This is a genomic window from Litorihabitans aurantiacus (assembly GCF_030161595.1).
In the GTDB taxonomy this organism is placed as follows: Bacteria; Actinomycetota; Actinomycetes; order Actinomycetales; family Beutenbergiaceae; genus Litorihabitans; species Litorihabitans aurantiacus.
Genome location: NZ_BSUM01000002.1, coordinates 1 through 42,125 on the forward strand (window position 1 = coordinate 1; position 42,125 = coordinate 42,125).

The 42,125-nt window shown below is 68.7% G+C and carries 55 protein-coding genes and 1 tRNA gene; 51 read left to right on the top strand and 5 right to left on the bottom strand.

Features of this window, described 5'->3' with window-relative positions; all coding sequences use genetic code 11:
- From QQK22_RS17460 to QQK22_RS17560, 21 genes are all read left to right on the top strand, one after another.
- Nucleotides 1–525: hypothetical protein (locus tag QQK22_RS17460; RefSeq protein ID WP_284252872.1), on the top strand; the 525-nt coding region annotated here is incomplete at its 5' end.
- Nucleotides 526–533: 8 nt separating this feature from the next.
- Nucleotides 534–1,478, top strand: coding sequence for a major capsid protein (locus QQK22_RS17465; RefSeq protein WP_284252367.1), 945 nt, complete (start codon nt 534–536; stop codon nt 1,476–1,478).
- A gap of 15 nt (nt 1,479–1,493) precedes the next feature.
- Nucleotides 1,494–1,805: a hypothetical protein gene (locus QQK22_RS17470; protein WP_284252365.1), complete on the top strand. Its 312-nt coding sequence runs from the start codon at nt 1,494–1,496 to the stop codon at nt 1,803–1,805.
- Nucleotides 1,806–2,332: 527 nt separating this feature from the next.
- Complete coding sequence (locus tag QQK22_RS17475; protein WP_284252363.1) at nt 2,333–2,707, top strand: hypothetical protein; 375 nt, start codon at nt 2,333–2,335, stop codon at nt 2,705–2,707.
- On the top strand, nt 2,674–3,060 hold the full coding sequence (locus QQK22_RS17480) for a hypothetical protein (RefSeq protein WP_284252361.1): 387 nt from the start codon (nt 2,674–2,676) through the stop codon (nt 3,058–3,060). Before QQK22_RS17475 ends, QQK22_RS17480 begins: the two co-directional genes overlap by 34 nt.
- Entirely contained in the window at nt 3,053–3,475 is a 423-nt protein-coding gene (locus QQK22_RS17485; RefSeq protein WP_284252359.1) for a minor capsid protein, read from the top strand. Before QQK22_RS17480 ends, QQK22_RS17485 begins: the two co-directional genes overlap by 8 nt.
- Nucleotides 3,472–4,008 carry a phage tail tube protein gene (locus QQK22_RS17490; protein ID WP_284252358.1) on the top strand — a complete coding sequence of 179 codons (537 nt, stop codon included), beginning with the start codon at nt 3,472–3,474 and terminating at the stop codon, nt 4,006–4,008. The genes QQK22_RS17485 and QQK22_RS17490 overlap by 4 nt, the downstream gene beginning before the upstream one ends.
- A complete protein-coding gene (locus tag QQK22_RS17495) occupies nt 4,005–4,529 on the top strand; it encodes a DUF7426 family protein (protein WP_284252356.1) in 525 nt (174 codons plus the stop codon). The genes QQK22_RS17490 and QQK22_RS17495 overlap by 4 nt, the downstream gene beginning before the upstream one ends.
- 59 nt (nt 4,530–4,588) lie before the next feature.
- Nucleotides 4,589–4,732: a hypothetical protein gene (locus QQK22_RS17500; protein WP_284252354.1), complete on the top strand. Its 144-nt coding sequence runs from the start codon at nt 4,589–4,591 to the stop codon at nt 4,730–4,732.
- Nucleotides 4,733–4,735: 3 nt separating this feature from the next.
- Nucleotides 4,736–7,561: a phage tail tape measure protein gene (locus QQK22_RS17505; protein ID WP_284252352.1), complete on the top strand. Its 2,826-nt coding sequence runs from the start codon at nt 4,736–4,738 to the stop codon at nt 7,559–7,561.
- 155 nt (nt 7,562–7,716) lie between these two features.
- Nucleotides 7,717–8,388, top strand: coding sequence for a hypothetical protein (locus tag QQK22_RS17510; protein ID WP_284252351.1), 672 nt, complete (start codon nt 7,717–7,719; stop codon nt 8,386–8,388).
- Nucleotides 8,389–8,398: 10 nt separating this feature from the next.
- Nucleotides 8,399–9,313 (top strand): hypothetical protein, encoded by a 915-nt coding sequence (locus tag QQK22_RS17515; RefSeq protein ID WP_284252349.1) that lies wholly within the window; start codon nt 8,399–8,401, stop codon nt 9,311–9,313.
- A complete protein-coding gene (locus tag QQK22_RS17520) occupies nt 9,310–10,926 on the top strand; it encodes a hypothetical protein (protein WP_284252347.1) in 1,617 nt (538 codons plus the stop codon). The genes QQK22_RS17515 and QQK22_RS17520 overlap by 4 nt, the downstream gene beginning before the upstream one ends.
- Nucleotides 10,927–10,942: 16 nt before the next feature.
- Entirely contained in the window at nt 10,943–13,738 is a 2,796-nt protein-coding gene (locus tag QQK22_RS17525) for a hypothetical protein (RefSeq protein WP_284252345.1), read from the top strand.
- Entirely contained in the window at nt 13,738–14,541 is an 804-nt protein-coding gene (locus tag QQK22_RS17530) for a hypothetical protein (RefSeq protein WP_284252343.1), read from the top strand. Before QQK22_RS17525 ends, QQK22_RS17530 begins: the two co-directional genes overlap by 1 nt.
- A 6-nt stretch (nt 14,542–14,547) precedes the next feature.
- Nucleotides 14,548–14,850, top strand: a complete 303-nt coding sequence (locus QQK22_RS17535) for a hypothetical protein (protein ID WP_284252341.1) — start codon at nt 14,548–14,550, stop codon at nt 14,848–14,850.
- Between the two features lie 825 nt (nt 14,851–15,675).
- Nucleotides 15,676–15,942: a hypothetical protein gene (locus QQK22_RS17540; RefSeq protein ID WP_284252339.1), complete on the top strand. Its 267-nt coding sequence runs from the start codon at nt 15,676–15,678 to the stop codon at nt 15,940–15,942.
- A gap of 102 nt (nt 15,943–16,044) precedes the next feature.
- A complete protein-coding gene (locus QQK22_RS17545; RefSeq protein ID WP_284252337.1) occupies nt 16,045–17,085 on the top strand; it encodes a M23 family metallopeptidase in 1,041 nt (346 codons plus the stop codon).
- Between the two features lie 683 nt (nt 17,086–17,768).
- Complete coding sequence (locus QQK22_RS17550; RefSeq protein WP_284252335.1) at nt 17,769–18,086, top strand: type II toxin-antitoxin system RelE/ParE family toxin; 318 nt, start codon at nt 17,769–17,771, stop codon at nt 18,084–18,086.
- Nucleotides 18,087–18,100: 14 nt separating this feature from the next.
- A complete protein-coding gene (locus QQK22_RS17555; RefSeq protein ID WP_284252874.1) occupies nt 18,101–19,195 on the top strand; it encodes a helix-turn-helix domain-containing protein in 1,095 nt (364 codons plus the stop codon).
- Between the two features lie 465 nt (nt 19,196–19,660).
- Nucleotides 19,661–20,359: a helix-turn-helix domain-containing protein gene (locus QQK22_RS17560; RefSeq protein ID WP_284252329.1), complete on the top strand. Its 699-nt coding sequence runs from the start codon at nt 19,661–19,663 to the stop codon at nt 20,357–20,359.
- Here QQK22_RS17560 and QQK22_RS17565 read toward each other — a convergent pair.
- The gene (locus QQK22_RS17565) at nt 20,322–21,653 is read right to left on the bottom strand and encodes a tyrosine-type recombinase/integrase (protein WP_284252327.1); all 1,332 of its coding nucleotides are present in this window, start codon (nt 21,651–21,653) and stop codon (nt 20,322–20,324) included. The genes QQK22_RS17560 and QQK22_RS17565 overlap by 38 nt on opposite strands.
- 404 nt (nt 21,654–22,057) lie before the next feature.
- Between QQK22_RS17565 and QQK22_RS17570 the strand changes: the two genes are divergently transcribed.
- Both QQK22_RS17570 and QQK22_RS17575 read left to right on the top strand, forming a co-directional pair.
- Nucleotides 22,058–22,540, top strand: coding sequence for an ImmA/IrrE family metallo-endopeptidase (locus tag QQK22_RS17570; protein WP_284252822.1), 483 nt, complete (start codon nt 22,058–22,060; stop codon nt 22,538–22,540).
- Entirely contained in the window at nt 22,537–22,935 is a 399-nt protein-coding gene (locus tag QQK22_RS17575; RefSeq protein WP_284252423.1) for a hypothetical protein, read from the top strand. Before QQK22_RS17570 ends, QQK22_RS17575 begins: the two co-directional genes overlap by 4 nt.
- On the opposite strand, the gene QQK22_RS17580 is transcribed toward QQK22_RS17575, so the two are convergent.
- Nucleotides 22,890–23,354, bottom strand: coding sequence for a hypothetical protein (locus QQK22_RS17580; protein WP_284252876.1), 465 nt, complete (start codon nt 23,352–23,354; stop codon nt 22,890–22,892). The two genes, QQK22_RS17575 and QQK22_RS17580, sit on opposite strands and share 46 nt — an antisense overlap.
- 191 nt (nt 23,355–23,545) lie before the next feature.
- Between QQK22_RS17580 and QQK22_RS17585 the strand changes: the two genes are divergently transcribed.
- Both QQK22_RS17585 and QQK22_RS19035 read left to right on the top strand, forming a co-directional pair.
- The gene (locus QQK22_RS17585) at nt 23,546–24,544 is read left to right on the top strand and encodes an Abi family protein (RefSeq protein WP_284252419.1); all 999 of its coding nucleotides are present in this window, start codon (nt 23,546–23,548) and stop codon (nt 24,542–24,544) included.
- On the top strand, nt 24,532–24,810 hold the full coding sequence (locus QQK22_RS19035) for a helix-turn-helix domain-containing protein (RefSeq protein WP_348525622.1): 279 nt from the start codon (nt 24,532–24,534) through the stop codon (nt 24,808–24,810). Before QQK22_RS17585 ends, QQK22_RS19035 begins: the two co-directional genes overlap by 13 nt.
- On the opposite strand, the gene QQK22_RS17590 is transcribed toward QQK22_RS19035, so the two are convergent.
- Nucleotides 24,807–25,214, bottom strand: coding sequence for an ImmA/IrrE family metallo-endopeptidase (locus QQK22_RS17590; RefSeq protein WP_284252416.1), 408 nt, complete (start codon nt 25,212–25,214; stop codon nt 24,807–24,809). The genes QQK22_RS19035 and QQK22_RS17590 overlap by 4 nt on opposite strands.
- An 11-nt stretch (nt 25,215–25,225) precedes the next feature.
- Complete coding sequence (locus QQK22_RS17595) at nt 25,226–25,885, bottom strand: helix-turn-helix domain-containing protein (RefSeq protein WP_284252414.1); 660 nt, start codon at nt 25,883–25,885, stop codon at nt 25,226–25,228.
- A 155-nt stretch (nt 25,886–26,040) separates the two neighbouring features.
- On the opposite strand from QQK22_RS17595, the gene QQK22_RS17600 reads away from it, so the two are divergent.
- The 17 genes from QQK22_RS17600 (at nt 26,041) to QQK22_RS17680 (ending at nt 34,800) form a co-directional block, all read left to right on the top strand.
- Complete coding sequence (locus QQK22_RS17600; protein WP_284252412.1) at nt 26,041–26,355, top strand: helix-turn-helix domain-containing protein; 315 nt, start codon at nt 26,041–26,043, stop codon at nt 26,353–26,355.
- 399 nt (nt 26,356–26,754) lie between these two features.
- Nucleotides 26,755–27,240, top strand: a complete 486-nt coding sequence (locus QQK22_RS17605; RefSeq protein ID WP_284252409.1) for a hypothetical protein — start codon at nt 26,755–26,757, stop codon at nt 27,238–27,240.
- On the top strand, nt 27,237–27,359 hold the full coding sequence (locus QQK22_RS17610) for a hypothetical protein (protein WP_284252407.1): 123 nt from the start codon (nt 27,237–27,239) through the stop codon (nt 27,357–27,359). Before QQK22_RS17605 ends, QQK22_RS17610 begins: the two co-directional genes overlap by 4 nt.
- Complete coding sequence (locus tag QQK22_RS17615; protein WP_284252405.1) at nt 27,356–27,556, top strand: helix-turn-helix domain-containing protein; 201 nt, start codon at nt 27,356–27,358, stop codon at nt 27,554–27,556. The genes QQK22_RS17610 and QQK22_RS17615 overlap by 4 nt, the downstream gene beginning before the upstream one ends.
- Nucleotides 27,553–28,017, top strand: a complete 465-nt coding sequence (locus QQK22_RS17620; RefSeq protein ID WP_284252403.1) for a hypothetical protein — start codon at nt 27,553–27,555, stop codon at nt 28,015–28,017. Before QQK22_RS17615 ends, QQK22_RS17620 begins: the two co-directional genes overlap by 4 nt.
- Nucleotides 28,014–28,355 carry a DUF6907 domain-containing protein gene (locus QQK22_RS17625; RefSeq protein ID WP_284252401.1) on the top strand — a complete coding sequence of 114 codons (342 nt, stop codon included), beginning with the start codon at nt 28,014–28,016 and terminating at the stop codon, nt 28,353–28,355. Before QQK22_RS17620 ends, QQK22_RS17625 begins: the two co-directional genes overlap by 4 nt.
- Nucleotides 28,352–28,729, top strand: coding sequence for a hypothetical protein (locus QQK22_RS17630; RefSeq protein ID WP_284252878.1), 378 nt, complete (start codon nt 28,352–28,354; stop codon nt 28,727–28,729). The genes QQK22_RS17625 and QQK22_RS17630 overlap by 4 nt, the downstream gene beginning before the upstream one ends.
- Nucleotides 28,730–29,224: 495 nt before the next feature.
- Nucleotides 29,225–29,623 (top strand): hypothetical protein, encoded by a 399-nt coding sequence (locus QQK22_RS17635; protein WP_284252395.1) that lies wholly within the window; start codon nt 29,225–29,227, stop codon nt 29,621–29,623.
- Nucleotides 29,620–29,931 (top strand): hypothetical protein, encoded by a 312-nt coding sequence (locus QQK22_RS17640; protein WP_284252393.1) that lies wholly within the window; start codon nt 29,620–29,622, stop codon nt 29,929–29,931. The genes QQK22_RS17635 and QQK22_RS17640 overlap by 4 nt, the downstream gene beginning before the upstream one ends.
- Nucleotides 29,928–30,365 (top strand): hypothetical protein, encoded by a 438-nt coding sequence (locus QQK22_RS17645; RefSeq protein WP_284252391.1) that lies wholly within the window; start codon nt 29,928–29,930, stop codon nt 30,363–30,365. Before QQK22_RS17640 ends, QQK22_RS17645 begins: the two co-directional genes overlap by 4 nt.
- Nucleotides 30,362–30,838 (top strand): hypothetical protein, encoded by a 477-nt coding sequence (locus QQK22_RS17650; RefSeq protein WP_284252389.1) that lies wholly within the window; start codon nt 30,362–30,364, stop codon nt 30,836–30,838. The genes QQK22_RS17645 and QQK22_RS17650 overlap by 4 nt, the downstream gene beginning before the upstream one ends.
- Nucleotides 30,839–30,840: 2 nt before the next feature.
- A complete protein-coding gene (locus QQK22_RS17655) occupies nt 30,841–31,767 on the top strand; it encodes a hypothetical protein (RefSeq protein ID WP_284252387.1) in 927 nt (308 codons plus the stop codon).
- On the top strand, nt 31,764–33,098 hold the full coding sequence (locus tag QQK22_RS17660; protein ID WP_284252386.1) for a replicative DNA helicase: 1,335 nt from the start codon (nt 31,764–31,766) through the stop codon (nt 33,096–33,098). Before QQK22_RS17655 ends, QQK22_RS17660 begins: the two co-directional genes overlap by 4 nt.
- 61 nt (nt 33,099–33,159) lie before the next feature.
- The gene (locus QQK22_RS17665) at nt 33,160–33,399 is read left to right on the top strand and encodes a hypothetical protein (RefSeq protein ID WP_284252384.1); all 240 of its coding nucleotides are present in this window, start codon (nt 33,160–33,162) and stop codon (nt 33,397–33,399) included.
- 68 nt (nt 33,400–33,467) lie between these two features.
- On the top strand, nt 33,468–34,190 hold the full coding sequence (locus tag QQK22_RS17670; protein ID WP_284252382.1) for a hypothetical protein: 723 nt from the start codon (nt 33,468–33,470) through the stop codon (nt 34,188–34,190).
- On the top strand, nt 34,187–34,375 hold the full coding sequence (locus QQK22_RS17675; protein WP_284252380.1) for a hypothetical protein: 189 nt from the start codon (nt 34,187–34,189) through the stop codon (nt 34,373–34,375). Before QQK22_RS17670 ends, QQK22_RS17675 begins: the two co-directional genes overlap by 4 nt.
- A gap of 343 nt (nt 34,376–34,718) precedes the next feature.
- Nucleotides 34,719–34,800, top strand: a tRNA-Leu gene (locus QQK22_RS17680).
- Between the two features lie 370 nt (nt 34,801–35,170).
- Here QQK22_RS17680 and QQK22_RS17685 read toward each other — a convergent pair.
- Nucleotides 35,171–35,314, bottom strand: coding sequence for a hypothetical protein (locus QQK22_RS17685; RefSeq protein ID WP_284252378.1), 144 nt, complete (start codon nt 35,312–35,314; stop codon nt 35,171–35,173).
- Between the two features lie 412 nt (nt 35,315–35,726).
- Between QQK22_RS17685 and QQK22_RS17690 the strand changes: the two genes are divergently transcribed.
- The 9 genes from QQK22_RS17690 to QQK22_RS17730 all read left to right on the top strand — a co-directional run.
- A complete protein-coding gene (locus QQK22_RS17690; protein ID WP_284252880.1) occupies nt 35,727–36,830 on the top strand; it encodes a terminase large subunit domain-containing protein in 1,104 nt (367 codons plus the stop codon).
- Entirely contained in the window at nt 36,827–37,186 is a 360-nt protein-coding gene (locus QQK22_RS17695; protein WP_284252882.1) for a hypothetical protein, read from the top strand. Before QQK22_RS17690 ends, QQK22_RS17695 begins: the two co-directional genes overlap by 4 nt.
- Entirely contained in the window at nt 37,183–38,589 is a 1,407-nt protein-coding gene (locus tag QQK22_RS17700) for a phage portal protein (RefSeq protein WP_284252374.1), read from the top strand. Before QQK22_RS17695 ends, QQK22_RS17700 begins: the two co-directional genes overlap by 4 nt.
- 3 nt (nt 38,590–38,592) lie before the next feature.
- Nucleotides 38,593–39,300 carry a VG15 protein gene (locus QQK22_RS17705; RefSeq protein ID WP_284252371.1) on the top strand — a complete coding sequence of 236 codons (708 nt, stop codon included), beginning with the start codon at nt 38,593–38,595 and terminating at the stop codon, nt 39,298–39,300.
- 104 nt (nt 39,301–39,404) lie between these two features.
- Nucleotides 39,405–40,187, top strand: a complete 783-nt coding sequence (locus QQK22_RS17710; RefSeq protein WP_284252884.1) for a coiled-coil domain-containing protein — start codon at nt 39,405–39,407, stop codon at nt 40,185–40,187.
- On the top strand, nt 40,072–40,986 hold the full coding sequence (locus tag QQK22_RS17715) for a major capsid protein (protein ID WP_284252890.1): 915 nt from the start codon (nt 40,072–40,074) through the stop codon (nt 40,984–40,986). Before QQK22_RS17710 ends, QQK22_RS17715 begins: the two co-directional genes overlap by 116 nt.
- A gap of 15 nt (nt 40,987–41,001) precedes the next feature.
- Nucleotides 41,002–41,313 (top strand): hypothetical protein, encoded by a 312-nt coding sequence (locus tag QQK22_RS17720; RefSeq protein ID WP_284252365.1) that lies wholly within the window; start codon nt 41,002–41,004, stop codon nt 41,311–41,313.
- 82 nt (nt 41,314–41,395) lie between these two features.
- Nucleotides 41,396–41,842 (top strand): hypothetical protein, encoded by a 447-nt coding sequence (locus QQK22_RS17725; RefSeq protein ID WP_284252886.1) that lies wholly within the window; start codon nt 41,396–41,398, stop codon nt 41,840–41,842.
- A partial coding sequence (locus tag QQK22_RS17730) for a hypothetical protein (protein WP_284252888.1) occupies nt 41,842–42,125 on the top strand: 284 nt, incomplete at its 3' end. The genes QQK22_RS17725 and QQK22_RS17730, both read left to right, overlap by 1 nt.

A 42,125-nucleotide genomic window follows, 5' to 3' on the forward strand; every position in this document is an offset into this window, starting at 1 on the left:
GGCGGCGCTGCGCCGGCCGACCCCGCGGCCCCAGCGGACCCTGCCGCCCCCGGTGACCCCGCAGCTCCCGCCGAGCCCGCCGCCCCCGCAGAGACGGACTGGAAGGCGGAGGCGCGCAAGTGGGAGGCGCGGGCCAAGGAGAACTCCACGGCAGCTGCACGGCTGGCTGAGTTCGAGGAGGCCGGCAAGACCGAGGCGCAGAAGGTCGCTGACCGTCTCGCCGCGGCGGAGAAGGAGCGCGACGACCTCAAGGCCGAGCGCGATTCCCTCGCCAGCGAGAGGCAGATCGCGACGTGGAAGGCCGCCGTGTCGAAGGACACCGGCGTCCCCGTCGAGGTGCTGTCGGGCACCACCGAGGAGACGATCAAGGCGCACGCCGAGCTCGTCAAGCCGCTCATCAAGACGAAGCCCGAGCCGCCCCGCTCCCCCGCACTCTCGCGGGCGAACGGAGGCGAGGGCATCACCCCCACCACTTCCCCCGGCCTCGGCACCCTGCGGGCTGCCTACGCCGACACCTCCCGTTAGGAGCCATCATGGCTGTCACTCTCGCTCAGGCAGCGCTGCTGTCGGAGACCCAGCTCCAGCGCGGCGTCGTCGAGACGTTCGTCCAGGAGTCGTCCATCCTCGACCGGCTGCCCCTCATGAACATCGAGGGCAACGCCTACGCCTACAACCGTGAGGCGACGCTTCCCGGCGTCGCGTTCCGGTCGGTCAACGAGGCGTACACCGAGTCGACCGGCACCGTCGTGCAGGCGACCGAGTCGCTCGTCATCCTCGGTGGCGACGCCGACGTGGACCGCTTCATCGTCCAGACCCGTGGCGACCTCAACGACCAGCGGGCGATCCAGACCCGTCTCAAGGTCAAGGCCGCGTCCTACAAGTTCCAGGACGCGTTCTTCAACGGCGACGTCGCGGTCGACCCGAAGGGCTTCGACGGACTCAAGAAGCGCCTCACCGGTGCCCAGGTCATCGACGCCGCCACCAACGGCCTCGGTCCGGTCGCCGGCGGCCACGACTTCTTCGACGCGCTCGACGCGCTCATCGGAGCGGTCCCCGGCCTCGAGGGCAGCAACGGCGCGATCTACGCCAACCGCGCCGTCCAGGCCCGCATCATCTCGAGCCTGCGCCGTCTCGGCGGTGCCGACTTCGTGAACGAGTCGCTCACGAACAAGCGCGTCCTCACCTACAACGGCATCCCCGTCCTCGACCCCGGCCTCACCGCCGCGGGTGCGGCTGTCCTGCCGCTGACCGAGACGCAGGGCACCTCGACCGCCTCGTCCTCGATCTACGCCGTCCGCTTCGGCGAGGACGAGACCGACCAGGGCGTCACTGGCCTCACCAACGGCGGCGTCCAGGTCGACGACCTGGGCCAGCTGCAGGAGAAGCCGGCCTACCGCACCCGCATCGAGTTCTACTGCGGGCTCGCGACGTTCGGGGGCCGAGCCGCCGCTCGCCTCCGTGGCATCACCGCCTCCTGATCGAAGGGAACCCTCATGGCTACCACCACGAGCAAGACCACGCTGGACGCGGACGTCACCAAGCCGTCGAACACGGCCCCCGGTGACGGCCCGGCCGACACGACCGACCCGACCGAGACGGCCGTGTCTGTCACTCCGCAGCCGAACGACGAGGCGATGAAGGTCGGGACCGTCAACGCGGTCAAGCCCGGCCCGAAGGTCACGCGACCGCGTGTCGACAAGTCGAAGAGTCGCGTCGAGACCTACGACGCGGTCCGCCCCGACGGGACGGTCGTGACCGTCACGCACGACATCGACACGGGCGAGACGTCGACTGCCGAGAAGTGACCTCTCGAGGCCCGACTCGCCACCCCGCGAGTCGGGTCTCGCAGGCCCGCAGCACACTCATGAGCGGAACCGGAGGCCACTGATGACGACTCCCTACGCGACCGTCGAAGACCTTCGCGACGTTTGGCCGGCGCTCTCGTCAGACGCTGCACAGGTGACTCGGGCGCAGGCGCTCCTCCGGGACGCAACCGCGAGGATCGACGCCTACGGCCCCGCTGAGCGACTCGTTCCAACAGGTCCCGGCGTTGCTACCTCGACCCGGAGCGAGGCCGATCTCGCGATCCGGCGGATGATCTGTCGCGAGATGGTCTTGAACGTCCTGGCGAACGACGGCACCCCCGGCGTCACGAACGAGACCTCAAGTCGGTCTCTTGGGCCGTTCAGCGAGTCGCGGACGTTCACGTTCGACGCCCCTGGGCGGACGCTCACTCTGACGAGGGAGCACAAACGACTCCTCCGCCCCCGACGTCAGCGCGCGTACTCCGTCAGTCTCTACCCCCGACCGGTGAACAGGCGGGGAGACCCTGATGCTCGACGTCATCGTCGCCTCTGGACAGCCGCTCTACCCCGAGCTCAACGTCCAACGCCTCGAATCGTGGATGACGCCCCACGTCGTCTGGGTTCGAGACCTCCTCTCTCGAGGCGGGATGGGATCGCAGTACCTCGCAAGGCGGGACGTTCGAGGCTTTGCCAGCGACGAGCAGAAGGTGGTCAAGACGGCGACGGGCGTCGAGGTCATCTCCTCCGGCGCGGTGACGGTCGACTTCGACGAGCAGATCCCGATTGGGTCGCTCGTGACGGTCTGGCCCGGCACCCCCGGTCAGCGTGACGCCCAAGTGGTCGCGGTCAGCCGCCACCATGCGCCCGGGTGGCCCGCTTTCCAGACCATTTCGCTGTCCTAGCCGAAAGGCGGCCCGCCCTGAAGTTCCTGATCCCGATCCTCTCCGTCGTCGAGAAGGCGGCGCAGGAGGGCATGACGGAAGCGGGCGAGACCATCCTGGCCCGGTCCAACGACCGGGCACCGGTGGACTCCGGAGACCTGCGCGCCGCGGGGTTCGTCGACACGGCGGACCTCGCGGTCAAGGTCGGCTACGAGCCGACGGGCGGCTATCCCTACTTCCGCCGCCAGCACGAGGACCTCGACTACCAGCACGACACCGGTGAGGCGAAGTTCCTCGAGAAGGCCGAAGCCGAGACTCGCGACGAGGTGCCGGCGATCATCGCGAGGCATATCAAGGGGGCGCTCGGTGGATGACTCGCAGCTCACCCAGGCTATTTGTCGTCTGCTGGCAGAGATCCCGGGCTGGGAGTGGCGGCCTGCCGGCCCGGCCTACACGACGGTCGAAGTCGGAGTGCAGTACGGATCGCTGCAAGCCAGCCCCGACCGCGGTGTTGCCGTGCGCGTCTATTCATCCGTCGACGAGTTGCAGACCGGGCTGGCTACACGATCCGCGCAACTGCGGTTCCGGGGCGCTAGAAACGCCGTCGACAGCGCAGACAAGTTGGCCTCGGTCGCGTTTCGGCACCTGCAGGGCCTCTCCCGCCGGGAGGGGATCAGCGGCATCCGCCGCCTCTCGATGGCACCGATCGGTGCCGACGCCAACGGCCGCGAGGAGCGGACCGACAACTACGAGCTGCTGCTCGAACTCACCCCGGAGGTATCACCATGACCCGCGCACAGGACAACGCCCTGCCCGAGGGCTTCCTGCTTGGCAAGTCCTACGAGTACGGCGTCGACGTCAACACCGGCACGGCGCTCGCACCGGTGTGGGAGACGGTGTCGCTCATGAGCGACTTCCAGCTCACCCCGACGCCGCAGACGACCGACGCGCAGACCTATGACGACGAGGGCGCGCCCAACAGCGCCACGACCGGGTGGGGCTGGGCGCTCGCGTTCGCGACGATCATCGCCCGCTCGGGCACGACCGGCGAGTACGCCCCGGAGATCGAGGCCCTCATCCGGCGCACGAAGCCGTCGGCGAAGGGCTCGCAGGCTCAGATCGGGGTGCGCTGGTACCACCAGCCCGACTCCGCCAGCGGCGCGGTCCCCAACCCGGAAGACGCCGGCCAGGGCATCGCGACCGTGTCCTACTCGCGCGCGAACACCGGCTCCGACGGTGCGCCCGAGCGTCTGTCGTGGACGCTCACGGGCGTCGGTGCCTACACCGAGATCGTCAACCCGCTCACGACCGAGGGTTCGTGAGCGCGGTCGACTTCGCCGCGTGGGCCAGGCCGAACCTCGAGCTGCTGCTGGGCGGACGCACCTTCGTGGTGCGTCCGCCCTCGGTGGCCCAGGCCCGCCTGGTCCTGGCGCTGGCGGTTCGCTTCGAGGTCGGCGAGGAGCGCACGCCGCCCGAGGTCATGGAGATCCTCGACGGCCTCCCCGACGACGGCCACCCTGCGCTCGGCGAGACCTACACCGAGATCGTCGAGGCCGGGATTGACCCCGTCACCCTGTCCCGGGTCGGCGTGTACGCGACGCTCGTGTGGGCGCGCGGCCGGGAGTACGCCGATGCCGCCGCCGAGATCATCTGGGGTCCCGAGCGCGACGCCGCGGCGGCCGATGCTCCGGGAAAAGCGTCAAGCCGATCGCGGAGTGGACGGCGCAGGACTTCGCCGACCTCGGGATCGGCGACCCCTACGACCACGACGTCAACGGCGTCCCGCTCTACCGCAAGTACCGGCCGATCCCGCGCGAAGCCCAAGGGGAAGCCCAGCCGGTAGGTCAGCCGCCGGCGGTCGACGACTCACTCGTCGCGATCGTCACCCACTGGCGGCTCGTCGTGGCTGACCTCCTGGCGATCTACCACCTGGACCTGTACGACCCCGCCGTGCTCACGCGGCCGTGGCTCGGGGTCCGCACCGCGATCTTCGCGCTGTTCACCCACCCCGACTCGCTCCTGCGGCGAGCCCTGACGCGGAGGTAGACGATGCGCGCAGCCGAGCTGGAAGTCCTCCTCACGGCCAACACCCAGCAGGTGGCGAAGGCCGAGCGGGAGATCAAGGCCACCGGTCAGCGCATCGAGGGCAAGCCCATCGAGGCGAAGGTCAACGCGAACGCGAAGCCCGCGCTCGAGGGGATGGAGGAGGTCGAGGAGGCCGCGAAGCGGATCGTCTCGGCCAAGACCGTCGCGCGCATCGAGTCCGACATCGAGGACGCCGAGGCCGGAGCCGAGAAGATCCGCGAGGAGCTCGACTACCTCCGCGCGCTCTCCACGGACGTACAGGTCGACGCCGACATCGCCAAGGCCGAGGACAAGCTGCAGCGCACCGAGCGCACGCTCGACGGCCTGCGCAGCGCCCGGGCCACGATGACGGTCGACGCCGACACCTCCGACGCCGAGTCGGAGGTCGAGAACCTCGCCGACGACGCCGAGGACACCCTCGACGAGGGCGGCTCCTCCGGCGGTGCCGCCTTCGGCAAGGGGATCATCGCGGGCCTCGCGACGATCCCGATCGTGGGCGCGGTCGCCAAGATCGGTGAGGCCGCCGTCGAGGGCCTGATCGGGGCGTTCCAGGACGGGCTGCAGGTCGAGGTGCGCCAGGACCGCCTGCAGGCGCTGACCGGGATCAGCGAGGAGGACGCCGCCCGCTTCGGCCGGATCGCGTCCGAGGCCTACACCCAGGGGTACGGCGAGTCGGCAGCCGAGAACATGGACACCGCTCGCGTCGCCCTGCAGGGCGGGCTACTCGACGTCGACGGCACGCGCCGCGACTCGCAGCGCGTCATCGAGTCGCTCGCGGGCATCGCCGACGTCCTCGGCGAAGACGTCGCCCCGGTCTCGACGGCCGTCACGACGATGCTTCGGGCCGGCCTGATCAAGTCGTCCCAGGAGGGCTTCGACATCCTCGCCGCTGGCGCACGCGAGGGCGTGAACGCCCAGGAGGACCTGCTCGACACCTTCATCGAGTACCCCGCGCTGTTCTCTCGCCTCGGCCTATCGGGTGATCAGGCACTCGGACTCGTGAACCAGGGCCTGAGGGCGGGTGCGCGCAACAGTGACCTGGCCGCGGACGCCCTCAAGGAGTTCCAGATCCGGGCGACCGACGGGTCGGAGGCCAGCGCGGAGGGGTTCAAGACCCTCGGCCTGAACGCCGAGAAGATGACGAAGCAGATCGCCGAGGGCGGTGACGGCGCACGCGAGGGACTCGACACCGTCCTGGACAAGCTGCGCGAGATCGAGGACCCGGTCAAGCGCAACGCCGCCGCCGTGGCCCTGTTCGGAACCCAGGCGGAGGACCTCGGCGACGCCCTGTTCGCCATGGACGTCTCCACCGCGGTCGAGGGCCTGAACGGCGTCCAGGGTGCCGCGCAGAAGATGTTCGACACCATCGCGTCCAACGACGCCTCCCAGATCGAGACCGCGAAGCGGAACATCGAGGTCGCCGCGGAGGGCATCAAGGGCGCTCTCGCGGGAGCGTTCGCTGACCCTCTTGCCGAGGGCGCGGAGTGGATCTCGCAGAACCGGGGCCCGCTGCTGGAGTTCTTCAAGGGTCTCGCCAACGGCGCGTTCGACTTCGGTGACGCCGTCATCGAGGGCATGGCCGCCGGCACCGAGTCGATCGGCGTCTTCGTCTCCGGCCCGCTGGCGGACCTAGTGGAGGGGTTCGCCGACACCCTTGAGTCCGCGTCGCTGCTCGGCCCGCTCCTGGGCGTCCTGGGACCGGACCTACCCGACCCGCAGGTCTTCCGCGACATGGCCGACGGGATGCGCGGCTTCGAGACCAGCACCGAGCAGGCCGCCGACGAGATGCGCACCAACCTCGGGGGCGCGCTCGACTCCGCCCGGGAGCGGTTCAACGGCTTCATCGACCCCGAGATCACCTCGGGCTACCTGCACGATGCGACGCTCCGACTCGCGACGGCGGTCGACGAGGTGGGGTACTCGGCCGACGGCGCGAAGCTCTCGCTCGAGGGGTATGACGGGGCGAACCTGTCGACGGCCGCCTCGGGTGCGGAGCTCGAGTCGCAGATTCGCAGCGCGATCTCGGCGATGGGTGACGAGGTCGCCGCGGCGGCTGCGGCGGGCGAGGGGCAGGACGCCCTCACGCAGCGCTACCAGTCGAGTCGTCAGGCGCTGCAGGAGCAGCTCACCGCGATGGGCCTCACTGAGGACCAGGCGCGAGCGCTGATCGACACGTACTCGGCGATCCCGGAGACGGAGTCGACGGACATCTCGTCGAACGCGAACGAGCGTTCAGTGGAGGTGGACGGTCTCGCGACCAAGGTGCGGCTGCTGCCGGACGGGACGGTCGAGATCGACGCGAACACCGCGGACGCGAAGGAGGTCATCGATCGGTTCGTGAGCGAGCAGTCGCGGCGAACGATCCGGATGAACCTCGCCGTGAACGCGGGCGGTGGCGGCGCAGGGTACGCGTCGATGCAGCACGACGGCTCGGTCCTGATGCCGATGGCCGGCGGCGGCACCCTGACGCCGATGGCTCCCATCGCGCAGACGGTCGACCCGAACACCTGGCGGATCGTGGGCGACCGGATGACGCACCGGGAGTTCTACATCCCCGACGACGGCTCGCCTCGCTCGCGCGCGATCCTCGCTGAGGCCATGCGGTCCTTCGGGATGCAGGCGATGGCAGCCGGCGGCGCGCTCTCGCCCGGCGGCGGCGCGCGCGGCTTCGGCGGCGTTGTGGTCCACATGACGGTGTCCGACTCCAAGCACGCCCTTTCGACGGCATACGCCGTGAAGGGCCTGCTCGAGCAGGCGACCGACGCCGACCCGGGAGGTGTGACGCTGTGACGGCTCAGCTAGTACGCCTGGACGGCGTCGACATCGCCGCCCCCGGCCCGGGCGCGGCTCTCCGGGTCCGCCCGAACATCGAGGGCTGGTGGGGGTCCCCTACCGCTGAGGATGACGCTGAGCGGCGTCCGGGAGCGCACGGGTCGTGGCCGGGGGTGACGAGCCTGTCGCCCCGCGTGGTCGTCGTGGCCGGCCTCCTGACCGGGACGTCGCACGCCGCAGCGGTCGCGGGCCTGGACGCCCTCAAGGGGATGGTCCGGACGGTCGACACGGTCCTCGAGGTCGAGACCCCGGCCGGTGCGAAGCGCGCCGTCGTGCGTCGCGACGGGCAGGTCCTGACGACTTGGCACTCCGAGCGGCAGGTCACGGTGTCGCTGCAGATGATCGCGCACGACCCCCGGATCTTCGGGCAGGAGCGTCGTCACTTCCTGCAGACGGGCGGCGCGGCGGGCGCGTTCGAGTACCCGGTGATGTACCCGATCACCTACGGGACGGCCGAGATCGCACAGAACACCGCAGTGCTGGTCAACGACGGGAACGAGGCGGCCCACCCGGTCGTGTCGGTCCGTGGCGACTTTCCCTCGGGGTTCCGGCTCACGAGCGGGGACTCGGAGCTCACCTACTCCGCGCCGGTGTTCGCCGGCACCCCGGTCGTCGTGGACTTCCTGTCCCGGACGGTGACGCAGTCGGGCGGGCTGCGCACGGTGCACCTGACCCGCCGGGACTTCTGGGAGGTCCCGGCGGGCGGGTCTGCCTCGATCACCCTCATCCCCATCTCTGCGGGTTACGGCTGGGCTGAGGCCGTCGTGACCGACACCTACCTCTGAGGAGACGCGCGTGCCTACTGGAATCGGAATCGCAGGCGTCCTCGACGAGGACGGCCAGCCGGTCGGTCGGACCCCGCAGGACGACCGCCACATCAACAACGCCCTGCGCACGCCCGGCATCCTGCAGGGCGCGGTCGTGGAGACGAGCACGACGGCGATGACCTACCGGGTCTACCTCGGCGTGATCCAGATGACCCGTGGCGGTGACGACGGCGCGGTCCTGGCGCCCGTGCCGACGACCACGCTCACGGTCGCAGCGACCACGGGCCTGCCTCGGCGGGACCTGATCTACGCGAAGCAGAACGACCCGACCAAGGGCGACCCGAACAACCAGGCGTTCTACGGCGTCGTCCAGGGCACCCCGAACAGCACCCCGACCGACCCGGCGCTGCCGGCCGGTGCGCTGCTGCTCGAGCGCATCCACGTCCCGGCGAACAGCACCCGGACCTCGTCGGCGTACCGGATCAACGACCGCCCGTACTCCATCCCCTACGGCGGGACGCTCGGCATCCTGCACCGCGCCGTCGACACCCACAACGGTCTCGCAGCGCGGCAGGACTGGCAGACGTGGGGCAACGGGGAGTTCTTCGTCCCCACGAACCGGCTGCTGGAGTTCTCGCTCCTCACGTGCGTCAGCACCGACGTCGGAGCGTCCCGCCGCGGCACGATGCGGTTCAACATCAACCTGGACGGCAACGGCGCGGGGAACGTGATCACGTCCTTCGAGCGGGCCTACGACCAGGACTGGACCGCGCACCACATGCCCCACGTCCAAGCCGTCAGCGCCGGCCGCCACACTGTCTCCTTCGGTCGCGCACGCGTGAACGGTGACCCGTTCTACCAGCGATATGGCGTCCGTGCCTCCGACGGTGGCCGTTACCCCGGCATCGTCCTCATGGTGCGTGATCTCGGGGTCGCGGGATGACGTGGTCGCTCCACGTCTTCGACGTCACCACGGGCGCGATCCTGCAGCAGCTCCCGCTCGTGCCGTTCACGTGGTCGCACAAGGTCCGCGACTCCTCGGCCGAGGGCCGCGAGACCGGGACCGGGGACGGGGAGTTCTCCTCGCTGTCCTTCCCGTGGGCCGCGCTCCCGACCCGGGTCGAGGACGTCAACGACCTCCTCATGCCCGGCAAGCGCGGCATCCTCGCCGCATTCCAGGAACGTGCCGTCGTGGCCGGGATCATCGGCCCCCGCGCCGACACCTACGCCGGCACGACGTTCCCGCTGCGCCCCCTGTCCTCGCTGCTCGAGCGCCGGTTCGCGGTCGCCGAGACCGACAGCCTGTCGACGTCGTGGTTCGGGTACTCGCGCCACTCGCTGGGGACCTACGCCAAGCGGCTGGTCGAGCACGCGATGAGCAAGCCCGGCGGCGCGCTCCCGATCCTCCTGCCGCCGGAGGAGCCGCTGCCGATGATGGTCGATGACCCGTCCTTCCGTCGCACCTACCGCGGGTTCGACCTGGCCAACCTCGCCATCAGCGACCTGCTGGACGAGCTCGCGAACGTCGAGGGCGGACCCGACATCGCCTTCCGCCCCGAGCTGGTCAGCCCGGACCGGATGGTGTGGCGCATGAGCGTAGGGACCCTGGCCGACCCCTACATCGGGCAGGACCGCGACCACTCCTGGGCCACGACCGCTCCGGGTGGTCACGCCTCCGGGTTCCGGCAGCTCGTCTCGGCCGACTTCCGCGCCGACCGGGTCTACGGGGCCGGCGCGGGCCAGGACGAGGGCACCGTGACCGCGAAGGCGGAGAACCTGTCGCTGACGGCGCGCGGGTGGCCGCTGGTGGAGCGGGTCATCGCGAACGGGTCGTGGGACGGTGAGCGCACCCCCGCGTTCGCTGCCGCGGTCGACGCGACGAAGGCGGCCAAGGGCGCGCTCGAGCGGGCCAAGGCTGCGGTCTCGCAGGCTGAGCGGTTCCTGGCGACTGCCCGGTCGCAGAGCCGCTCGGCCGCGCAGAAGGTCGCCTCGGCCACGAAGACGACCGGCGGCGCGGACTGGGTCATGGTCCAGTCCTCCCCGCCCCCGGTGAAGGACCAGAACGACGGCGTCACGTGGGTGGACACCTCCACCTCGCCAGCCGTCGCGAAGGTCTGGAAGGACGGGGCCTGGCGCGCGTCCGAGGCCGAGGGGATCGCCGACCTCGTCGCCACGCTCATGGGCTCGCTCGCCGTCATCCAGAACGGCGTGGACACCCTCGCGGCCCGTCAGGCCGACGTCGGCCCGGCCGAGACCGCCGTCGCGAACGCCGAGGCGCACGAGGACGCCGTCGCGGCCCGGGAGGGCAAGGCGATCGTGCAAGCGCACGTGAACGCCGCCGTGGCACCCGAGCCGATGGCGCAGTGGGAGCTCACGGTCCGCGCGGACGGCGACCCGCCCCTGGGGACGTTCTGGCCCGGCGACCTAGCCGAGGTCGCGATCAGCGACTTCCCCACCATCCCGGACGGGACCTACCCCGTCCGCATCCTGTCGATGAGCGGCTCGGAAGGGCTGGGCGTGACGTTGAAGTTCGACGTCGTCGACGCACGCTACTGACGAAGGGCGGTCCCCGGTGGTTCGCAGACTCGACCTGACCCGCACCCTCCCGGAGACCCTGCGCGGCCTGCAGCGCGCCGCGACGGCGTCCCTGACCCGTCCCGCGGGCACGATCGTGGCGCGGGGCGACGACGGTACCCGGACCGTGATCGGCGCGGACGGGGTGGCGCAGTGGGTCGGGGACACGACCCCGCCCCCGGTCCCGTCCGCGCCCTCGGTGACGGCGGGGCTGGGGTCGGTGACGGTCACGTGGGATGGGCTGTGGGCCGGTCCCGGTGAGGTGACGCCGTCGGACTTCTCTCACGTCGAGGTTCTGGTCGACGGGGCCACCCAGGGTCGCCTCGCGGGGCCTGGCGAGGCGGCCGTGGTGGCCGGCCTGGGCCTCGACGTCGTCGTGGCGGTCGCACTGGTGTCCGTCGACTCCGCTCGTGACCAGCGCGGCTTCCCGGCACCGAACCGGTCGCTGCCGTCGGCGACGGTGACGGCCCGGACCCTCGAGGGAGTCGATGCCGCCGAGGTGGGCCGGGTCCTGACCGCGGTGCGTGGCGAGATCGAGGAGACCGGTCGCGAGCTCGACCAGCGGTTCGCGGAGGCGATGACCGCTGCCGGTGACGCACTGTTCGCGGCGAACGGGAAGAACCGTATCCAGCGGTCGTTGTTCGAGCCGTCCGGTGTGGGCGGCCAGGTGGGCGACCTGTGGTGGCAGTACGCCGACGACACGTTCCGCGTGGTGATCGGCCAGTGGGTGTGGTCGGGGGCTGCCTGGACTCAGATGGCGCTCGGTCATCCGGCGATCGCGTCGGTCGACGTCGGTTCCCTCACGGTCGCCGGCCAGGCGGTACTGGCACAGGCTGTCGTCGACGCGCTGTGGGTGCAGGTCGTGCGCGCGCGGAAGATCACGACCGACATGCTGCTGGTCGGAGGCGGGCTCAACCTTGTCGAGGACAGCTCGCTCCAGGACCCGTCGAAGTGGAACGTCCCCGCGGGCTCGACCTGGGGGTCCCCGGGAACAGTCACCATCCCGAACTCCTCCGGGGCCCGAGGCATTTCGCCGCGGAACCGGTTCTACCTCGACACCTCTACGCGCGTGCGGGTCCGCATCGGCGTCGTGCCGTCGGTCGCGACCCCCGCGAACCGGCTGAAGGTCGTGACGTGGACAGGGCCCGCGACCCCGCCCCCGAGTGGGAACCCGACGATCGAGTTGGGGAACGAGCAGACGGACGTCACCCACGCAGCGATCGCCGCGAACGCGACCGGCTACCTCGAGGGCGTCATCACCCTGCAGCCGGGCCGGACCTCCGTCGAGCTGACCATCCCTGCCGCGCAGAACGGGACCCTCCGTGTCATCTCCTACGAGGTCGTCGAGGACATTCCCTCGCTGATCGTCGACGGCGGGATCACCGCTCGCCACATCCTCGCGTCGTCGGTCACTGCCGACAAGATCGCGGCGAACGCCATCACCACGGTGAAGATCGCGGCGGAGGCGATCACCGCAGGGAAGATTGCCGCGGACGCCGTGACGGCGTCGAAGATCGCTGCTGACGCGATCACGACGCGGGCGCTGGCGGCGAACTCGGTGACGGCCTCGGTGCTCTCGGGGACCGCTGTCGACGGCAAGACGGTGACCGGCGCGACCATCCAGTCCTCGGCCACCTGGAACCGTGGCGTCAAGGTCAACGACAACGGCATCCTCGCCTACAACGCCAACGGCGACCGGATGTTCTGGCTCGACTCCGCGACCGGGTTCACCGAGATGGTCGGCGGCTTCCGGACCGCGAACGACGGGCCGCGGCTGCGGGCCTACAACGGCGAGTGGGGCGGCTACATCCGCTTCTACACCGACCCCGTCGGCGCAGCGAACTACGACCTGAACTGGGCGCACATCTACGCCCAGCGCGGGTCGCAGTCCTCCTCCGGCCAGCGCGAGATGCGCATGGCCCTCGCTGGCTACAACCAGGGCTTCAACCACGGGTCGGTCGGGATCACCGAGGACGGCGCGGACATCGCCGCGAACCGTCCCGCCTCGAACTTCCACAACGCCCGGATGCGGGTGCGCCAGAACTCCTCCTGGGACATCTCCACCTGGAACAACAACGGCCTCGCGCTCACGAACACCTACGTGAACGCGGACGGCTCGTGGAACTTCGGCGGCACCGGGAACGGCCGGATCACCTACGAGGCGAACTCCGGCAACTCCGGGTACGGCTCGGTCGTGATCCGCAAGGACGGCGGCCACTTCATCCACCTCGACGCGAACGGGTGGACCTACCTGCGCGGCAACGCGAACGTGTCCGGCGCGTTCACGGTGAACGGGTCGAAGAACTTCGTCATGGACCACCCCGTCAAGAAGGGATGGTCGCTCAAGCACGCATCGACGGAGTCGCCGCACAACGGCGTGGAGTACTGGTCGGACGAGCCCGCCGTCGTCGGCCCCGACGGGACCGTGACGGTGGAGCTGCCGGACTACTTCGGGCCGCTGACTTCGATCGTCGGCCGCGCCGTCTTCCTCACCCCGCACGGGCCCGACGGTGGCCTGTGGTCGGAGGAGGTCGAGTCGGCCGGGTTCGTCGTGCACGGCACGCCCGGGACCCGGTTTTCGTGGCTGGTCAAGGCCCGCCGCGTGCAGTTCGACAGCCGAGGCCGCGACCGTCTCGCGTTCGAGGTCGAGTACCAGGGCACCCCCACCCCGACGCCGTCCTCCATCACGGAGCCGCCGCCACCGCCAGCCGCACCGGCGAAGGAAGTCCCCGCGATGGGCGGCGAGTTCGCCGGCCCCCAGCGCCCACGCAACGAAGAACAGGAGACCCCCTGATGGCCTGGTACCTGTCCCCGGCGCTGCAGCAACTGCGCGCGCAGATCAACGCGCTGTGTCCGGGACGTGACCGGCGGTCCGACGGCGCGGTGGGTGACACCTCCCACCAGGCCCGCCCGTCCGACCACAACCCCGCCCGGGACTCGACACCGCCGGGCATGGTCCGAGCGATCGACATCGACGAGGACCTCACCGGACCCGGCGGCCCGACCGACGGCCCCGCGGCGGCGCTCGTCGCGGCGATCATCACCGACCCGCGCGTGGCCTACGTGATCTACGAGGGCCGCATCTGGCAGAACCCCGCCGTGTTCAGCAACGGCGGCTGGCGCAGGTACTCGGGCGTCAACGCCCACCTGTCCCACGTGCACGTGTCCGTGCGCCGTGGTCGCCAGTGGGACTCCGACACGCGCCCGTGGCCCATGCCCGGCTCGAGCACCACCACTCCCACCCCGTCCGAGGAGGACACGATGACCCCTGCACAGATGGCCGAGCTCAAGGATCACCAGACCGAGCAGACCGAGCGCATGGCCCGGTTCCTGACCGGCGTCGACACGGGTAAGCCGCTCGTAGACAAGGACGGCAACCCGGCCACGCTGACGGGCCTACGGGAATCGCAGAGCGTCCTGTGGCGTCAGGGCAACGACTCGCACGCCCAGGTGGAGCGCTTCTACCGCCGGCAGGAGCAGATCCACGCGTGGGAGAAGGCGACCGCGTCCAAGGACCCGGCGGCGATCGCGGCGCTCATCCCGGCCGACCTCGCCAAGCAGGTCGTGGACCTCCTCGCCGCCCGCATCAAGGGCTGAGCCGCAGTGGCTGACGACGTCACTCTCGGCGAGCTCGGGAGGCGGATCAACGATGTCGGCGGTGACGTCAAGGAGCTGCGGAAAGAGGTCGTCGGCCGCCGTGAGTACGAGGAGTCCCAGCGGGGCACGAACCTGCGCCTGACGACGGTCGAGGCGAAGGTGATCGCGCTCGAGGCGGACGTGGAGACCGAGCGCAAGGAACGGGCCGCGGCCCGGGCGCAGAGGGGGATGCAGGTGGCGCTGATGATCGCTGGTCCGATCGTGGCGACGGTGGTCGCGTTCATCGTGGGTGGGGGGCTGATCCGATGAGGCGCATCTCGGGATGGACGTGGGCGACGATCGCGATCGGTGTCCTGACGGTGGCCGCGGTGGTGTTCGTGATCGCGGAACAGGCAGCGACGGTGCAGCGCAACCGTGCCCTGTACGACGACCTCATGGTCCGGTACACGGAGCTGTACGACGAGGCTGTCCGGAGTGGTGTGGAGCCGGTGGCCCCGGAGCCGAACGAGGTGGAGTCGACGTCGCCTGCCGGGTTGCCGGGGACGCAGGGTCCGCCGGGGCCTCAGGGCGCGCAGGGTTCCCCCGGTGCGCGCGGTGTGCCTGGTGAGGCCGGTGCGGATGGTTCGCCGGGTGAGCGGGGCGTGGATGGCCTGAACGGGTCGACGGGTCCTGCTGGCGGCGTCGGCCCGCCTGGTCCTGCTGGCGCGAACGGGGTGCCGGGTCTGCCTGGTCCTGCCGGTGAGGCGGGCGTCGAGGGCGGCCCAGGTCCTACTGGTGTGGCAGGTCAGGACGGCGCGACGGGTGCTGCTGGTCCTGCGGGCGCGACCGGTGCGGCGGGATCGACCGGTGCTGCTGGACCTGCTGGCCCGGCTGGTGCTGATGGCTCTCCCGGCGCTCCTGGCTCTCCCGGTGTGGATGGCCGCGGCCTCGCTTCCCTCACGTGCCAGGACGACGGGTCCTGGCTCATCACGTACACGGACGGTGCGACGTCGACCACGGCTGGCCCGTGCCGCGTCCCTGACCTTCCCCCACCTCCGGCTCCTGAGCCGCCCCCTATCGAGGAGACACCATGACCACTCCCCCATCCATTCTCTGCCGCTGTGGCGGCGTGTCCTCGCTCTCGAGCCCGCCGTGGTGCGCGGTGTGATCGGTGCGGTGGTCGCGCTCGGCCTGATCTGGGGCGTCGACCTGACCCCGTGGGGTGACCGCCTCACGCAGACGGCTGATGTCGTAGGGACGCTGGTCCTGCTGCTGACGCCGCTGTGGGTCCGACAGGGCGTCACCCCGGCTGCCGCGGTGGTCGCGAAGGTCGACCCGGACAGTGGCGCGGTCGTCGCCGGCCCTGCGAACCCCGATGACCGGACGAGGCGCGAGTACCGCGCGCAGCAGCACGGTCGCTAAAAGCGCCGTACTCAAGAGGCGATGGCAGTCGCGCGGATCACAGTTGCGTAACTCTTTCCTAACTTACCTTTGGGTCTCCTGAGAATCTGGCAGCCTGCTCCTGTGATCAAGAAACTCCGGTGGGCGCTGATCCCACTAGTCCTCGTCCTCTCCTCCCTCGTCGCTCCCGCCAACGCGGCGACGGTGACCTACGCGAAGTACACCTGGTCTGACACCGTCTACCGAGTCACCGACGGCCAGGCCCAAGCCATCGACTACAACACCTGGGTCGCAGCCGGCCGCCCCACCCCCACCACCAACAGCGTCATCCCGGGCTCCTACCTCTACAAGTGGGGCACGCATCAGAACATCGGCCTCATCGACCCCACCGGTGCCTACCACTGGCTCTCCAGCGCTGAATGGAACGCCCTCGGCACCCCCGGATACGCCAACCGGAGCAACGAGGGCTTCGTCAAGCTGTCCTGGGACAGCAACATCGCCCGCATGACCGACCTGAACGCCGGTCAGGGCTACCCCATCAACCTCGCCACATGGCGCGCCGAGAACTCCCCTGAGCCCCGGGTGGCCAACCGCTTCACGGGCGACCAGTTCTACAAGTACGAGGGCTCCGACGACATCTGGTACGCCGGCCCCACGGTCAACCGCGTCATTACCTTCGCGGAGTGGCAGGCAGCTGGATCCCCTGCTCCTCGGGTCATCGCCGCGCAGTGGGCGAACCCGATCACCGGGAGGGTCCAAGGCAACTACGGGCAGGACCGTGGCAGTTACACGCACTACGGCGAAGACATCGCGGCCCCGCGAGGGACCGCCGTCCGCGCTACCGGATCCGGCACAGTCGTGAGGACCAAGACGGGCGTCGCCGAAGGCAGCACCGCTTCCAACGGCGTGCTCTCCGGGCGCACCGGTAACGCGATCATGGTCCACCACGACGACGGCACGGCCAGCTACTACGGCCACCTGCAGAACGTGAACGTCAGCATCGGTCAGCGCGTCACCGCCAACCAGCAGATCGCGACGTCCGGCAACACCGGCAACTCGACCGGGCCCCACCTGCACTTCGAGATCCATCTCCGCCAGGACGGCAACTCGCCCACCAACCCGAGGACCTTCCTCCTCAACCGCGGGGTCACGCTCGGCTCCTAGCGGAGCCACCTAGCAGGTCAGCACGCGGCCAGCCGGTTCAACCGCCCGGGCCACTGGGCCCGTCGCTCCTCTACCCGGTCAGGTCGCGCTCCCCTACGCTCATCCGTGTCGCCGCAAGTCCGTCCCCTCGGTACGACGGCGATAGAGCCCGAAGCGCCCCGCTCACCCTTCACGGGTGGGCGGGGCGCTTTGGCGTCTAGGTGCCGTCGCAGGCCTAGGGGGGACAATGCCTACGACGGCACTTGCGAGCGTAGGTCCGCTCTTACCCGCGCGCCACCGGAATCGCTCCGCAAGCTCGGTGCCCGACGGGTGGTGGATGCTCTGGACCAGGGGCGAGCCCCGACATCGACCTTCGAACCATGACTGACGAGACGATCACACGCGCGAGTTCGGCACCGAGCTCCACCGCTGGCCGAAGACGATCCGGGCCTGGCTCCGCGCCACCTATCCCCGCAGCGGGGACTACCACCAGCAGCCCTAGCACCTCAGCCGCGAGCAGGCCGACGCCGTCCGCGCGTACTTCGGCACGCGATAGACCGTGCAGCGTCGCTGGGGCGTCGCTCGCACCTGGGCGGGCCTCCAGGTCGGCATGTGACTCGGGCAACGTTTAGATTGTTCACTGACGTGGAAGACAACGAGGTTCGAGTACGTTACCCTGTAACGAGATCGGTGACAGCGCCCAGATGCACGTGGAGTACGACAGCAACGATCTCGAGCGTCTGTGTACCGACGAGAAGGAGATGAAGCGCGAGCGCTCAGACCTAGTTAAGAAGCTGCCGCTACGCATCAAGGCGCTGGAGGAGGCGCAGTCAGTCTCCCACCTGAAGGAACACGACCCGCTCGGGCACTGGCATCAGCTAACCGGGGACTGGGAAGGGCACTGGGCAGGGAGTGTGTCCAAAAACCATCGAATCATCATTCGCCCCGAGGGTGTCGCACGCGACGCACTCGGGGAAGCAGTGTTTGTAACCGTCGTCGAAGCCGGCTATGACTATCATTAAGGGAGGGCCTAGCGATGAGTACTACTAACTACGCCGTTGCCCCTGGCGCTTACCTCGAAGAATGGCTCGAAGACGAGGGCCTCTCGCAGGGCCAGGCTGCCGCAATGCTTGGGTACAGCCGCAAGCAGGTCAACGAAATTGTGAATGGTCGTGCCCCGATTACCCCTGACGCGGCAACTCGACTCGGACGTGTAACTCCAATCCCGGCCGAGTCCTGGCTTCTCCACGAGGCGAAGTATCGCTCCGATCGAGCCCGAATTCTCGATGAAGAGCGCCTAGCGGAGCATGCGGGCGAGATTCACGCCAACGCTGCAGCATACTTGCGTGAAATTGGTTTCACGCAAGCTACAAAGCGCAGCCCTGGCAATCTGGTCTCCGATTTTCTCGCTTTTCACCGATTCGGCACGTGGGAGGCGTATCAGGAGTCACACGAGGTCGAGACCACGGGTGAGTGGGCCCTGGCCGCCCTGAAGGAGAGCAAGTCCCTGGTCGACCAGACACTACTCACTACCTGGCTGCGCGCCGGTGAGATGACCGAAGCATTCGAGCTCGGTCAGACTTGCACGTACGACTCCGAAAAGCTGGAATCCATGCTCCCGGAACTTCGGGAACGAGCGGCGCGTCCTGACGACACATTACTCAAAGACTTGAACTCGATGCTCTTGCAAGCCGGCGTCATCTATCTGATGGTGAAGCCACCGCAGCGCTTCCCCCTTTATGGTGTAACGCGCTGGATCAATGGGCGGATCCCGGTCATTCAGCAAACCGGTCGTAGATGCGGTGACGGATTCGTAATCTGGACTTTCTTCCACGAAATCGGCCACCTCTTGCACGACCCGCGAGGTGAATTGCATCTAGAGTTTCAGAAGGAGTCTCAGCGAAACAGCGCGGCCGAGAAGCGCGCCAATGCGTTCGCCTTCGAGACTCTCTTTGGAGACGAAGGCCTTGCCCCCTTCAAGGGGCTCACGTACAGCAGCCAGATTGCGCGCGTGGCAAAGCAGGTAGGAGTTTCGCCTGGTACGGCAGTGCACCAGCTTCACCGCAAGCGACTTCTTCACTACACCTACTGCAACGACCTGACCGTGAATCTGGAAGGCACCTTCTCCTGAGGGTTATCTCGAACGATGTCGTACTCGCGTGACAGCCTCACCTCATGCCCGGCATCTTCATGGACGTCCCCACCTGGGACCACGAGCGGCAGCGCCTCCGCAACCGGGGCCGCCCTTCGCGGGCACACTGGGTTCATGGTGAGAGCACGCAAACCGACCCAGTTCTTGCATGAAGCGGAGCCGAACACAGTCTTCCGCCTCCCTGTCGTGGCGTACGACCTTCAAGGAGCGAGCGAGGCGAGCGGGCTGTCGAGGACCACCCTCCAGACCGCGATCCAGCGAGGCGATCTCGTTGCTCGCTACTACAACACGAAGCCGCTGATTCTCGCTGACGAGCTCTACTCGTTCGTCGCTCATCTGCCGACGGAGTCGTCTCGGCACCGTCCTACATCGATCTACGCCCGCGAGTACGACTAGCCGACTGGCCCCGGCGGTCTCTACCGTCGGCGTCATGAGCCGGCACCCTTGGCGATCGCACTGGAGCGCCACACCTACTCCCCGAGCGGTGAGCGACGCAGCAACGAGGTGACCATGGTCCGCGTCCCGATCAACGACGAACCTCGCATGCTGAGTGCGAAGGAGGTCGCCGATCGTCTCCAGGTCGAGACGACCTGGGTCACCAGGCAGGCATCCGACGGGCTCCTGCCGGGGTTCCGGCTGGGCAAGCGCTGGCGGTTCGATCCGATCGAGATCGCCGACTGGCTGGTTGCGCGGCAGAACCGTCTCGTCCCCGAAGCCCCGCCCATGCGTCGGCGCTTCGCCGACTACCCCATGAGGCCGGTCGACCTCGACCCACCAGCATCGATCGACCTGCGAGACCACCTCACATCGGACCAGGTCGCCGACGCCATCCGCGTCCCGGTCGGCGCAGTGCGCGGATGGATCCAGTCCGGTCTCCTGCCCGGATACCACGTCAGCCGCAAGTGGTTCGTAGCGCCAGCGGTGTACGACGAGATGGTCGAGATCCTGCGCGACGGAGAACGGCTTGCCCTACTAGCAGTTGGCGGCGCGCGCACGGGATGGGCCCGCGACTGCCTCGAGAGCGAGATGCTCGACCGCCGCAACGGCTTCCTGCACCTCACCCCCGAGAGTCACCGACGCGGCGGTGGACCCCCGATTCGGTGGGTCAACCGGCGTTCCCAGCGATCGCGGCCGTCCGAGTAGGAAGCGCGGCACCCCACGCCTTGGCGACAGCGTTCGCCGCAGCCGCGCGCTCCTCCTCGCGCACGTGGCGGTAGATCGCGGTGACCTCGGCGGACGAGTGCCCGACGATCTCACCCACGAGTTGCGCGTCGCCGTGGGTCGCCTCCATGAGGACCGTGACGGCGGTGTGCCGGGCCCAGTGGCCCGTCATGGTGGTCCCGCCGGGCACGGCGTGCTCCGCGGAGATGAGGCCCGCCGCGACCAGCAGTTCGCGCCACTCCTGACCATCGACCTTTGGGCTGATCGGCCGACCGTTGCCGTCGTGCCACACGAGGCCGTGGGGGTTCGGCTGGTCGGCGGTAAGCGCGAGGTGTGCCCGGATCATCTCGGCGAGCTGCGGGATCAGGGGCGTCACGCGTCCGGTCTTCGACTTCGGTCGCGTCAGGTGCCAGCGCCCGTCGACCTGGCGCATCTCGAAGTCGTCGGGGATGACCCACTGTGCGCTCGGGCAGAGGGCTGCTCGCACGCGCCCGCACATCCCGCCGCAGCCGTGACGGCGGGAGAGTTCCTCGAGCTTCCAGTTGACCGCGTAGTAGCCCATCAACGCCTCGTCGCCCGCAACCCCGAGGTCGAGGTCGGCGATCGAGGCTCCGAGCACCTCGGTCTGGCGCGCCCCGGTGAGCATCTTGAACCACCAGCGGGCACCTCTACCGTCGGGCAGCTCGGCGGCGACCTCGAGGAGGCGGATCGCTTGGGCGGTCGTGAACGCGCCGCGCTTCGCAGCGACGGCGGTCGACCGTCGAGCCTTGGGCGCGGGAGCGTCATCGGCGACGTTCGTCCGGCAGAGGCGATCCTTCCGCGCGGCGTCGAGCATGAGGCGAATGACGACGTGCGATTGCCGCGCGGTAGAGGTCGCGAGCCCCTTATCCATGATCGCCGTGCGCACCGCGGCGACGTCGGAAGGCTTGAGGGCCGCGACCTTGATCGAGCCGATTGCGGGGAGCACGTGTCGGCGCACGAGGCTGGCGTAGGTCGAATACGTCTTCGGGTCGATGTCGCGCTGCGCCAGGGCTAGCCAGCGTGGGGCCCACTGCTCGACCGTCACCTTCTTGTCGATCGGTGCGCCGTACTCCGCGATCTCCTCGCGGGCGGCGTCCATCTTGTCGCGAGCGCCCTTCTGCGTCCGTGACGTGGCGGACCAGACGAGCGGCTTGCCCGTCTCGGGGTCACGTCCGTAGGTGACGGTGGCTCGCCAGAGCTTGCCGTCGCGGATCCGGTACAGGCCGCCGTCGCCGTGGCTACGCTTCTTCGGCATCGCGTCTCCCCGCGTCTCCCTGAGTGCGGTGCACACAACGGTGCACACATGTTCGTGCGGGTGCGAGTCCCGACTATGCGGACACCCTACCGTCGCTAGGCCCGGAATACCGCCGATCTGACGGGCGTCTTGCGGGACGCCGACACTCTCATCCTACCTCGAGCATCTGACTACGGATCAGAAGGTTGGGGGTTCGAGTCCCTCCGGGCGCGCTCGTTGAGACAGCGAGTAGATCGGCCCCAGTGCTAGGGAAACCAGGCACTGGGGCCGATCTGCATCTCAGGTCTGACAGGCGTTGGTGCACACGGTGGTGCACACATCGCGCCCGGAGCGTCGTCGACACCCGCGGGGCGCAAGATCGGTACGATTGAGGCAAGAACGACACGTGGCCGGAGGTGAGCAAGATGCTGGTGAAGGACAAGGCGCGACAGGACGCCCGCGAGGTTCTCGATGAGACCTGGAGCGCGGGGTACCCGGTCGACCCTGAGCGCATCGCTACCCACCTCGGCATCATCGTGCGTCGGACCTACCTCGAAGACGGAGTCTCCGGCCTCCTCCGGGTCGAGCCTGGGCGAGACGCCGAGATCTTCGTCAGCGCAACCGACACCGAGCAGCGCCAGCGGTTCACGATCGCCCACGAGCTTGGTCACTACTGGGAGCGAACCAGCCGTGGCGACACCGACTTCAACATCGTCGAGCGTCGCGGCGGGAAGTACGACCTGCACGAGTTCTACGCTGACGAGTTCGCGGGCGCACTCCTGATGCCCGAGCACCAGGTCCGAGACCTCGTGAACGGAGGTGCGGGTCTAGCGAGGCTTGTCAGGGAGTTCGACCTCTCTGTCCCGGCCGTACGCAAGCGGCTCGACAACCTCGCCATCAAGCTGTGAGCGCAGGCGAACCGTCCGCCAAGGAACTCGCTGCGGCGCAAGGCGCGACCGTCGATCAGCTCGACAAGCCTTCTGCCGCCGAGGTCAACGACAAGACCGCGAACCGCATCCTCAACGCTGAGGCGGATCGTCAAGATCAAGCCAACAAGTTGCGGGAGCGCTTCTTCTGGTCCGTGACCGGTGCCATGTCCTTCGCGTTGGTGTCGTCAGTCCTGGTCATGGGTGCCTACATCTGGTCCGAGTTCGGCGACGTGCAGATACAGGTGATGATCGCCTGGCTCTCTGCCACGGTGGTCGAGACGATCGGGCTTGCCTACATCATCGCGAACTACCTGTTCCCGAAGGACAGTCAGAAGGGCGACTCGGCACCGAGCGCGACGATCGCGCCCGAGTAGTCATGCCACCTCCGGGGGCGCGGAGTGCTCGCATCACGTGCGGCACGAAGCACGTCGATCAGGTTGTCGTCGTACTCGTGCGCCGCGGCCGAGTCGAGCAAGACCATGAGGCGTCGTCCACTCGCGTCCTCGCTCATCCCGAGGTGCTCGGCCGAGAAGGGCACGCCCGACTGCATGATGTCGCGGGCGTGGTCGAGGATCTCGTAGTCGATCCGCGCGAGACGATCGGGGACGCACCGCCAGCACTTCCCGGTCTCCATCTTGATCTCGGTGATCCGTCGTCCGTCGTCCGGCGTGAGGCCGACCTTGGCGAGCACCGCGGCCTCGAGCTCGTCGTAGGCGGCCTGCTCGTCGTCGTTGGTCGGCAGCGGCGCGGCGAGGTAGCGGCGCTGCGCCTCGCTCTCGTGTGTCGTGGTCATGGCGGGCACGCTACGACCACCCACTGACACGGTCCCCAGTGGTGGGCTTGGCGGGGCGATCGGATGTTCGGATCTCCTCAGCATGTCCCCCACCATCCCCAGTTGTGCGGTAGAGTTGACGCACTAGACACCAGCCCCCTCTGATGACTTCGCGTCGTCAAGGGGCTGGTTTTCTTTGTAGCCTCTACGTCGTGAAGAACTTCCGTACCTATGCCGAGTTGATCGACATCATGAAGGATCGCGGACTGGCTATCTACGATGACGAAGCAGCCGACGCAGCCCTTCGTAGGTACGGGTATCACCGTCTCGGCGGGTACCGGTACCCATTCCGCCAGTTGCTTCCGCCTCACCTCGTAGATCGAGACGCCAGATCGTTCCGCCTGGATGACTACATGCCTGGTGCGTCTCTCGATCACGTTATGGAGCTCTATTCCTTCGATGACAAGCTGCGACTCGTGTGCCTTGGCGGAGTGCTCGATTTCGAGGTTCGCTTACGCGCAACGATGGCTCATGTCCTGGCAGAGCGATCCCCAGTGGCGCACCTACGCCGAGACCACCTCGACCCGACCGCATGTGACCGGCCGGCTCACGGAGGCAGCTCGACCAAGCTCCGCGCGTGGCAGGACAAGGCGCGCAAGGCCGTCGAGGACGCGCGACCTGCCGACGACTACCTCATCCATCTACAGAAGGTCGAACCCCTCGCCGATACCCCGATCTGGTCGTTCGTCGAGGTTGTCAACTGCGGCTCCCTCCCGTTCCTCCTCGACCTGATGCTCATCGAGGACAAGCGCGCGGTCGCCAGTGCCTTCGGGGTCAACAAGCCAGCTCAGTTCATCACCTTTGCGCGGAGCATCAGCGATCTGCGGAACGTGTGCGCACACGGCTCGCGCCTCTTCAACCGGTCGATGAAGCGCGACATCAAGATCCGGCGGCAGAGTGGAGTTGGGCCGCTGATGACCCACCTCCTTGACCGCGAGGATGGCTCCAGGAGGGTCTACCCGGTGATGGCGTCCTTGGCCTACATGCTACGGAGCCACCGAGACGGAACGAATTGGCACATGACGGCGAAGACTCAGGTCCGGAAGCTGCCCACGGTAGAGCTGTCCAAGGGGGCGTCGCCACTGTTCACGCCTGAGTCGTCCATGGGCTTCCCGGACAACTGGGAGGACCTCGACCTATGGAACATGTGAACGAGTCGACTCGCTTGCTCACAGCAGACGAGGTCGTCGCCCTGTTGGGCGGCGACCTCAAGCCCGAGACGATCGTCGGGTGGGCTCGCGCAGGGAAAATCGGGTCGGTGAAGATCGGCCGCCAACGCCGATTCACGCAGCAGGACGTGGACCGCTTCATTGAGGTAAACCACCAGGATCAGTCCGACTTCGGACGATCTCGTGGGCCGCTGCAGCAGACGCCTCGTTCGCGCGCGTCGAACCGTAAGCCGTACCGCGCCCCCTAACTTGCCGGTCGCACGACGCGAAGGAAGGTGCCGCGGCGCTGGTGGTGCTGCTGCCAGTAGACGACGAGGCCCGCCGTCACGCCCAGCTCCTTCGCGAGCGCCCCCGGGTGTGACCCGACGATCTCCTCGGCCATGCGGTAGTCGTCGGGCTTGATGAGGACGCCGGCCGCCCAGATATCGGCGGCGCGCTCGTCCGCCGCGGCGTCGTGGCGGGTGCCCCAGTCGTGACCAAGGGCAACGTGGCCGAGCTCGTGCGCGAGCGTCATGCGCTGCGTCAGGTAGCCCTTCCTCGGGTTGATCACGATCACGCCGCCGGAGCGGACCTCGCCTGATCGGCGACCGAGGTCGCGGTAGACGACGTGCCAGCCCATCTCCTCGGCCAGGGCTACGAGCTCGGGGTCCAAGGTGCCTCCTGTCAGGGGTCGACCTGCTGCGCTTCGGCCTCCGCGTCGTCGTCGACATCCCGCGCAGCCATCACGTAACCATCCGGCTCCGACATCGGCACGGGTGCTGGGCCTGCCGCCAAGATGGGGTCCTCCTCCGTCGGCTGCCGGTAGACGCTGGTGACGCGGATCGCAGAACGATGCGCCTCGCCGACCACCCCGTTGAAGTCGAAGGCGTCAACATCTCGATCGGGCCCGGGCCAGTACCGCACTTCGACGCGCGTCTCGACGCCCTCGACGTCCGTGTCGACACTCACGCCCACGACGAGCGAGCGCCCCTTCGCGTCTACCTCGCGCCGCAAGGTCGTCCAGGTTCCGCCGGACGGTTCGGGTCGCGCCGCAACGTGCGGGCGCTTCCCATCCCTGTTGGTCGCCGGCCGGCGCACCGCCACCGGCTCAACGTCGTCATCTGTGGCCTCGAGCAGCGCCTCGGTACTCCCAACCTTCCACCCGAGCGACCGGTCGATGTCCTCCATCGTTCGGCGCTGTATCCGTCGGGTTAGACCGTGCTCGATCTTCGACTGCGTCGTGGTGGACGGCCCACCGAGAGCGGCCACCTCGTCCTGCGAGAAACCCAGCTCGGCGCGGCGGCTACGGAGGTAGCGACCCAGCCTGGCGATGTTCTGTTCCATGGCCGCCAGCCTGCCAGATTTGCTCGGCAAACATTGGTGAGGCTCGGCGAACATCGCCGTTATGCCGTCCCGCTCTGGCCCCCGCCTTTGGCCAACTACCAACGTTTGCCCGTTCGGATCGTTGCATCACGCGATGTTTGCTGTACGGTGAAGCCATGCCAGCAATGCTTGCTCAGTCGAGCACCTTCACCCCGGCGAGGTCCGCCCGGCAGGACCGAACGCCACCCCACCTCTCCCTCCGCGCACTGCGGTCTGCTCTCGACCTGACGCTCGAGCAGGTCAGCCTCCGGATCACCGAGCACTTCCCGGAGATGGTCGTCAGCCGCGGCTCGCTCTCGGCGATCGAGTCAGGAGCGCGCGGCGCATCTGACCTGATGCTGCGAGCGCTTGAGCGTGCATACGGGCTCCCGGAGGACTCCCTCACCACGGACTACTCCCCCAGGGTCAGAGGGGACGGCGAGCCGCAGTGACAGCCGCCCCTACGCCCATCCCCCAGCAGGACCGGTTCTGGAAGTCTCAGCCGGACGACGTCGCACACGTCTGCGTGGCCGCGGTCATGCAAGCCGACAGCGTCAACGAGGTCATCACGATCCTCGCCAACGCGCTGCCGGACTGGACCCCTCGCGCTGCGCCCGCTACGGGCGTTCGATCTGGAACCGCCGCGGCGATGACGCCGTCCGGGCTGACCTGTACAAGCTCCTGCCGGCCGCGATCAGCGACACCCCCTTCCGTGGGCGCGAACCATCCGGGCACGCCGACGCAGTCGCCCGCCGAGCCGTCCACAACGCCGACCACCGCTAGACCCCGTCTTCCTGAGCCCCGACGCCACCTGGCGGTCGGGGCTTTCGCGTCCCAGAAAGGAACCACCGATGTCCCGTGAGTACGGACACACCCTTCTCGCCGAGAAGGCCTACACGGTCGCGATGACCGAGCTGCCGCCGTCGTCCCTGATCTGGCGCACCCGCGACTCCCTGCAGGACTGGGAGATCTGGACGGCCGAGGCCGTGATCGACGCGGTCGACCAGCCCGACGGCCTCGACCTTCTCGCGCACTACGACCACACCTGGAAGCCCGAGGGCTGGCTCGCCGACCCGGAGGAGCGAGCGGCGTGGATCGAGCGCTTCGGCGACGACAAGTTCTTCTGGCCCAAGACCGGCCACCTGTTCAAGTCGCGCTCCTCAGCGGTTCGTCTGGCACGGCTGCTCGAGTCCTACGGCGCGGTCGCCGAGGTCCTGACGACCGAGGTCGTGTGGGAGACGGACGAGACCCGCCGCGAGCGCCGCGACAAGGCGAAGCGCGACGCCCGCGCCGCCAAGCTCCGCGACGAGCTCGCCGCTCTCGAGGCCGAGAAGTGAGCGCCCCCGCGATCCGGTGGACGCCCCGAGCGCACCGCCTCGCCAACGCCGCTGGCTGGGCCGCCCTCGCCGCCCTCGGTGCGCTCCTCGGCTTCGTCGTCGCGGTGTGGCTCGCATGAGCGTCACGCGCATCGACGGCTGGCCCGGAGCGATGACCGTGCAGACCGCCGCGCTTTACCTCGACTGCTCCTCGCGCACCGTCGAGGGCCTGCAGGAGAAGGGCGACCTCATCCCCATCGACACCGGGTTCGGGAAGCGGTTCACCAAGGCCGAGCTCGACCGGTTCCTCGACGCCCGCCCCGAGTGGTCCCGATGACCCCGGGCAAGACGAACGCCCCCAGCTTGACCGATCGCGCCAACGACCGGGCTGGGGGCGTCATCACGAGTCGCGCCAACGACTCGACGAACAACAGCAGTGCCGACCTGAGAGAAGGAACCGCAATGGCCATAGTGCCAGCAAACCCCGCCGACGTCATCCCGACGCCTACCTCGTTCTACTCGGACGGCGAGTGGAAGCAGCAGGGCCTACGCGTCGTCGGGCCCATGTTCTTCGTGGACCTCGAGAAGGACGGACTGCCGTCGTCGATCCGGACCAAGGACGCGCACGTCGATCGGCTCGCTATCGAGACCTCGCCTGACCACCTCACGCTCCTGACTTTCAGCGAGCAGGAGGATGACGACGCTCCCCTCACCTTGACCGAGGCGGAGAGTTTCGCTCGCGCGATCCTGGCCGCCGTAGCCGCGGTCCGCGCTCACGCGGCGGAGGTGTCGCGATGAGCAAGATCGCCCCCGTCGCCTGCCAGCCCTGGTGCCGTGATGGCCAGGGGCACACGGGCGAGGCCCACGTTGACGACCAGTGGTGCATGTCCCCTGACGTCTGGATCAACCTCGCGCCCGCGAACACCTTCGAGGGCTACCCGAGCGAGCTGCTCTCCGGGCGCGAGCGCCTCGCGGTCACGGCCACCCGTCGCACTCACGTCTACCGTGGCCGGCCGGTCGTCCAGATCTGGGCCGAGGATCGTGACATCGAACTGTGGCTCTCCGCGGAGGACGCACGCGCCTTGGCTGACGAGCTCGTCGCCGCCGCCCGCCTCATCGAGGAGGCGCGTCGATGACCGCCCCCGACGTCTCGGAGGAGCAGTTCAACAGGTTCCTCGACAGCCTCCGCCCCCACAAGCCGTGGTGCGACACGACCCTCTGCTACGACGACGGTGACTCCATCGGGCACTACGGGGTGGCGACGCCTATCGAGTTCGGCTCGGACGAGGACCCGGTGGGCGACCGCTGGCGGATGCCTGCCGACGGCCCGACTCTCGCCTTCCCGCTGAACATCGGGGTCCCGGCAGTCTCCGTCGTCGTGGGCGGGAACGCCGGCTTCGAGGGCAACGACTACATGACTCCGTCCGAGGCGCGAGCCTTCGCCGCTCAGATCGTCGCTGCCGCCGACGCCGTAGAGGGTGTCGGCGCTGGACGGGGGGACGTTCAGTGACTGCCGTCGCGACCGGAACCGTGCACTACGACTGGTGCTCGGACTCGTGCCACCGCGTAGTGCTGTCCGACGGGAGCGAGGGATGGGTGCACGTCTCCAAGGCCCGGGTGTGGGCGGACGACGACGGCAACGCGGGCAGCGCGTGGGCTGTCCGCTTCCGGGAGGACTGGACTGAGGCCGAGGGGCCGACCGAGGTCCGGATCGAAGCTCCCGAATCGATGGCCGTCAACGTCGCCGCGCAGTTCGGACACTGGCTCTACCTGACCTGCATGGACCTCACGGAGGAGACGTTCCCCGCCCCGCCGGAGACGGCCTGCCCGGACTTCTGCACCACCCAGGACGACCCCGACCACCAGTGGGACTACACCGGGTTCGTCCAGAAGCGTGTGCGCCTCCATCGGGGCGTCATCGGCAAGACCTGGCGGAAGCAGTACGAGTGGCTCTCCGCCGACGGCCGCGCCTCCCTCGGTCACCGCAGCGTCGGGGGCGGGTCCGATGAGCGCCACGATCCCCGACCTCACCTTCCCCTCGGCGTGCGTCGACGACTACACGACCCCCTTCTCCACCTACTCCGACACCTACGTCGTCAGCACCACCCTCCTCGACGAGGACTGCGACGGCATGACCGACCGGAGCCGCCTCGCGGACGTGCTGAGCGCCCTCACCGGGATCAACGTCCTCCTCGCCTCGACCCTGGTCGACCACGCGATGACGGTCCTGCGGGACAGGGGCGTCGCCGTGCGAACCGGCACCTACTCGCGGTGGCGAACCGGCGCACAAGGCAGGCGGGAAGGCATCGGTCCCGTCCTCCTCATCGACACGGCATCCGCCGAATCCATCATCCGCATGACCTACGCCGGGATCACGGCGCTCGAGCAGGAGGCACCGCAGTGAACACCGCACTCGCACGCAACTCCGACCCGACCACCTCGCACCTCGCGGGCGACAAGGTCGACGTCACCACCCACCGCGGCCAGGTGCTCGCGATCCTGACCCAGGGCGGAGCCCTCACCCACGAGGAGCTCGTCGCCGCCCACCAGCGCCGCCAGCGCGAGCACGGGTGGAAGCCCGCCTCGCCGCAGTCCATCCGTTCCCGATGCTCCGAGCTCGAGCGCGCCGGCGAGGTCGAACGCGTCGCGGACCGTCTCGGTCGCTCCTCCATGGGGAACGCCGCTCACTACTGGAAGGCCGTGGCCCGATGAAGATCCACCCCAGTGACCGCAAGGTCGAGAAGTGCATGCGTTGCCGTCGTCGGTACCGGGGCCACGGCGAGTGGAACCTCCAGTACGACCTCGGCCGCGAAGTCGGCGTCCTGTGCCCTGACTGCCAGACGCCCGAGGAGAACGCCGAAGCCGTCATTAACGAGGCCACCATCGACTACGCCAAGACGGTCGAGATGACCGAGGGCGAGTTCGTCGTACGCGACCTGATCCGACGGTCCGAGGAGGCCGCCGGGAAGGTGGCTAGAGCCGCTGTCGCGGCCGGGGATCGCGACCTCCGCCACGACGACGTCATCCGCGAGGTGAAGGACGGCCTGCCCGCGCGCTACCCCGGCACCATCACGCAGCGAGACGACATGATCCGGCGGATCGTCACCGACGTGCTCTCGGGCGACCTCTACGAGGACGCCCCGTGAGTCGCGAGCGAGAGAACTACCGCCAGACCGCCAAGGCGTGGCTCGTCGAGCAGCGCCGACGCATCGACAACGGCGAGGACATCGACACCTCGACCATCCCGACGCCGACCAGCACCCAGGAAGGAACCGCCATGGCCTGCCCGATCACGGTCGACCTGAACACGCACATCATCGTGGCCCACGACAAGCTCCCCGAGGTCGCCGTCACGGGCTCCGTCGCGACCGCGACCTTCCCGGACGGGCACGAGTTGCCCTTCCGCGTGGGAGACGAGCAGTCGGCTTACGACCTCGCGCTAGCGGCCCTGGCCGTGATGATGCACCGGCACGCCGAGGAGACCCGCATCGGCGGGAACGAGTTCATCCTCGCCGCCTTGTTCGAGAAGCTCGGCCGCGACGTCGACAGAGACCTCATCCGTGGACTCGCCGAGGCCGGCGTCACCGCGCCCCGCAGCATCCTCGAGGAGGCGTCCTAGGGATGCCCCGTGATTTCGCCCGCTGGAACGTGAGCGCCAGCACGGACGACGACTGGCGCGCGCTCCCCTACCCAGCCCAGTGGCTCTACAAGACGCTCTGGGACCACCCCCGCCTGTCCTACTGCGGGGTCGTGGACTGGCGGCCGGGACGCCTCGCGGCGGCGGCGGCGGGGCTGGACGCCGACTCCGTCCGGACCCTTGCCGCCTGCCTCGAGGCTCGACTGTTCATCGTCATCGACGAGGACACGGAGGAATGCCTCGTGCGGTCCTGGGCACGGTTCGACGGCCTCATGCGTCAGCCCAGAATGGCCGTCTCCTTCACGAAGGCATACGCCGCCGTCGATTCCGCCACGATCCGCGGCGTGCTCGTTCATGAGGCGAACAAGATCCGGACGCGAGAACCGCACCTCGCCGGGTGGAACAACCCGGCAGTGGCGGAGGTGCTCGAGCGACCCGTCATCGACCCTCGGTCGCGCACTCTCCCCGAGGACCCTTTCGGTACTGGCTTCGGTCCCGTTTCGGTCCCGTTTGGGCCTAGCGCAACTTCACCTTTGGGTCTCGTTTCGGTGGCACCTACTCCTACTCCCTCTCCTACTCCAACTCCGTCTCCGAGCGTTCGTCCCGATGGCATCCGGACCGAGTCGGACGGTGAGGAGCACGACGACGAGACGCCGTCGAGGAGGAAGCCGGAGAGGCCGCTGCCGAAGTCCTGGGCCCCGAACGCGGCGCACTACAAGCTCGCGCTCGAAAAGCGCACCGATATCGACGAGCAGGTCGTCGCATTCCGTAACCACGCGGAAGCCAACGACCGGCGGATGCGCGATTGGGACGCCACATTCCGCACCTGGCTCAACAAGTCCAAGCCCACCGCCACCCAGAAGGCGACCAGCTCCGTCTGGGACGCCGCACCAACGAGAGGACAGCCGTGACCGACCTGCTCGACCCGAGCGCCCTCGACCGGGCCGTGATCCACGACCCGCACGCGGAGAAGGTGCTGCTGGGGCTGTGCATGACCCGTGGGCGTCGCGTCGCCCACGACCTCACGCTAAACCCCGCCGACTTCTACACCCCGGCACACGAGCAGCTCTACGGGCTCATCCAGCGCCTCGCCGGAGAGGGCAAGCCGACCGACCTCGCGACGATCAACGCCAACCTGGCGAGCGTCGACCAGATCCACCGCGGACTAATCACCGCACCGCTGCTCATCGAGTGCGAGGAGGTAGCCCTCGGTGCCGACGGGTCTGTGGCCTACTACTCCCGCCTCGTGGCGGACTACGCCACACGCCGGCACCTCTCCACCGCGGCCGTCAAGATCTCCCAGCTCGCTCGCGGCGAAGGCGAGGTCGGTGAACTGGTCGAGATGGCGCGGGGCCTCATCGACGGGACGCGCAGCAGCATCGTCTCCGACATCGTGCTCCTCGGCGACGACTACGACGAGTTCGTCGCAGGGCTCGATCGCGAGACCCGCACAGTCCCGACGCCATGGCCGGGCCTCACGAAGATCATTAGCGGATGGGCACCCGGTGGCCTGTACGTCATCGCGGCCCGACCCTCGATCGGCAAGACGATCGTCGGGCTGCAGGTCGCCCTCTGGCTGACCCGTCACGGGTACGTCTCGTTCACCTCGCTCGAGATGACCAGGAGGGAGTTGCAGCAGCGAGCGACGGCCTACATCGCGCAGGTGCAGCTCGGCGCGCTCAAGGGACGCTCGCCCTGGAACCCCGAACTCACGGTGGTCGATCGCGAACGGATCGCCGAGAACACCGACACCATGAAAGCCCTCCGGCTCGCCGTGAACGACTCCCCCGGCGCGACGGTCAACTCGATCCGCTCGCACGCCCGAAGCGTCTCCCGCCTGGGCAAGCTCTCGGCCGTCGTCGTCGACTACCTCGGCCTACTGTCGGCGACCCCGGGCGATCGCCGCTCCCGGTACGAGATGGTCACGGAGTGGTCGCGCCACCTCAAGACGCTCGCCATGGAGATGCAGGTCCCCGTGATCGTCCTCGCGCAGCTCAACCGAGGCTCCACCCAGCGCGCCGACGGCCGCCCCCAACTCTCCGACCTGCGCGACTCGGGATCTGTGGAGCAGGACGCTGACGTCGTCATGCTCCTTCACGCCGAGGACCCCGCGGACCGTAACGTCGACATGGGGATCGCGAAGAACCGGCAGGGCGTCCTCGGACGAGTCGAGTTCACCAAGCGCGGCGAGACAGCCGAGTTCGCCGAACGCCACGCCATGCCGAACGACGGGTGGGGATGACCCACCAGCACCACCAGGCGACCCGGGACTCCGGGCGTCAACCACCGAGAAGGGAAGCGCAGTGACCGAGCAGACCAGCCCCGAGCCCGTCCAGCAGATCAACGCCCTCGTCGTCCACATCAGCGGCCGGCCCGACGTCGAGACCACCCGCACGGCCGCGGCCATCGGCCGTGACGAGACCGTCGGCGACGTCGTCGACCGTCTCCTGCAGGCCCACGGCACCACCTTCCGAGGGAGCCACCTCGAGATCCGCCTCACCGAGGGCAAGAAGCTCGACTGGGCCACGCACGCCCAGGACTGACCCCGTTCCCCGCACGCCCCCGTCGACCACCCCGGTCGGCGGGGGCTTCGTCATCCCCGGAGACACACATGACCACGACCACGTGCGACTACGGCTGCACCATCTACGGCCAGCACTACTCCGACTGCGACGGCAGAGACGAGATCCGCGAGTGCCGCGGATGCCTCCCGCGCCCCGCCGAGCGCGACCTGCGGCTCTGCTTCGCCTGCGTCAACAAGACGCGCAACGCGCTCGCGGCTGTCCCCGGCGTCGTGTCCTGGCTGCGCCACGTCGCCGACCTAGCAAAGCCGCCCTCCTCTGCCCGCCTCAGCGACGACATCGTCGCCACCACCGACCCCTCGCACTCCACCGTGCTGCACCCCGCCTGGCTCGACGCCGACGAGCTCGAGTCCGTCATCGACTCCTGGATCAGCGTCATCCGAGCCGAGCACCCCAACCGGCGCAACATGGCCGGCCCCAACACCGACACCTTCCCCGGCAGCGCCAACCTGTGGATCGACACCCACTGGATCTACCTCGCCATGACCGACCACGCCGCTGACTTCCGAGGGCAGATCGTCGGTCACGTCGCCACCCTGCGACACCGCTACCCCGAGCCCGACAGCGCGGCACCCGCACGTCCCGTCAACAAGCCGTGCCCCCGGTGCGAGCACCTCACCCTCGTCCACCAGCCCATCCGCTACCAGGGCGACGAGACACGCATCGAGTGCACCAACGACGACTGCGCCGCCGTCCTCAACGACGACGAGGTCACCCTCATCCACTACAACGCCCCCACGGAGGCAGCATGAGCAAGCGCGCAACGGTTCGCGCCTCGTCCTGGTCCACGTTCTGCCTCGCCTGCGGCACGAAGTACGGAGACGACTGCTCCAGCGAGGTTGAGGCGAACGCCATCGCGGCCGAGTACCCCTACTGCTCCGGTTGCGAGGAGGCGTGGCTCCAGCAGCAACGCGAGCAGCGCGAGGCTTTTCGGTGACCGACGACCGCGACAAGTGGCTCCCGATAGCTGACGCCGCCCGCCAGTTCCGCATCCTCCCCGACACCATCCGCACCTGGGCCCGACGAGGCGTCGTCCGCTCCCACCGACACCGTGGACGCGTCGCCGTCCACACCGACGACGTCGCCGCAGCCGAACACGAATGGCGCACCCGAGGCAAGATCACAGGCCGGCGAGGACGCCTCGGCAGCAACTCTGGCCGCGAGTCGTAGCAACAACTGCCAGAAACTGTCGTATGCTCATCCCCGGGAGTCCTATGCCCTCAACTGGCAGCAGGGCTCCCATCGTCGTCTCCGGACGACACTCGCCGAACGGCGAACCTGTCCCGCTGGCGAAACTGGCAGACGCGCTGGTCTCAGGAACCAGTGCCCACGGGCGTCCGGGTTCGACTCCCGGGCGGGACACCCGAGCGCGACGTCGGGCGGCTTGCCGGAGCCCAGCGCACACGACGACGTCGCCGGAGCCGGCACCCCTCCGCAGCGCGCGCCCCCGGGCGAGCGCAGGGTGCCACCTACTTCGGTGGGGCGCGTCAACACGGTCCCGGCACACCACGCATCGGCGAACGCCGTGAAGGCCGCTTGGGGAGTTTCACGCCGGGTCCTTTCGCTCCCTGCAGCAGCGCGTCCTGCGCGCCCCACCGTCGACCCACCCGAGGACCCGATGCCGAGCAACGTGCGCTACGCCAACGGTCACCGACGCCGCGAACTCCGAGCCCGCAAACTCGCGGCCGGCGGCTACTGCCCCTGGCCCGACTGCCCCTGGCCACACGAATACCTAGGGGCCGGTCTCGTCGAAGACATCCGGCAACGCGTTCCAGTCAAACCACAACACGACCCGCACTACCCCGAAGTCGACGAGATCATCCCCGTCAGCCGAGGCGGTGATCCGGTCGCAGCAGACAACACCCGTCTGCTGCACCGAAGACGATGGTGCAACCAGCAGCGCGGGGCCGGGCGGACCCCAACTCGCAACGCACCTCGACCAACCATCATTGCGTCCCCAGGGTGGGGGCCATCCGCCACCACGGACACACCCCCACCCCCACCCCCTCCCCCCAAGGGGACGGCGACCCCGGGGGATAGCGCCTTTCACACACAGAGCTCGGAGGTCCTGCCGATGGACCGCAAGGCCGTGCTCGAGGAGACGCTGGACCTGCTCATGAGCGGGCTGCGAGACGAGGCGAAGGGGCCTGCACGGGCTCCTCTCGCTGCTCAAATCCGCGCTGTGTCCGCTGACCTTGCCGCCTTGTCGGCCGATGAGGGCAAGGCGGGTGATCCGGTTGACGAGCTCGCAGCCCGTCGCGCTGCTCGGGGAGGCGCGACCGCGCGTCTTGGTCGAGCCACAGGGGGCCAGGGCTAACTCGTGGGAGGACGTTGCTGACCTGTCGGCTACGGCGGGCATCGTCCTGGACGGCTGGCAGGAGACCATCCTGCGGGCCTCGATGGGTGAGCGTCGGGACGCGACATGGGCGGCCAAGCGCGTCGGTGTGACGGTCCCTCGCCAGAACGGCAAGTCGCAGCTGCTCGTCTCGAGGGCGCTCGCAGGCGCTCTGCTGTTCGGTGAGAAGAAAATCGTCATCTCTGCGCACCAGCAGGACACGGCGCGTGAGGCGTTCTCGAAGCTCATGGAGATCGTCGAGGCCGACGCGAACGGGTGGCTGCGCGAGCGCGTGAAGTCGGTCATGAACGCGCTAAACCGCGAGTCGATCAAGTTCACGAACGGCGCGACGATCCAGTTCAAGGCTCGCTCAGGCGCTGGGGGCAAGGGCTTCTCGTCCGACTGCCTCATGCTCGACGAGGCGCAGATCCTCGGGTCGCGCGCCTGGACGTCAATCAACTCGACGATGTCGGCGATGCCAAACCCGCAGGTGTGGCTCCTTGGGACGGCTCCACAGGACGAGGACGACTCGACGGTGTTCGAGTCGGTCCGTGCGGCGGCGATCGAGGGGAAGTCGTCGTCTGCCGCCTGGTGCGAGTGGGGCGCGGACGTCACGTCGCCCGAGTACGCGGCTGCGCGGGCGGATCTCGCGGCACGGCGCTGGTCGTCGGCGGTGGAGTACCTGTGCTGGTCGGCGAACCCGGCGTGGAACGCGCGCATGAACGTCGATGTCGTGACCGGTGAGTGCGAGACCTACGCCCCAGAGCGCTTCGCTCAGGACCGCCTGGGGATCTGGTCCGCCACCGGTGGCGGGACGCGTGCCATCAGCGCTGACCTGTGGCGAGACCGTGAGGTCGGGGCCGCGCCGGTCGGGACGATCTCGTACGGCGTGGCGTTCAGCATGGACGGCACCCGGGTCTCACTCGCTGGCGCTCGGAAGCACGACGGCGGTGTGCACGGCGAGCTCATCGACGCGATGACCGGCCCGCTCGAGGCGGAATCGCGGCGCTGGCTGACTGGCTGGCCGGCTGCTGGCGGGACACGGCGCAGATCGTGATCTCGGGCGCTGCTGGTGCGGCGACGCTGAAGCAGGCGCTGCGGGAGCGGGGCGTGCCGGAGAAGGTGCTGCGCATCGCGTCGACGGGCGACTACACGGCCTCCTGCGCGATGCTGCACGACGCCATCAGGGACGAGACGTTCACGCACCTGGCGCACGAGGGCCAGGCCGTGCTCGATGACTCGGTCGCGGTGAGTGACATGAAGCGGCGGGGGACGTCGGGGGCGTGGGGCTGGGAGGCCACCATTCCTGACGGTGACGAGACCCCGCTCGAGGCAGTCAGCCTCGCGGTGTGGGGTGCGAAGACGACGAGGCGGAAGCCCGGACAGAAGCAGAGGGCGGTGATTCGCAGATGAGGCTGCCCATTGAGGGACTCTCGGACGAGGCGCAGGAGGCGGTCTCGCTGCTGCTTGGGCAGCTCGCGGAGAAGCGTTCGATCAACAAGACGCGGCAGAACTATTTCGAGGCTGCGCAGAAGACGAAGCACTTCGGGATCGCGGTTCCGCCGCACATGGTGGAGTTCGAGACGACGCTGTCGTGGGGCGAGGGCGCGTGTACTCACCTGAACGACCGGATCAACCTCGAGGGCTTCGAGATCCCGGACTCGGACGTCCTGCCGCTGAACCTGTCGCGGATCATCCGGCAGAACAAGCTGCTGGCCGAGTCCACGATGGCGCACCTCGAGGCGCAGAAGTACGGGCCGGCGTTCACAATGGCGCTGGCGGGGTATGCGGGTGAGCCTGACGTGGTCGTGCGGTCGCTGTCGGCTCGCGTGACGACGGGCGAGTGGAACCCGAACTCGCGGCGGCTGACGAAGATCCTGACCGTGACCGGTGCCAAGTGGGGTCGCGTGACGGAGATGATCTACGCCGACGACGAGATGGTCTACACGATCGCAGAGGGCGACCGCGGCGGACTCACGGTGGTCCACTCGGCCGGCGTTCCGATGTGCCCTGGCACGCTGCTCCCGTTTCGGCCCGATCTGGACAACCCGTTCGGTCGCTCACGGCTCTCGCACCCGGTGATGCGTGCGATCGACCGGGCACAGCGGACGCTGCTCCGGTCGGAGATCACGGCCGAGTTCTTCTCGGCCCCGCAGCGGTACCTGCTGGGCGCTGACGAGGACATCTTCACGGACGAGGACGGCAAGCCGATCCCGACGTGGGACGCGCTGATCGGGCGCATCAGTGCGATCGGTCGCGACGAGGAGGGCCAGGTCCCGTCGGTCTACACGGCCCCTCAGGTGTCGATGCAGCCGCACACGGACATGAGCCGGCACGACGCGGCGATCTTCTCGTCGCTGGTGAACGTGCCGGTGAGCGTGCTCGGCGTGGTCCAGGACAACCCGGACTCGGCCGAGGCGATGGAGGTCCGCTGGGACGCGCTGAACAAGGTCGCGGAGCGGGCGCACGTGTCGTTCGGAGCGGGATGGGTAGAGACGCTGCAGAAGGCCGTGATGATCCGCGACGGTCTTGACGATCCGCCGGAGGAACTCGACGAGCTGGAGTCGAAGTGGCGTCCGGCGTCCATGCCGACTCGTGCCGCGATGGCGGACGCGGCGACGAAGGAGATCGGGGCAATCCCGTGGGTGGCTGAGACGGAGGAGGCGCTTCGGATGTTCGGTCACGACCGGGCTACGCGGAAGCGGATGCTCGCCGACCGGCGTCGCGCTCAGGGTGGTGCCCGTATCGGAGCGCTCGCGGCGGCGGGACGAGGTTTGCTCCCCGTCGCCGCGGGCTCGCCAGGCGCGGCGGAGTAGCCCGTGGTTCCCGCTCCTCTGGTTGCGGAGCTGCGGGCCGCTCAGCAGGGCCTGGTTCGGCTGACGGACGCGGACATCACCGAGTTCTTTCGGTCAATGGACCTGCGCCGACCGGAGCAGACCCGCGATCTGCTGATCGAGTTCGTCGCGCTGCTCGTCGCGCAGAACGGTCTGGCGGGTGCTGCTGCAGCGGCGGACTGGTTCGAGGAGGCGCGGGAGGCGGAGCGGGTGCCGGGCACGTACCGTGCCGGGCCTGCCGACCTCGCGCTTGAGGACGACGTCGAGTCGGCCGTGCGCTACTCGGCTGGCCACCTGTGGTCGCCGACGCCTGAGCTCATGCTGCCGTCGATGCTCAAGGAGGTCTCGAAGCTGGTGCTTGCGCCGGCTCGGGAGACGGTCGTGCGGTCGTCCGAGGACGACCGCCGAGCAGTTGGCTGGCAGCGCGTGACGCGTGCTGGGTCGTGCAAGTTCTGCCGGATGCTCGCCTCGCGGGGCGCGGTGTACCGGGAGCGCACGGTCGACTTCGCGGCGCACGGCTTCTGCGGCTGCGCCGCGATCCCGTCGTGGGACCAGGACGCCCCCGAGGTCGACGTCCGCGCCTACTCAGCGTCGGCGCGCACCGCGGGCATGACGCCTACCCAGAGGGCCGCGCACGACGCGCGCGTGCGCCGCTACGTCGCCCAGATGGACGACCCCGCCGACCGTACGTAGGTCGAACCACACGCTTCCTGCCGCACGGCAGGGGACCACTGATCCGCCTACCGCGTCGGCCCGCATGGGCCGCCGTGGCGATCCCGCACGGGAGGAACCACCAGATGAGCCGCACCACGATCACCCAGACGCGCACCGACCGCGACGGCCTGGCCGTCATCGGTCGCACGCTGCACGACCTGCGCGGCATCCGCTTCGCCGAGGGCGAGGGCGGCGCTGCGCCGGCCGACCCCGCGGCCCCAGCGGACCCTGCCGCCCCCGGTGACCCCGCAGCTCCCGCCGAGCCCGCCGCCCCCGCAGAGACGGACTGGAAGGCGGAGGCGCGCAAGTGGGAGGCGCGGGCCAAGGAGAACTCCACGGCAGCTGCACGGCTGGCTGAGTTCGAGGAGGCCGGCAAGACCGAGGCGCAGAAGGTCGCTGACCGTCTCGCCGCGGCGGAGAAGGAGCGCGACGACCTCAAGGCCGAGCGCGATTCCCTCGCCAGCGAGAGGCAGATCGCGACGTGGAAGGCCGCCGTGTCGAAGGACACCGGCGTCCCCGTCGAGGTGCTGTCGGGCACCACCGAGGAGACGATCAAGGCGCACGCCGAGCTCGTCAAGCCGCTCATCAAGACGAAGCCCGAGCCGCCCCGCTCCCCCGCACTCTCGCGGGCGAACGGAGGCGAGGGCATCACCCCCACCACTTCCCCGGCCTCGGCACCCTGCGGGCTGCCTACGCCGACACCTCCCGTTAGGAGCCATCATGGCTGTCACTCTCGCTCAGGCAGCGCTGCTGTCGGAGACCCAGCTCCAGCGCGGCGTCGTCGAGACGTTCGTCCAGGAGTCGTCCATCCTCGACCGGCTGCCCCTCATGAACATCGAGGGCAACGCCTACGCCTACAACCGTGAGGCGACGCTTCCCGGCGTCGCGTTCCGGTCGGTCAACGAGGCGTACACCGAGTCGACCGGCACCGTCGTGCAGGCGACCGAGTCGCTCGTCATCCTCGGTGGCGACGCCGACGTGGACCGCTTCATCGTCCAGACCCGTGGCGACCTCAACGACCAGCGGGCGATCCAGACCCGTCTCAAGGTCAAGGCCGCGTCCTACAAGTTCCAGGACGCGTTCTTCAACGGCGACGTCGCGGTCGACCCGAAGGGCTTCGACGGACTCAAGAAGCGCCTCACCGGTGCCCAGGTCATCGACGCCGCCACCAACGGCCTCGGTCCGGTCGCCGGCGGCCACGACTTCTTCGACGCGCTCGACGCGCTCATCGGAGCGGTCCCCGGCCTCGAGGGCAGCAACGGCGCGATCTACGCCAACCGCGCCGTCCAGGCCCGCATCATCTCGAGCCTGCGCCGTCTCGGCGGTGCCGACTTCGTGAACGAGTCGCTCACGAACAAGCGCGTCCTCACCTACAACGGCATCCCCGTCCTCGACCCCGGCCTCACCGCCGCGGGTGCGGCTGTCCTGCCGCTGACCGAGACGCAGGGCACCTCGACCGCCTCGTCCTCGATCTACGCCGTCCGCTTCGGCGAGGACGAGACCGACCAGGGCGTCACTGGCCTCACCAACGGCGGCGTCCAGGTCGACGACCTGGGCCAGCTGCAGGAGAAGCCGGCCTACCGCACCCGCATCGAGTTCTACTGCGGGCTCGCGACGTTCGGGGGCCGAGCCGCCGCTCGCCTCCGTGGCATCACCGCCTCCTGATCGAAGGGAACCCTCATGGCTACCACCACGAGCAAGACCACGCTGGACGCGGACGTCACCAAGCCGTCGAACACGGCCCCCGGTGACGGCCCGGCCGACACGACCGACCCGACCGAGACGGCCGTGTCTGTCACTCCGCAGCCGAACGACGAGGCGATGAAGGTCGGGACCGTCAACGCGGTCAAGCCCGGCCCGAAGGTCACGCGACCGCGTGTCGACAAGTCGAAGAGTCGCGTCGAGACCTACGACGCGGTCCGCCCCGACGGGACGGTCGTGACCGTCACGCACGACATCGACACGGGCGAGACGTCGACTGCCGAGAAGTGACCTCTCGAGGCCCGACTCGCCACCCCGCGAGTCGGGTCTCGCAGGCCCGCAGCACACTCATGAGCGGAACCGGAGGCCACTGATGACGACTCCCTACGCGACCGTCGAAGACCTTCGCGACGTTTGGCCGGCGCTCTCGTCAGACGCTGCACAGGTGACTCGGGCGCAGGCGCTCCTCCGGGACGCAACCGCGAGGATCGACGCCTACGGCCCCGCTGAGCGACTCGTTCCAACAGGTCCCGGCGTTGCTACCTCGACCCGGAGCGAGGCCGATCTCGCGATCCGGCGGATGATCTGTCGCGAGATGGTCTTGAACGTCCTGGCGAACGACGGCACCCCCGGCGTCACGAACGAGACCTCAAGTCGGTCTCTTGGGCCGTTCAGCGAGTCGCGGACGTTCACGTTCGACGCCCCTGGGCGGACGCTCACTCTGACGAGGGAGCACAAACGACTCCTCCGCCCCCGACGTCAGCGCGCGTACTCCGTCAGTCTCTACCCCCGACCGGTGAACAGGCGGGGGAGACCCTGATGCTCGACGTCATCGTCGCCTCTGGACAGCCGCTCTACCCCGAGCTCAACGTCCAACGCCTCGAATCGTGGATGACGCCCCACGTCGTCTGGGTTCGAGACCTCCTCTCTCGAGGCGGGATGGGATCGCAGTACCTCGCAAGGCGGGACGTTCGAGGCTTTGCCAGCGACGAGCAGAAGGTGGTCAAGACGGCGACGGGCGTCGAGGTCATCTCCTCCGGCGCGGTGACGGTCGACTTCGACGAGCAGATCCCGATTGGGTCGCTCGTGACGGTCTGGCCCGG

Coding starts and splice junctions, on each gene's coding strand:
- QQK22_RS17630 (WP_284252878.1), top strand. CDS start 28,352: ATGACCGCCCCCGACGTCTCGGAGGAGCAGTTCAACAGGTTCCTCGAC.
- QQK22_RS17555 (WP_284252874.1), top strand. CDS start 18,101: ATGAGTACTACTAACTACGCCGTTGCCCCTGGCGCTTACCTCGAAGAA.
- QQK22_RS17475 (WP_284252363.1), top strand. CDS start 2,333: ATGCTCGACGTCATCGTCGCCTCTGGACAGCCGCTCTACCCCGAGCTC.
- QQK22_RS17605 (WP_284252409.1), top strand. CDS start 26,755: ATGTCCCGTGAGTACGGACACACCCTTCTCGCCGAGAAGGCCTACACG.
- QQK22_RS17505 (WP_284252352.1), top strand. CDS start 4,736: ATGCGCGCAGCCGAGCTGGAAGTCCTCCTCACGGCCAACACCCAGCAG.
- QQK22_RS17645 (WP_284252391.1), top strand. CDS start 29,928: ATGAAGATCCACCCCAGTGACCGCAAGGTCGAGAAGTGCATGCGTTGC.
- QQK22_RS17520 (WP_284252347.1), top strand. CDS start 9,310: ATGACGTGGTCGCTCCACGTCTTCGACGTCACCACGGGCGCGATCCTG.
- QQK22_RS17490 (WP_284252358.1), top strand. CDS start 3,472: ATGACCCGCGCACAGGACAACGCCCTGCCCGAGGGCTTCCTGCTTGGC.
- QQK22_RS17625 (WP_284252401.1), top strand. CDS start 28,014: ATGAGCAAGATCGCCCCCGTCGCCTGCCAGCCCTGGTGCCGTGATGGC.
- QQK22_RS17550 (WP_284252335.1), top strand. CDS start 17,769: ATGCACGTGGAGTACGACAGCAACGATCTCGAGCGTCTGTGTACCGAC.
- QQK22_RS17620 (WP_284252403.1), top strand. CDS start 27,553: ATGACCCCGGGCAAGACGAACGCCCCCAGCTTGACCGATCGCGCCAAC.
- QQK22_RS17615 (WP_284252405.1), top strand. CDS start 27,356: ATGAGCGTCACGCGCATCGACGGCTGGCCCGGAGCGATGACCGTGCAG.
- QQK22_RS19035 (WP_348525622.1), top strand. CDS start 24,532: ATGGAACATGTGAACGAGTCGACTCGCTTGCTCACAGCAGACGAGGTC.
- QQK22_RS17675 (WP_284252380.1), top strand. CDS start 34,187: ATGAGCAAGCGCGCAACGGTTCGCGCCTCGTCCTGGTCCACGTTCTGC.
- QQK22_RS17465 (WP_284252367.1), top strand. CDS start 534: ATGGCTGTCACTCTCGCTCAGGCAGCGCTGCTGTCGGAGACCCAGCTC.
- QQK22_RS17635 (WP_284252395.1), top strand. CDS start 29,225: ATGAGCGCCACGATCCCCGACCTCACCTTCCCCTCGGCGTGCGTCGAC.
- QQK22_RS17580 (WP_284252876.1), bottom strand. CDS start 23,354: ATGACCACGACACACGAGAGCGAGGCGCAGCGCCGCTACCTCGCCGCG.
- QQK22_RS17700 (WP_284252374.1), top strand. CDS start 37,183: ATGAGGCTGCCCATTGAGGGACTCTCGGACGAGGCGCAGGAGGCGGTC.
- QQK22_RS17720 (WP_284252365.1), top strand. CDS start 41,002: ATGGCTACCACCACGAGCAAGACCACGCTGGACGCGGACGTCACCAAG.
- QQK22_RS17565 (WP_284252327.1), bottom strand. CDS start 21,653: ATGCCGAAGAAGCGTAGCCACGGCGACGGCGGCCTGTACCGGATCCGC.
- QQK22_RS17670 (WP_284252382.1), top strand. CDS start 33,468: ATGACCACGACCACGTGCGACTACGGCTGCACCATCTACGGCCAGCAC.
- QQK22_RS17655 (WP_284252387.1), top strand. CDS start 30,841: ATGCCCCGTGATTTCGCCCGCTGGAACGTGAGCGCCAGCACGGACGAC.
- QQK22_RS17725 (WP_284252886.1), top strand. CDS start 41,396: ATGACGACTCCCTACGCGACCGTCGAAGACCTTCGCGACGTTTGGCCG.
- QQK22_RS17595 (WP_284252414.1), bottom strand. CDS start 25,885: ATGGAACAGAACATCGCCAGGCTGGGTCGCTACCTCCGTAGCCGCCGC.
- QQK22_RS17470 (WP_284252365.1), top strand. CDS start 1,494: ATGGCTACCACCACGAGCAAGACCACGCTGGACGCGGACGTCACCAAG.
- QQK22_RS17570 (WP_284252822.1), top strand. CDS start 22,058: ATGCTGGTGAAGGACAAGGCGCGACAGGACGCCCGCGAGGTTCTCGAT.
- QQK22_RS17600 (WP_284252412.1), top strand. CDS start 26,041: ATGCCAGCAATGCTTGCTCAGTCGAGCACCTTCACCCCGGCGAGGTCC.
- QQK22_RS17710 (WP_284252884.1), top strand. CDS start 39,405: ATGAGCCGCACCACGATCACCCAGACGCGCACCGACCGCGACGGCCTG.
- QQK22_RS17530 (WP_284252343.1), top strand. CDS start 13,738: ATGGCCTGGTACCTGTCCCCGGCGCTGCAGCAACTGCGCGCGCAGATC.